General features: G+C 66.1%; 56 protein-coding genes and 1 pseudogene (1 of these 57 cut by a window edge). 27 read left to right on the forward strand and 30 right to left on the reverse strand.

Annotated elements, in window-relative coordinates; genetic code table 11:
* Positions 1-118: 118 nt before the first annotated feature.
* The gene (locus GV792_RS00005) at positions 119-439 is read right to left on the reverse strand and encodes a DUF1801 domain-containing protein (RefSeq protein WP_256673718.1); all 321 of its coding nucleotides are present in this window, start codon (positions 437-439) and stop codon (positions 119-121) included.
* 337 nt (positions 440-776) lie between these two features.
* Between GV792_RS00005 and GV792_RS00010 the strand changes: the two genes are divergently transcribed.
* From GV792_RS00010 to GV792_RS00025, 4 genes are all read left to right on the forward strand, one after another.
* Positions 777-2,237, forward strand: coding sequence for an alpha-L-fucosidase (locus GV792_RS00010; RefSeq protein WP_163821482.1), 1,461 nt, complete (start codon positions 777-779; stop codon positions 2,235-2,237).
* A gap of 23 nt (positions 2,238-2,260) precedes the next feature.
* A complete protein-coding gene (locus tag GV792_RS00015; RefSeq protein WP_163821484.1) occupies positions 2,261-2,857 on the forward strand; it encodes a TetR/AcrR family transcriptional regulator in 597 nt (198 codons plus the stop codon).
* Positions 2,858-3,023: 166 nt separating this feature from the next.
* Positions 3,024-3,170: an alkyl sulfatase C-terminal domain-containing protein gene (locus GV792_RS00020; RefSeq protein WP_309139069.1), complete on the forward strand. Its 147-nt coding sequence runs from the start codon at positions 3,024-3,026 to the stop codon at positions 3,168-3,170.
* A gap of 26 nt (positions 3,171-3,196) precedes the next feature.
* On the forward strand, positions 3,197-4,165 hold the full coding sequence (locus tag GV792_RS00025; protein ID WP_163821487.1) for a DUF389 domain-containing protein: 969 nt from the start codon (positions 3,197-3,199) through the stop codon (positions 4,163-4,165).
* Positions 4,166-4,257: 92 nt separating this feature from the next.
* Here the strand turns inward: GV792_RS00025 and GV792_RS00030 are convergent, their stop codons facing one another.
* Together GV792_RS00030 and GV792_RS00035 are read right to left on the reverse strand one after the other, a co-directional pair.
* Complete coding sequence (locus GV792_RS00030) at positions 4,258-4,914, reverse strand: response regulator (protein WP_163821489.1); 657 nt, start codon at positions 4,912-4,914, stop codon at positions 4,258-4,260.
* Positions 4,911-5,924, reverse strand: coding sequence for a sensor histidine kinase (locus GV792_RS00035; RefSeq protein WP_163821491.1), 1,014 nt, complete (start codon positions 5,922-5,924; stop codon positions 4,911-4,913). The genes GV792_RS00030 and GV792_RS00035 overlap by 4 nt, the downstream gene beginning before the upstream one ends.
* A gap of 174 nt (positions 5,925-6,098) precedes the next feature.
* On the opposite strand from GV792_RS00035, the gene GV792_RS00040 reads away from it, so the two are divergent.
* The 4 genes from GV792_RS00040 (at position 6,099) to GV792_RS00055 (ending at position 8,758) form a co-directional block, all read left to right on the forward strand.
* Positions 6,099-6,374 (forward strand): hypothetical protein, encoded by a 276-nt coding sequence (locus GV792_RS00040; protein WP_163821494.1) that lies wholly within the window; start codon positions 6,099-6,101, stop codon positions 6,372-6,374.
* Entirely contained in the window at positions 6,371-6,868 is a 498-nt protein-coding gene (locus tag GV792_RS00045) for a CBS domain-containing protein (protein ID WP_256673720.1), read from the forward strand. Before GV792_RS00040 ends, GV792_RS00045 begins: the two co-directional genes overlap by 4 nt.
* A 28-nt stretch (positions 6,869-6,896) precedes the next feature.
* Positions 6,897-8,180, forward strand: coding sequence for an ArsB/NhaD family transporter (locus GV792_RS00050; protein ID WP_163821496.1), 1,284 nt, complete (start codon positions 6,897-6,899; stop codon positions 8,178-8,180).
* Positions 8,181-8,326: 146 nt separating this feature from the next.
* Entirely contained in the window at positions 8,327-8,758 is a 432-nt protein-coding gene (locus tag GV792_RS00055; RefSeq protein WP_163821498.1) for a hypothetical protein, read from the forward strand.
* Positions 8,759-8,919: 161 nt separating this feature from the next.
* On the opposite strand, the gene GV792_RS00060 is transcribed toward GV792_RS00055, so the two are convergent.
* From GV792_RS00060 to GV792_RS00070, 3 genes are all read right to left on the reverse strand, one after another.
* Positions 8,920-9,762, reverse strand: a complete 843-nt coding sequence (locus GV792_RS00060) for an alpha/beta fold hydrolase (RefSeq protein ID WP_163821500.1) — start codon at positions 9,760-9,762, stop codon at positions 8,920-8,922.
* 258 nt (positions 9,763-10,020) lie between these two features.
* Positions 10,021-10,584, reverse strand: a complete 564-nt coding sequence (locus GV792_RS00065) for a dihydrofolate reductase family protein (protein ID WP_163821502.1) — start codon at positions 10,582-10,584, stop codon at positions 10,021-10,023.
* A 159-nt stretch (positions 10,585-10,743) separates the two neighbouring features.
* Positions 10,744-10,971, reverse strand: coding sequence for a hypothetical protein (locus tag GV792_RS00070; protein ID WP_163821503.1), 228 nt, complete (start codon positions 10,969-10,971; stop codon positions 10,744-10,746).
* Between the two features lie 363 nt (positions 10,972-11,334).
* On the opposite strand from GV792_RS00070, the gene GV792_RS00075 reads away from it, so the two are divergent.
* Positions 11,335-11,694, forward strand: a complete 360-nt coding sequence (locus tag GV792_RS00075) for a VOC family protein (protein WP_163821504.1) — start codon at positions 11,335-11,337, stop codon at positions 11,692-11,694.
* A 534-nt stretch (positions 11,695-12,228) separates the two neighbouring features.
* Here GV792_RS00075 and GV792_RS00080 read toward each other — a convergent pair.
* The 4 genes and pseudogenes from GV792_RS00080 to GV792_RS00095 all read right to left on the reverse strand — a co-directional run.
* Positions 12,229-12,630, reverse strand: a pseudogene (locus GV792_RS00080) (arsenate reductase ArsC); the annotation flags it as partial.
* A 142-nt stretch (positions 12,631-12,772) separates the two neighbouring features.
* Entirely contained in the window at positions 12,773-13,879 is a 1,107-nt protein-coding gene (gene arsB / locus GV792_RS00085) for an ACR3 family arsenite efflux transporter (RefSeq protein ID WP_163821506.1), read from the reverse strand.
* Positions 13,876-14,250: an ArsR/SmtB family transcription factor gene (locus GV792_RS00090; protein ID WP_163821508.1), complete on the reverse strand. Its 375-nt coding sequence runs from the start codon at positions 14,248-14,250 to the stop codon at positions 13,876-13,878. The genes arsB and GV792_RS00090 overlap by 4 nt, the downstream gene beginning before the upstream one ends.
* A gap of 73 nt (positions 14,251-14,323) precedes the next feature.
* Positions 14,324-14,722 carry a helix-turn-helix domain-containing protein gene (locus tag GV792_RS00095; protein ID WP_163821510.1) on the reverse strand — a complete coding sequence of 133 codons (399 nt, stop codon included), beginning with the start codon at positions 14,720-14,722 and terminating at the stop codon, positions 14,324-14,326.
* Positions 14,723-14,834: 112 nt separating this feature from the next.
* Here GV792_RS00095 and GV792_RS00100 point away from each other — a divergent pair, with 112 nt between their 5' ends.
* The 3 genes from GV792_RS00100 (at position 14,835) to GV792_RS00110 (ending at position 18,228) form a co-directional block, all read left to right on the forward strand.
* Positions 14,835-15,557: a VTT domain-containing protein gene (locus tag GV792_RS00100; protein ID WP_163821512.1), complete on the forward strand. Its 723-nt coding sequence runs from the start codon at positions 14,835-14,837 to the stop codon at positions 15,555-15,557.
* Between the two features lie 285 nt (positions 15,558-15,842).
* The gene (locus GV792_RS00105; RefSeq protein ID WP_163821514.1) at positions 15,843-17,207 is read left to right on the forward strand and encodes a hemolysin family protein; all 1,365 of its coding nucleotides are present in this window, start codon (positions 15,843-15,845) and stop codon (positions 17,205-17,207) included.
* Positions 17,200-18,228, forward strand: a complete 1,029-nt coding sequence (locus tag GV792_RS00110; protein ID WP_163821516.1) for a hemolysin family protein — start codon at positions 17,200-17,202, stop codon at positions 18,226-18,228. Before GV792_RS00105 ends, GV792_RS00110 begins: the two co-directional genes overlap by 8 nt.
* Positions 18,229-18,237: 9 nt before the next feature.
* Here GV792_RS00110 and GV792_RS00115 read toward each other — a convergent pair whose 3' ends face one another.
* Complete coding sequence (locus tag GV792_RS00115; RefSeq protein ID WP_163821518.1) at positions 18,238-19,293, reverse strand: glucose 1-dehydrogenase; 1,056 nt, start codon at positions 19,291-19,293, stop codon at positions 18,238-18,240.
* Positions 19,294-19,435: 142 nt separating this feature from the next.
* Positions 19,436-20,029, reverse strand: coding sequence for a DUF6328 family protein (locus GV792_RS29335; protein ID WP_256668272.1), 594 nt, complete (start codon positions 20,027-20,029; stop codon positions 19,436-19,438).
* Between the two features lie 231 nt (positions 20,030-20,260).
* Here GV792_RS29335 and GV792_RS00125 point away from each other — a divergent pair, with 231 nt between their 5' ends.
* Entirely contained in the window at positions 20,261-20,452 is a 192-nt protein-coding gene (locus GV792_RS00125) for a hypothetical protein (protein WP_163821519.1), read from the forward strand.
* A gap of 309 nt (positions 20,453-20,761) precedes the next feature.
* Here the strand turns inward: GV792_RS00125 and GV792_RS00130 are convergent, their stop codons facing one another.
* The 5 genes from GV792_RS00130 to GV792_RS00150 are packed head-to-tail and all read right to left on the reverse strand — an operon-like array spanning position 20,762 to position 25,265.
* A complete protein-coding gene (locus GV792_RS00130) occupies positions 20,762-20,932 on the reverse strand; it encodes a CDGSH iron-sulfur domain-containing protein (RefSeq protein WP_163822156.1) in 171 nt (56 codons plus the stop codon).
* Between the two features lie 10 nt (positions 20,933-20,942).
* Positions 20,943-21,599 (reverse strand): HemK2/MTQ2 family protein methyltransferase, encoded by a 657-nt coding sequence (locus tag GV792_RS00135; protein WP_163821520.1) that lies wholly within the window; start codon positions 21,597-21,599, stop codon positions 20,943-20,945.
* A 28-nt stretch (positions 21,600-21,627) separates the two neighbouring features.
* The gene (locus GV792_RS00140) at positions 21,628-22,650 is read right to left on the reverse strand and encodes an iron-containing redox enzyme family protein (protein ID WP_163821522.1); all 1,023 of its coding nucleotides are present in this window, start codon (positions 22,648-22,650) and stop codon (positions 21,628-21,630) included.
* Between the two features lie 39 nt (positions 22,651-22,689).
* Positions 22,690-24,141 (reverse strand): NAD-dependent succinate-semialdehyde dehydrogenase, encoded by a 1,452-nt coding sequence (locus tag GV792_RS00145; RefSeq protein ID WP_163821524.1) that lies wholly within the window; start codon positions 24,139-24,141, stop codon positions 22,690-22,692.
* Entirely contained in the window at positions 24,138-25,265 is a 1,128-nt protein-coding gene (locus tag GV792_RS00150; protein ID WP_163821526.1) for an alcohol dehydrogenase catalytic domain-containing protein, read from the reverse strand. The genes GV792_RS00145 and GV792_RS00150 overlap by 4 nt, the downstream gene beginning before the upstream one ends.
* A 163-nt stretch (positions 25,266-25,428) precedes the next feature.
* Here GV792_RS00150 and GV792_RS00155 point away from each other — a divergent pair, with 163 nt between their 5' ends.
* Genes GV792_RS00155 through GV792_RS00165 form a run of 3 tightly spaced genes read left to right on the forward strand, consistent with a single transcriptional unit; the run spans position 25,429 to position 28,715 of the window.
* The gene (locus GV792_RS00155) at positions 25,429-27,300 is read left to right on the forward strand and encodes a helix-turn-helix domain-containing protein (RefSeq protein WP_256673741.1); all 1,872 of its coding nucleotides are present in this window, start codon (positions 25,429-25,431) and stop codon (positions 27,298-27,300) included.
* Positions 27,301-27,343: 43 nt separating this feature from the next.
* On the forward strand, positions 27,344-27,964 hold the full coding sequence (locus GV792_RS00160) for a TetR/AcrR family transcriptional regulator (RefSeq protein ID WP_163821531.1): 621 nt from the start codon (positions 27,344-27,346) through the stop codon (positions 27,962-27,964).
* A complete protein-coding gene (locus GV792_RS00165) occupies positions 27,951-28,715 on the forward strand; it encodes an SDR family oxidoreductase (protein ID WP_163821533.1) in 765 nt (254 codons plus the stop codon). Before GV792_RS00160 ends, GV792_RS00165 begins: the two co-directional genes overlap by 14 nt.
* Before the next feature lie 125 nt (positions 28,716-28,840).
* On the opposite strand, the gene GV792_RS00170 is transcribed toward GV792_RS00165, so the two are convergent.
* From GV792_RS00170 to GV792_RS00185, 4 genes are all read right to left on the reverse strand, one after another.
* Positions 28,841-29,527 (reverse strand): TetR/AcrR family transcriptional regulator, encoded by a 687-nt coding sequence (locus GV792_RS00170; protein ID WP_306043598.1) that lies wholly within the window; start codon positions 29,525-29,527, stop codon positions 28,841-28,843.
* Between the two features lie 23 nt (positions 29,528-29,550).
* Complete coding sequence (locus tag GV792_RS00175; RefSeq protein ID WP_163821536.1) at positions 29,551-30,516, reverse strand: alpha/beta hydrolase; 966 nt, start codon at positions 30,514-30,516, stop codon at positions 29,551-29,553.
* Between the two features lie 63 nt (positions 30,517-30,579).
* On the reverse strand, positions 30,580-31,521 hold the full coding sequence (locus GV792_RS00180) for an NAD-dependent epimerase/dehydratase family protein (RefSeq protein ID WP_163821538.1): 942 nt from the start codon (positions 31,519-31,521) through the stop codon (positions 30,580-30,582).
* 1 nt (position 31,522) lies between these two features.
* On the reverse strand, positions 31,523-31,933 hold the full coding sequence (locus GV792_RS00185; RefSeq protein ID WP_256668271.1) for a hypothetical protein: 411 nt from the start codon (positions 31,931-31,933) through the stop codon (positions 31,523-31,525).
* 261 nt (positions 31,934-32,194) lie between these two features.
* Between GV792_RS00185 and GV792_RS00190 the strand changes: the two genes are divergently transcribed.
* The gene (locus GV792_RS00190) at positions 32,195-32,614 is read left to right on the forward strand and encodes a DUF6463 family protein (protein WP_163821540.1); all 420 of its coding nucleotides are present in this window, start codon (positions 32,195-32,197) and stop codon (positions 32,612-32,614) included.
* Positions 32,615-32,821: 207 nt separating this feature from the next.
* Here GV792_RS00190 and GV792_RS00195 read toward each other — a convergent pair whose 3' ends face one another.
* The 4 genes from GV792_RS00195 to GV792_RS00210 all read right to left on the reverse strand — a co-directional run bounded on the left by GV792_RS00195 (position 32,822) and on the right by GV792_RS00210 (position 37,205).
* Entirely contained in the window at positions 32,822-33,691 is an 870-nt protein-coding gene (locus GV792_RS00195; RefSeq protein WP_163821542.1) for an SDR family oxidoreductase, read from the reverse strand.
* Entirely contained in the window at positions 33,691-35,154 is a 1,464-nt protein-coding gene (locus tag GV792_RS00200; RefSeq protein ID WP_163822158.1) for a flavin-containing monooxygenase, read from the reverse strand. The genes GV792_RS00195 and GV792_RS00200 overlap by 1 nt, the downstream gene beginning before the upstream one ends.
* A gap of 84 nt (positions 35,155-35,238) precedes the next feature.
* Positions 35,239-36,276, reverse strand: a complete 1,038-nt coding sequence (locus GV792_RS00205) for a PDR/VanB family oxidoreductase (protein WP_163821544.1) — start codon at positions 36,274-36,276, stop codon at positions 35,239-35,241.
* A 5-nt stretch (positions 36,277-36,281) separates the two neighbouring features.
* The gene (locus GV792_RS00210) at positions 36,282-37,205 is read right to left on the reverse strand and encodes a metal-dependent hydrolase (protein ID WP_163821546.1); all 924 of its coding nucleotides are present in this window, start codon (positions 37,203-37,205) and stop codon (positions 36,282-36,284) included.
* 98 nt (positions 37,206-37,303) lie between these two features.
* Between GV792_RS00210 and GV792_RS00215 the strand changes: the two genes are divergently transcribed.
* Entirely contained in the window at positions 37,304-37,906 is a 603-nt protein-coding gene (locus GV792_RS00215; RefSeq protein WP_163821547.1) for a TetR/AcrR family transcriptional regulator, read from the forward strand.
* On the opposite strand, the gene GV792_RS00220 is transcribed toward GV792_RS00215, so the two are convergent.
* Entirely contained in the window at positions 37,896-38,501 is a 606-nt protein-coding gene (locus GV792_RS00220; protein WP_163821548.1) for a TetR/AcrR family transcriptional regulator, read from the reverse strand. The two genes, GV792_RS00215 and GV792_RS00220, sit on opposite strands and share 11 nt — an antisense overlap.
* Positions 38,502-38,604: 103 nt before the next feature.
* On the opposite strand from GV792_RS00220, the gene GV792_RS00225 reads away from it, so the two are divergent.
* The 8 genes from GV792_RS00225 (at position 38,605) to GV792_RS00260 (ending at position 48,654) form a co-directional block, all read left to right on the forward strand.
* On the forward strand, positions 38,605-40,137 hold the full coding sequence (locus tag GV792_RS00225; RefSeq protein ID WP_163821549.1) for an MFS transporter: 1,533 nt from the start codon (positions 38,605-38,607) through the stop codon (positions 40,135-40,137).
* A gap of 171 nt (positions 40,138-40,308) precedes the next feature.
* Positions 40,309-41,949 carry an ABC-F family ATP-binding cassette domain-containing protein gene (locus GV792_RS00230; protein WP_163821550.1) on the forward strand — a complete coding sequence of 547 codons (1,641 nt, stop codon included), beginning with the start codon at positions 40,309-40,311 and terminating at the stop codon, positions 41,947-41,949.
* Between the two features lie 188 nt (positions 41,950-42,137).
* Positions 42,138-42,506, forward strand: coding sequence for a hypothetical protein (locus tag GV792_RS00235; protein WP_163821551.1), 369 nt, complete (start codon positions 42,138-42,140; stop codon positions 42,504-42,506).
* Between the two features lie 174 nt (positions 42,507-42,680).
* The gene (locus GV792_RS00240) at positions 42,681-44,522 is read left to right on the forward strand and encodes a glycoside hydrolase family 15 protein (RefSeq protein ID WP_163821552.1); all 1,842 of its coding nucleotides are present in this window, start codon (positions 42,681-42,683) and stop codon (positions 44,520-44,522) included.
* Positions 44,523-44,943: 421 nt separating this feature from the next.
* Positions 44,944-46,713, forward strand: a complete 1,770-nt coding sequence (locus GV792_RS00245) for a hypothetical protein (protein WP_256668278.1) — start codon at positions 44,944-44,946, stop codon at positions 46,711-46,713.
* Positions 46,710-46,910: a hypothetical protein gene (locus GV792_RS00250; protein ID WP_163821554.1), complete on the forward strand. Its 201-nt coding sequence runs from the start codon at positions 46,710-46,712 to the stop codon at positions 46,908-46,910. The genes GV792_RS00245 and GV792_RS00250 overlap by 4 nt, the downstream gene beginning before the upstream one ends.
* A 44-nt stretch (positions 46,911-46,954) precedes the next feature.
* Complete coding sequence (locus GV792_RS00255) at positions 46,955-47,320, forward strand: hypothetical protein (RefSeq protein WP_256668270.1); 366 nt, start codon at positions 46,955-46,957, stop codon at positions 47,318-47,320.
* Positions 47,317-48,654 carry a hypothetical protein gene (locus GV792_RS00260; RefSeq protein ID WP_163821556.1) on the forward strand — a complete coding sequence of 446 codons (1,338 nt, stop codon included), beginning with the start codon at positions 47,317-47,319 and terminating at the stop codon, positions 48,652-48,654. Before GV792_RS00255 ends, GV792_RS00260 begins: the two co-directional genes overlap by 4 nt.
* Before the next feature lie 12 nt (positions 48,655-48,666).
* On the opposite strand, the gene GV792_RS00265 is transcribed toward GV792_RS00260, so the two are convergent.
* Complete coding sequence (locus GV792_RS00265) at positions 48,667-51,627, reverse strand: crotonase/enoyl-CoA hydratase family protein (RefSeq protein ID WP_309138613.1); 2,961 nt, start codon at positions 51,625-51,627, stop codon at positions 48,667-48,669.
* 103 nt (positions 51,628-51,730) lie between these two features.
* On the opposite strand from GV792_RS00265, the gene GV792_RS00270 reads away from it, so the two are divergent.
* Positions 51,731-52,381, forward strand: coding sequence for a TetR/AcrR family transcriptional regulator (locus tag GV792_RS00270; RefSeq protein WP_163821558.1), 651 nt, complete (start codon positions 51,731-51,733; stop codon positions 52,379-52,381).
* A 63-nt stretch (positions 52,382-52,444) separates the two neighbouring features.
* On the opposite strand, the gene GV792_RS00275 is transcribed toward GV792_RS00270, so the two are convergent.
* From GV792_RS00275 to GV792_RS00285, 3 genes are all read right to left on the reverse strand, one after another.
* On the reverse strand, positions 52,445-53,890 hold the full coding sequence (locus GV792_RS00275) for a flavin-containing monooxygenase (RefSeq protein ID WP_163821559.1): 1,446 nt from the start codon (positions 53,888-53,890) through the stop codon (positions 52,445-52,447).
* Positions 53,891-53,957: 67 nt separating this feature from the next.
* The gene (locus tag GV792_RS00280) at positions 53,958-54,926 is read right to left on the reverse strand and encodes an HAD family hydrolase (protein WP_163821560.1); all 969 of its coding nucleotides are present in this window, start codon (positions 54,924-54,926) and stop codon (positions 53,958-53,960) included.
* Positions 54,923-56,245: the 3' portion of a SulP family inorganic anion transporter gene (locus tag GV792_RS00285; RefSeq protein ID WP_163821561.1), read on the reverse strand. Its footprint extends 378 nt past the window's final position; 1,323 of the gene's 1,701 nt are visible here — the last part of the coding sequence; the start codon falls outside the window, past its right edge; the stop codon is at positions 54,923-54,925. Before GV792_RS00285 ends, GV792_RS00280 begins: the two co-directional genes overlap by 4 nt.

The following is a 56,245-nucleotide window of genomic DNA, read 5'->3' on the forward strand; positions in this document are numbered from 1 at the left end:
GGAAGCTAAGGCCACCTGCGCCGATGGTACTGCACTCGACAGGGTGTGGGAGAGTAGGACACCGCCGGAACATCCTTTCACGAAAGCCCCCGACTTCGGTCGGGGGCTTTCGTCGTTTCTACATCTTTTCGCCGGGCAGGTTGCTCGCCTGGCCGATCCAGGAGACGAGTTGCCCCTCGTCGAGATCGTCGTTCTCGTAGATGTCCAGGTAGCGCACCTCGTCGTGCTTGGAGGCCTTGGGCGGGACAGGGTCGAGCGAGGTACCTCGGAAGAACTGGATCTGAACGTAGTTCGTGTAGCAGCGGAAGGAGAGGAACCAGCCCTCGCCCTCGTGGCCATAGAACGGCTGATTCCATTTCACGGCCTTGTGTGCGTCGGGGACGGTGTCCACGATCAACGCGTCCAGCCGCTCGCCGAGCGGGCGCTTCCACTCGGGCATTGCTGCGATGTAAGACTGGACCGGCCCGTCGCCGTCGCCCTTCGGGATCTGCGGATTGCCGCCGGAGAGAAGCCTCGGTGCGGAGTCGGGGTTCTTCCGAGCGTTTTTCGTGCTTTTCGACATCGATCCTCCGTAGTTTCTCGTCAATGGCCGAGGGGTTGTTCGAAGGCGTCGTGCTGACCGGGCCGACTCGGGGAGTCATTTGCTCACGCTATGTTCACCGCTGCGCGATGGCAACGCGTGTCCGGCGCCACCCGTCGTCCACCAGTATTCTTGCTTGCTCGTGCTATTTTTGCTTGGGCAAGCAAGAATTATGCGCTCAGGTGGAGGAATCATCGTGGCTTACGCTCCGGACAGGGAATCGCTGGGGGCGCGGCCGCTTCCAGAGTGGTATGACAAGGCCAAGCTGGGCATCTTCGTGCATTGGGGCCTGTACTCGGTGCCCGCATTCGCGGAGCCCACCGATGCGGACTACGCGGTCTTCATGCGGGAGTTGACGGCGGGCAAGACGACCGCGGACCGGATCCCCTATGCCGAGTGGTATCTCAACTCGATGCGGGTGCCGGGTTCACCGACGGCGGCGCATCATGCGGCGACCTATGGTGAACAGGCCCCGTATGACGACTTCCGCTCGTCGTTCGACGCGGCGGCCGAGGCCGTCGATTTCGGAGACTGGGCCCAACTTTTCGCCGAGGTAGGGGCCAGGTACGTCGTCATGGTCACTCGCCACCTGGACGGATATCCGTTGTGGCCCACCGGTGTCGAGCATCCGCACAGACCAGACTCCTATCGTTCCCGTCGTGATCTGGTGGGTGAGCTGACGCAGGCGGTGCGGGCGAAGGGCATGCGAATGGGGCTGTACTACTCCGGCGGGATGGACTGGACGTTCCGAAAGCAGCCGATGCGGACCATCACCGACCTGATCCGGCATCAGGCGCTGGGGCCGGAGTACGCGCGGTACGCGGCGGCACAGTGGCGAGAGCTGATCGACACGTATCGGCCGTCGATCCTGTGGAACGATATGGGCTGGCCGGCGGAGATCGACCCGCACGAGATCATGGCCCACTACTACGACACGGTTGACGACGGCGTGGTCAACGATCGCTGGATCCAGCCGAATCTGCCGGCCAACCGGCTCGCGCGCGCCGCGTATCTGGGATTCATCGGTCTTGCTGTGAAGGCAATGGCGAGGCGGGGCAATGGGATCCCCGAACCCGACAAGAATTTCCACTACGACCTGGAAACCCATGAATACGCGACCCCCGCTACTGTGCCGGTCGGGGCGTGGGAGCTTACTCGAGGGCTGGGAAGGTCGTTCGGATACAACGCTGAGGAAACGAGCGCGGATACCCTCACCGGTGCCCAGCTGATCCATCTGTTCGCGGATGTGGTCGCCAAGGGTGGCAATCTGCTGCTCAATGTCGGTCCCGATGGTGCAGGCCAGATCCCGGAACTGCAGCTTGTGCCCTTACGTGCGCTCGGCACCTGGCTGTCGCGCAACGCCGACGCGATCTACGACACGACCCCCTGGGAACAGTTCGAGACCACCACGACAGCGGGCGATCAGGTCCGGTTCACCTGCAGCGGCGATACTGTCTTCGCGATCGTGCTGGCCGACCAACCTACCGGCGAAATCACGCTGCGTGGCGTTCGGATCCCAGAGTCCTCCGCGGTCGGACTTCTCGGTGGGGCCGCAGACTTGCGCTGGCGCCAGCCCGGCAACGACCTCGCCATCCAACTTCCGCCCGGCGTAACACCCCAACAGCACGCCTATGTCCTGTCGATCACCCGGCGTTGATCGGCCCGTGCTAATTTTCGCTTGTGCAAGCAAAAAGGCCGGGTGAGCTGACGGCGATCGAGAGAGCTCGCCGGGCGCAGATCGTGCAGGCCGCGATCGACACCATCGCGGAGATGGGGTACGCGCGCGCATCGTTCAGTGCAATCGCGCGCGCCGCCGGGCTGAGCAGTACCGGAATCATCTCCTACCATTTCGCCGGCAAACAGAACTTGATGGCCGAGGTGATGGACACGATCCTGGCCGAATTCACCGCCTTCGTTGCCGCACGTACCGGCCACGGCACCCCGGCCGCGCGCCTCAACGCCTTCGTGACAGCCAACTGCGAGTTCATCCAAGGCCACCGCAACCACCTGGTGACGATGCTGCACCTGCAAACCGCTGCGCCGGACACCGAAACCCGTGATCGGCAGGCGAACTCGGACCGATCGAAACTTGCCGAACTGTTCGCGGATGGTCAGCGAGTGGGCGAATTCCGGGAGTTCGATCCAGACCTGATGGCCGGATTCATCCTCTCCCTCCGCAACGGCGTCATTGTGCGCGCCGCCTCCCAACCCGACTTCGACCTGGACGCATGCTCTGCGGAACTGCTCACCACGATCCAGTTCGCCACCAGCCGGTAGCCGGCTGGTCGACCAGTTCGCCTAGCGGAAGCAGGCGGTGTCGGGGTTCATCCGCTGTGGGTGAGGTCGCGGATCGCTTCTGATGTGAGTCTGTGGGAACGGTCGGTTCGGCTCGGCCGCCGATCGCTCGCGACGACCGGCAGCGGGGCGCAGCCGGTCGTCGCGTATCACTCGTCTCCGCGTCGAAAGGGATCCGATGACCAGTCAGATCGGCGCGGGCCGGGTAAAGGTCGACGGCGATGTCGGCAAGCTGGTCGAGCTGGTCGGCTACCTCGATGCCCCCGATCCGGATTTCGCGATCCTGACGCCCTGATCGCACTCACAGGGAAGGAGTCTCTGATGCTGGGATTTCTGGTTCCCGCGGATCAGCGCCGAACTCTGGACGAGCTCACCGACAAGCTGGATCTATCCGTTGGCGCCGTCACCGCGAAGCGGTCGGCCTTCTGGATCATGCTGGTGCTCTCCGCGGTCATCGCGATTTCTGGCGTCATCGGGGACTCGACTGCCACTGTGATCGGCGCGATGATCGTCGCGCCGCTGTCGGTGCCGATCCTCGGGATCGGGTTGGGCGTGGTCACCGGCCGAGCCGCACTAGTCGTGCGCAGCCTGGTCCTGGTGCTGGCGGGGATCGTGGTGGTGGTGGCTCTGGGGTTCGTGTTCGCGCAGGTGCTGCCGAATCCGGTCAATGTGCTGTCGAACGCGCAGGTGGTTGGGCGCACCTCACCGAAGCTGATGGACCTCACCGCCGCGCTGGCCACCGGGCTCGTCGCGGCCGTGGCGATCACCCGACGCGATGTCGGCGATGTACTGCCCGGCGTGGCAATCGCGATCTCGCTGGTGCCGCCGCTCGGCGTGGTGGGGGTATGCCTGGGTTCGCAGGCGCCCGCGCTCGCGCTGGGCGCGTTGGTGTTGTTCGCGTCCAATGTCGTCGCGATGATCATCACCGTGACAGCGGTGCTGTTGATCGCGGGCTACGCGGGGGAGGCGGAGGCGTCGACCGCGCGGCGTGGTCGCGCATACCTGGTGCTCGGTGCCGTGCTGGTGCTGGTCGCGATCCCGATGGTGGTCAATTCGTTGTCGACCTTGTGGGCCGGACAGATCGCCGACGCGACGCGTAACTGGCTTGGTGACGCACCGGGGGCGCAGGTCATCGATGTCACGGTGCAGGGTGACACCGCGACGGTCTCGGTACTCGGTCCGCAACAGCTACCACCCGTCGCTGAGCTGCAGGAAGCGGTGAACGATCTCGTGCCGTGGGACCCGATGGTTGTCGTCGTCCACACGGTCGGCGCTCGAATCGAGGAGTGACCGAGCGAAACATGCGACGTCGAACATCTTGGTGCTGTGGAAACGCAATGGCCGGTTGGGGTCCGGGCCGTGGCCGACACGGCTTCTCGTCCCTACGGCTCTATCAGCCCCGCGCGGATGGCATAGCGAGTGAGGGCGAGGCGGTCGCGGAGGCCGAGTTTCTGCAGGATGTTGGCGCGGTGGCGGTCGACGGTTTTGATGCTGATCACGAGGTCGTTGGCGATTTCGCGGGAGGAGTTGCCCTCGGCGACGAGTTTGACGATCTCCTCCTCACGTGGGGTGAGGATGGTCTGTGGGAGTGGGTCGCCCTGGTTGGCGCGTTCGAGCCAGTCGCGGATGAGGGAGTTGACGGCGCCGGGGTAGAGGTAGGGCTCGCCGCGCAGGGTGGCTCGGCAGGCCTCGAGCAGGTCGCGGTCGGCTACTGATTTGAGGACGTATCCGGAGGCGCCGACGCGCAGCGATTCGAAGAAGTACTGCTCGTTGTCGTACATCGACAGCATCAGGATTCGCACGCCCGGGTTGGCGCGGTTGATTTCGCGGGCCGCCTGGATGCCGGTCATTCGTGGCATGGCGATATCGAGGATCGCGAGGTCGACGGGCACCCGTCCGAGCTGCTGGACCGCTTCATAGCCGTTGGCGGCTTCGGCGACGACGGTGAGATCGGGTTCGGCGTCGAGGATCATCCGCAGGCCGGAGCGGACGAGGGCGTGATCGTCGGCGAGCAGGATCCGTGCCGGGCCGGTGCTCATGGTCTGCTCCCTCCGTTCGCATGGGGGATCGTCAGGCATATTTCGGTGCCTCGCCCCAGTGGGGATTCGATGGTCAGGTCGGCATCGACGAGCAGGGCGCGTTCGCGCATACCGCGGATGCCCGCGCCCTCGTCGTCGACACCGCCGCGGCCGTCGTCGCGTACCCGCAGCACGAGGGAGCTGCCGTGGATGCGCAGGCTCAGTTCGACGCGACCCGCCTCGGCGTGCCTGGCGATATTGGTCAAGCTCTCCTGGGCGATGCGATAGCAGACGAGCTCGACATCCGGAGCCAAGCGGGGCAGGTTCCGGTCGACGTCGCGTGTCACGGTGATTCCCGCGGTGGAAGCGAACTCGCTGCACAGCGCGGCGAGCGCACTGGACAGACCGAGATCGTCGAGGACGTCGGGCCGCAGCCTGCGCGCGATCCCACGCACCTCGTCCAGGCAGGACCGCACGGTTTCCTGCGCGCCGTGCAGCACATCGACGACGTCGTCGGGTGCGCGGTCGGCGGCGCGCTTCATCGATAACAGTGCGACGGTGAGGCTTTGGCCGATTTCGTCGTGCAGTTCACGGGCGATGCGCTGTCGTTCACCTTCTTGCGCGGCGAGCGCCGACGCGCTGGCGGACGCGCGTTCGGACTCGAGCCGTTGCACCATCGCGTTGAACGAGTCGATCACCCGGGACATATCCCCGTTGCCGTGTTGGTCGAGCCGGCCGCTGCGTCGCAAAGGATCCACCCGCTGCATGGAGGCGATCAGCTTGTCCAACGGCGACAGACTCGACCGCAGCAGGAACGCGTTCGCCGCCAGGATCACCGCGAGCCCGACCACCAGTACCGGTATCTCGGTCAGCCGCACCCGCGAGGAGACCGTGGCGGGGGAGAGCGCGAGCACCAGGGTGCCGAAGGTGAACACCAGTCCGTTGATAAGGAAGATCCGCCGGAACAGGGCATCCGCCGGTGTCCGGGTGTGTCGCCGGAACAGGCCGATTCCACTTCCCGGACGGTCCATGACCTCAGTGTGGCCGCTGGTGCACATGGTGTCCATGGGGTACGACACCCAATCCGTGGCCGCCCACTACATACCGTCGGCCGGTACAGATGGGTGCGAGCACCGATAGTCGCGAACCCGCCCGTCACCAAGACTGAGTTCGACACGCAGACGGTGGCGGGAGGAGTGCTCGACATGGACGTCGATCGCACCACCGTGCCGGGCCAGGGCACGATGCACCATCTGCAGACTCGAAGTGGGGCACGGTTCGCCCTGGTCGCAGGCAGCGACGGCAGCAAGCACGTGCTCGTCTACGACCGTGTCCGCGACGAACCCGTCCAGTCCATCGCCCTGGAACCCGACGAGGCCGATCAGTTCGCCGAACTGCTGCACAGCGCGCCGATCCCGGATCGGGTCGCTCGCCTGGAACGGCTGATGGACCAGCTCACCGGCGAGCGGAGCCGCTCATGACCACTGTCTCCCCGCACGCGCGACGGGACCAACCCATGCAAGCACACGAGATCGCGATCCAGCTGCCGACCGTCCACCCCGGTGATCCGGTGGCCAAGGCCATGCGGTTGATGGTCGTCAACCGGCTGCCGGGCATGATCGTCGTCGACGATGACGATCACCCCATCGCCGTCCTACCGGGCACCCAGGTGCTGCGGCTGGCGATCCCCAGCTCCTATCAGGATGATCCGGCGCTGGCACGCACCATCGACGAAGTGCATGCCGAGCTGTTCTGGCGTGAACCCGGCCATCTCACGGTGGGTGATTGCCTGCCGGAACGATCGGCCAAGCCCGCCATCGTCCGCCCCGACGCGACGCTGCTCGAGGTCGCGGCACTGATGGCCCAGCGGCACAGCCCATTGGTCGCGGTGGTGAATCATTCGCGCACGCTGCTCGGAGCGGTGACCCTCGAACGTCTGCTGATCAGCCTGGCCGTTGCCGGTCCCGACGACTGACCGCCACCCGGCCGAGGCGAGGTGAGCGATGAACCAGCTGCTGGCCGTTGCCATTTTCGTCGGCGCGTTCTGGTGTATAGCGACCGAACGGGCCGACAAGGTCAAGATCGTGCTCATCGCCGCGGGGCTTATGACCGTGTTCGGTCTGGTGCCCGGCGAGGAGGTCTTCTTCAACGCGCACGCGGGAATCGACTGGAATGTCATTTTCCTGCTGCTCGGCATGATGATCATTGTCGGGGTTGTCAAGCAGACCGGGCTGTTCGACTTCCTGGCCATCTGGGCCGCGAAGCGTTCGCACGGAAATCCGTTCCGGCTCATGGTGATGCTGATGATCATCACCGCGGTCGCTTCGCCGATCCTGGACAATGTCACGATCATCATGCTCATCGCGCCGGTCACGATTGTCGTCTGTGATCGCCTGGTCCTGGCGGCCCAGCCGTTCATCATCGCCGAGGTGCTCGCGGCGAATATCGGCGGTGCCGCCACGCTGGTCGGCGATCCGCCCAACATCATCATCGGAAGCCGAGCGGGCCTGAGCTTCAACGACTTTCTCATCCACATGGCGCCCGCGGTGGCGGTGATCTTCGTGCTGTTCGTGGTGTTCACACGCTGGTTGTTCCGCGCCCACCTGCGCCACGAGTCCGAACACATCACCACCGTGATGGCGTTGCAGGAACGCAGGGCCATCACCGATACCCGGCTACTCACGCGGGCTTTGCTCGTGCTCGGCGGTGTGATCATCGGGTTCGGACTGCATTCGGTTCTTCATGTCGCACCTTCGATCATCGCGTTGCTCGGCGCCGGGGCGATGGTGCTGATCTCCCGGCTCGATATCGGCGACATCCTGCGCGAAGTGGAATGGGGCACGTTGGTGTTCTTCATGGGGCTGTTCGTGATGGTGGCGGGGCTCGTGCATACCGGCGTCATCGACCGCATCGGTGACGCCGCGGTCGCCGCGTTCGGCGACAATCCGCTGCTCGCTTCGGCGACATTGGTATTCGGCTCGGCGGTCGTCGCGTCGTTCATCGACAACATCCCGTATACGACGACGATGGCGCCCGTGGTCGAAGGGCTCGTCGCACACACCCCGGATCCGGTTCAGGGCCAAGCCCTCTGGTGGTCTTTCGCTTTCGGCGCTGACTTCAGCGGGAACGGGACGGCGGTCGCGGCCAGCGCCAACGTCGTCGCCTTGGATATCGCCCGTCGGGCCGGTCATCCGATCACTTTCTGGCAGTTCACTCGGTACGGGATCGTGGTGACGGTGTTGAGCAGCGTCCTTGCATGGATTTATATCGCGATGCGCTATTTCTGAGTCGGATCTTCGAGGGCCGTGACCAGCTGTCGACACGATCCGACTGAATGCATCGGCACTGCGCTGACCCTCTCGGTCCATGGGCGTGCCCGCTCCGTCCATGGCACACTCGCAACGAACCGACCGCACGACGAGGAGGATCAACGATGCGCATCCACATTCGGCGATTCGGGCTGGCCGCCATCCTCGGCGTTCTCGGACTGGTGACGACCTTCGCGGCGCCGGGAGCCACCGCCGCCGTGACCGGCGTGAGCGTCGCCGCCGGACCGGAAGGCCTGCGGGCCGGCTGCGCCTACACGGTGACCGCCACCGTCGACGCCCCGCCCGCCGAGGCCGGTGAGATCACCATCATCAACAGTGGCGGTTCGGTCCCGGGCAACGGTGACCGCCTCGGCCAGGCGGAATACCACGCCGGCAGTGGGACAGCCACTTTCAGTTGGACACCTGAGCACACGGGCCGACAGAACATCACCGCCCAGCAGTTCACGCCCGGTCAGTACACCTCTTCGAAGTACATCGAGGTGGATGTGCAGGGACGCGGTCTCGATGCCGGAAGTTCCTGCCTGCCACTGCCGTGAGGTCGGTACCCGCTCGGTCGTTGAGGCCGATGCGGGTGCAGGTTGCGCGAACCCGGCCGATCACGCCGAGCAGCGGGTCGGCCACGGGCTGGTAGTGCTGCACCAGTTCCATGGTTGTCTCACCGTGCCGCCGCCCAACTCGACTCCTACCGGTTAGAGCGTCAGCTTCGCCCCAGGTGCTTGTGCAGCTCCGGCAGGACCACGTCCCACACCGCGGGCGGCGGGATCTCGTGGCCCATCCCTTCCAGCTGGACAAGCCGGGCTTCCGGGATCATTTGCGCGAGTGCTTCTCCGTGTGGGAGCGGAAACATCGGGTCGTCGGCGCTGTGGAGGACAAGGGTCGGGACGCGAATCTCGGCCGGGTCCACCGGAGTCCCGGGCTCGGCCATGAAGTGGTTCGCCATCGACGACGCCATATTGCGGCTGCGGCGCACCTCGACCGTTGCGAGGGCGCGCACGCGCACCTCGTCGAGCCCGAGCGGGCCGGTGTAAGGCCGTTCGGCGTCGACGCGATAGTCGATGACCGCGGTTTCGTCAGTCCAGTCGATCGCCGGTTCGGGCTCCTCCCAGGTGGCGGCGACCGCGGGGCTCGGCGGCGGCAGCTCGCCATGATCGCCACCGGCGGGGCTGGTGTCGACAAGCGTCAGGGTGCGCACCCGCTCGGGTGCATTCACCGCGATATTCTGCGCGATACCCCCGCCCATCGACATGCCGATCAGGTGCGCCTTCTCGATACCGAGGGTGTCGAGAATGCGTAGTGGGTCGGCGGCGAGGTCGTTGCCGGTGTACTCGGGCTGCCCGGGCGGGGATGTGGTCGATTGCCCGGTATCGCGGTGGTCGTACCGAATCACTTGCAGCTCACCGGCGCCGAGCAGATCGCAGAACTCGGCTGTCCACCAGTCCATCGACTGGGCACCGCCTGCGATGAGCAGCACCGCGGGTGCGCCCTCTGGACCACGGCGCTCGATCGCCAGCTCGATGCCGTCGAGTTCGAGGATCTCCATGAATTCTCCAGTGCTTGTGGAATGCAACCACTCGTACCCTAGATGGGCTGATTGTGAAATGCAACCAGTGCTGTGAGCGTCGATACCGCTGTTGGTGGAACGACGCTATTACTGCCCAGGTCGGCGGCGAGTTGTGTGCTTCGAATGTGCACGGGCGGGGGGAGGGCGCGGTGGCGTGAGTTTCACCTCCCCGGCGGCCTCGAACTCACCGGCAAGCGGCCGGTGCCGGTGGGGATCGCCTGGTGCCTGGCGTCGAACTCAGCGGATGCGCTGGTGGCGAAGGAAGACGACTCGGGATGAGCCCAAGATTCGGGACTCGACCAGCCGCAGGTCGAGGGGTTTGGTGAGCGGCGGGAAGTAAGGGGTGCCACCTCCGAGGATGATCGGGTTGACGAACTGGTGGTATTCGTCGATCAGGTCCTCGGCGATTGCGGCCGCGGCGAGGTCCGCTCCACCGATGCCCACCGCGCCCTCGCCCGGCTCGTCACGCAGGCGAGCGATCTCGGTGGCGATATCGTCGGTGGCCAGGCGTGCGTTGCCCTCCACGGAGTCCAGCGTCCGGGAGAACACCACCTTCGGGATCGGCCGCCAGATCCGGGCGAACTCCAACTCCGCCTCGTCGGACATGGTCTGTTCGGCGGTCTCCCACACCAGCATCGTCTCGTACAGGCGGCGTCCGCACAGGTGCGCGGAGAGATCGCGGGTCTGCTCGATGTGGAAACGAAACAGCTCCGCGTCCGGCGCGGACCAGCTGATGTCGTCACCCGGTCCTGCGATGAAACCGTCCAACGACACGCCCATCGAGTAGACGACAGGATGCATCAGGTCCTCCTCGACTGGATGGTGCATTGGAGCAGGTGGGGGCGCGAACGTCGCAGTGACGCTCGCGATCACCCCAAACCCTAGCCCCGGTGCCGCTCTGCCGCGGTCGAATTCGGCCTGACGGATGCGGGTGGTGAAGGCGTCCCGAGCGGTTCGGTATCAGCGGACGCGCGTCCAGCCGCAGAAAACCGGCTGCAGCTCGATCACCGTCCGCAGCAACGGACTGGACTGGCTGCCGGTTACCGCCACCAGCAGCGAGGCGGGGTAGGTGTACATCGTGCACAGTGATGGTGGCGGCGTCGGATGTGCCTGTGCCGCTCCGGCCGTGGCAGCAGCACCGCCGAATATCGCGCCGACTGTGGCAACAGTAGCCAGCAGTTTTTGCATCCCGCTCACCTCTTTTTGTCAGCATGCACGGATCTCTGTCGGTCGTGATCTGATGTACGAGCTGGTGGATCTTCGGCAGCGTCAGTCGCCGGTGGTATCGAACGGCACGGGACAATCCGGCGTTTCGCTGCATTCGAGCAGATCGTCGCAACCTGCCTCCGGTGCCGCGAGCAGGGTGGCACCGTCGCGGTCAGCTCGGCAAGTCTAGCGTCGATCGCGGTCGGCTTCGCGTTGATTCGGGTCGGTCTAGATCTGCGGTGTGAATGTTCGGCTCTTGACCTCAGCTCGAACCGGCTCGACCGTTAGGGAAAGCCCTTGCGATCCATCGACCGATGTCATCGAATCCGGCGAGGAGAAGCCCACATGAATGTTCAGAAGATCTACCCCGCATTGCTCACCGCGGACCTCGCCGCGGCCGAAGACTGGTATACCAAGCTGCTCGGCCGTGCACCGGATCACCGGCCGATGCCCACGCTGGTGCAGTGGGAGCTGTCCGGGCACAGTGGGCTGATGCTGTCATCCAGCGACGAGATCGCAGGTAGAGGAGTGATGTTCCTGTACGTCGATGATGTGGCGGCGGAGCGCCGCAGACTGCACGATCTGGGGATTGTGCTCGGGGAGAACATCGAGGGCGACTACTCGACGCTGGCGCAGGTGCGTGATCCCGATGGAAACATGGTCACGCTGGCGACACCGCCCGCGAGGCCCTTTCCACCGGCATGATCCGGCGGCCGACAACGGCGTCTTCAATGTGATGTCGGTCAGCCGAGCCGGCGACGCGCGCGGCGAATTCGTCGAGGAAGCGGATCTCGGCGGCTTTGGCCGCGTCGTCTTCGATGTCCTCGACACCAAGCGGACATGCTGTGTCGCGATAGCGACATTCGGCTCGACAGGCCAGCGGCTACCGGCTCACTCCGATATCGCCTGCTGTGCCCCGGCGGCCAATCCATCGAGTACGGGCGCGCGTTCGGTCGGCACCTCGATGTCCACGCGGAGCTGTCCGGGTCCGTCTGCGGTGAACTCGAACGAGAAGAACGAGCAGCAGGCCGTTTCGCGTCCGGCCAGCTCACGGGCCGCTTTCTCGGCCGCGGCGTCGATCGTCAACCGGAGATGTGTGGGGGAGAGACGTTCGACCGACTCGAGCGAAGTGGCGAACAGATCCGCGAACTCCGCTTCCCGCAGCGGTTGTTCCGGTGTGGGCAATGTGCAGGCATCGGTTGGTGCCCACACCGGTGCGGCCGTTTCGGCAGACTGTGCCGCGGGTAGCATTTCGGCGATCAGCAGTTCGACCCGCTTCCTGATCTCGTCCCGAATCGGCCGCACCGACTCCACGCCTTTGCCCGCGGGGTCCTCCAGCACCCAGTCGCGGTAGCTCTTACCGGGAAACACCGGGCAGGTGTCGCCGCAGCCCATGGTGATCACGACATCGGATGCCTCGACGGCGTGGTCGGTCAAGATCTTCGGTGACTGGGGCGAGATGTCGATACCGAGCTCGGCCATGGCCTCGACTGCGGACAGGTTGATCGAATCGGCGGGTGCGCTGCCGGCCGAGCGGACTTCGATCGCGTTGCCGGCGAGGTGGGTGAGGAAACCCGCCGCCATCTGGGAGCGGCCCGCGTTGTGTACGCAGACGAACAGGACGCTGGGTTTGTCTGCCATCAGAGGGGGGCCCTTCGGTGGATGCTCGGTCGGAGGGGCCGAGCCGTAGCGCGGATCGTGAAGTCGTCGAAATCCGTCGCCGGTGCGCGGTGTGCGCGCTTGCCGGCGGATTGTTGATCGGTCGGTGCCGGTTTACCCTGCATCACAACAAACTCCGCGCGTTGATCGCCGCCGGCACATCCGCGGTGGATCCGGTGAAACGTTTCCGCAGTGCCAGCGACACGTACACGAGCCCGACGAGCACCGGGACCTCGATGAGCGGTCCGACCACACCTGCGAGCGCCTGCCCGGACGCCGCTCCGTACGTAGCGATGGCGACCGCGATGGCGAGTTCGAAGTTGTTGCCTGCGGCGGTGAAGGCGAGGGTGGTGGTGCGTTCGTAGCCAAGGCCCATAGCGGCGCCGAGGAAATACCCTCCGCCCCACATGATCGCGAAGTAGGCCAGTAGTGGGACGGCGATGCGGACGACGTCCAGCGGTCGGGAGGCGATCTGCTCACCTTGCAAGGCGAACAGGATGACGATGGTGAACAGCAGTCCGTACAGCGCCCACGGGCCGATCCGGGGGATCAGGGTGGATTCGTACCATGAACGGCCCCTGGCCTTTTCGCCGAAATGCCGAGTCATGAAACCAGCGAACAGGGGGATGCCGAGGAAGATCAGGACGGATTTCGCGATCTGCCAGGGTGAGGTGTCGATGGTGGTTTGTTCGAGTCCGAGCCATCCGGGCAGCACCGACAGGTAGAACCAGCCGAGGACAGCGAACATGATCACCTGGAAGATCGAGTTCAGTGCGACCAGTACTGCGGCGGCCTCACGGTCCCCGCAGGCGAGGTCGTTCCAGATGATGACCATCGCGATGCAGCGGGCGAGCCCGACGATGATGAGCCCGGTCCGGTATTCGGGTAGATCCGGAAGCAGTAGCCAGGCCAGCGCGAACATCAGCGCGGGGCCAAGGACCCAGTTCAGGGCCAGCGAGCCGATCAAGAGTTTGCGGTCGCCGGTGACGGTGTCGAGGCGGTCGTAGCGCACCTTCGCCAGCGCCGGGTACATCATGATCAGCAGCCCGAGCGCGATCGGCAGCGAGATCCCGTCGATCTCCACCGCGCCGAGCGCATCACCGAGAACGGGAAACATTTGGCTGAGCGCTAGTCCCGCGACCATCGCCGCGCCGATCCACACTGGCAGGAACCGGTCGAGGGTGGACAGCTTGCCGACGACCGGGGTGGCGGTTTCGGTGCCGACGCTCACGCGCGAACCTCCGCCGCGCCGATCTCCGCGAGGAGCACATCCGACAGTCGCCGCAAGGCATCGGGCACGACGCGGTAGTACACCCACGACGCCCGGCGTTCACTGTCGAGCAGCCCGGCTTCCCGCAGCACTTTGAGGTGGTGGGAGATCGTCGGCTGACTCAAGTCGATGCCTTCGGACAGGTCGCAGACGCATGCTTCCTGGTCTGCCCGGCTGGCGATGCTGCTCAGCAACCGCAGCCGCACCGGATCCGACAACGCCTTGAACACCGCAGCAAGCTCGGCCGCAGATTCGGCGGCCAACGGTTCCCGCGTCAGCGGAGCTGCGGCGCACGCCTGTTCCGGAATCAACTCCAGCCTCGACTTCGACATATATCGATATTGACGTATATCGAATCAGAGCGCAAACGCTGGTCGTGGAATTCCACCCTGGCTTGGCGGGATATCAGAGGATCGGCAGGTCGGGTGGGATCTGGAGGGCGACCGAGACCAGGGAATGTACTCGGGCGGCGATGATATTGAGCAGGCCCTGGATTTCGGCAGGGGCGGTTTCGGCGGCAGTCTGGAGGTTCTTCAGGTCGCCGTCGATCTGAGCGAGAGCTTTACCGGTGTCGCCGGGGCGGGCGTTGAGGGCGGAAGCGATCTCCTCGAGGGGGATGCCCTGAGCTTCGAGGCGCTGGATGAGATGGATGCGATCGACGTCGCCCGGGTGGTAGAGGCGGTAGCCACCTGCGGTGCGCTCGGCGGGGGTGAGTAGGCCAAGGCTGGTGTAGTAGTCGATGGTTCGGTTGCTGACACCCGCACGGGTGGCCAATTCGCCGATCCTGACCAGAGTGTCGGTCATGGGCCTCCTTTCGCGCGGCGGTGAAACGATACAGCGCTGACCGGGACCGGTGTGCGAGGAGCGTCACCAGGTACCCAAACCATACAGTTGCGCGTGTTACTGTTGGACCGCGATGACCACTTATCTGTCGGCCGAGTCGATCACCCACCTGGCGTTACTGCCCGGATTCCTGGACCCGGTGAACCTGCTGAATTCCTTCGGTACCTGGATGCTCGTCGGCCTGCTCGCCGTCGTGTTCATCGAATCCGGGTTGCTGTTCCCGCTGCTGCCGGGCGATTCGCTGCTGTTCACCGCCGGACTCATCGCGGCATCGAAATCCACCGAGATCGAGCCCTTCGCGCCGATCTGGTTGCTGCTGATCCTGATTCCCCTGGCAGCCATTGCCGGTGATCAGGTGGGCTATCTGATCGGGTCGCGCGGCGGCACGGCATTGTTCAAGAACAACGATGCACGTTTCTTCAAGAAGAAGTACATCGACGAGTCGCACGAATTCTTCGACAAGCACGGGCCGATCACCATCGTGCTGGCCCGATTCGTCCCCATCGTGCGGACTTTCGCGCCGGTCGTCGCGGGCGCGTCCGGGATGCGCTATTCGATCTTCGTCGTCTACAACGTCATCGGCGGCGTGCTGTGGGGGTCCGGCGTCACCTACCTGGGGTATCTGCTCGGCCAGATCGCGGTGGTGCGGGAGAACATCGACCTCATCTTCCTGCTGATCGTCGCGGTATCGGTGCTGCCGATCGTCATCGAGGTCGGAAAGCGGATGTTGGCGAGCAAGACGGACAAAGGAGCCGACGCCGAATCCGTGGACGTCGAGGAAACCGTGCGGTACTGAACATCATTGGTGGCGATCGAACGAATCGCCGGCATCGCGAATCCCGCATCCGAGCGAACGACGCTGGATCAGCGACCGAACCGCGTCGCGTCGATCGCGCGTATCCGGCCATCACGCCGATATCGTTGGTCACCCGTTCGGCGGTCGCGTTGTCGGACCGATCGGGCGCATTCGCTGTAGTTCTGTCGTTCCATCCACGGAGAGACATATGAAACGCGCATCGCGCATCTGCCGACAACCCGGCCCGCTCCCAGCCGACCCACTGCCGGATAGCGGTGAGACCTCGTGCTGACCGCGGCGAGCATTGCGCTCGGCGTACTTGTCGTCCTGCTCATCACCGCGCTGACCGGCTACTTCGTCGCCCAAGAGTTCGCCTTCATGGCGGTCGACCGGTCCCGGTTGAAGGCCGGCGCCGAGGCAGGTGACAAGTCGGCGCAACGAGCGCTCGGCGTCACCCGGCGCACCTCGTTCATGCTCTCCGGCGCACAGCTCGGCATCACCGTCACCGGACTGCTGGTGGGTTACGTCGCCGAACCGCTGATCGGTCGCGGTCTCGGTGAACTGCTCGGCGGCGTCGGCGTGCCCACCGGCGTCGGCATCGCGGTCGGGGCCGTGCTGGCGATCGCGTTCTCCACCTTCGTGCAAATGCTCTTCGGGGAGCTCTTCCCGAAGAACCTCGCCATCGCCAGGCCCGAACCAGCGGCCCGCTGGCTGGCCATGTCGACCACGGTCTATTTGAAGCTCTTCGGCTGGCTGATCTGGCTGTTCGATCAGTCGTCGAATCTGCTGCTTCGTGCCTTGCGGATCGAACCGGTGCACGATGTGGAACATTCGGCCACACCGCGCGACCTCGAACACATCGTCGCCAGCTCGCGCGACGCGGGGGAACTGCCGCGAGAACTGTCGACACTGCTGGACCGGATCTTGGACTTCCCGACCGCCGATGCCGAGCACGCCATGATCGCGCGTTCCCGCGTCGACACCGTGCACGTCGACGATCCCGTCGAGGAGGTGCTCACCCGCATGGGCACCGGGCATACCCGTTACCCGGTCATCGGATCGTCGAGCGACGACCTGCGCGGCGTCATCCACTTGCACGACCTGCTCGACGGGCCGGTCGAAGGCACCGCAGCCGACCACGTGCGGGAGGCCGTCATCGTTCCCGGATCCTTGGCTCTGCCCGAGGTCGTCGCGCAATTGGATGCGGCCGGTGATGAGATGGCGCTCGTCGTCGACGAATACGGCGGGTTCGCGGGCATCGTCACGATCGAGGACATCGCCGAAGAGCTGGTCGGTGAGATCGCCGACGAACACGACACCGGACCCGACACCGACATCGTCGGCGTCGGTAATGGCTGGCTCGTCGCTGGTGATGTGCACTTGGACGAGATCGAACGTGTCCTCGATTTCGAGCTGCCTGCCGGGGACTACGAAACCATTGCCGGACTTGTCATCTCCGTGTTCGGTGGGCTGCCCGACGCCGGTGCGCGGGTCGCGATCGAGCTCGACCCCAGTGGCGCCGACTACATCGCCGAACGCCCGCTGTCCGCGCGCATCCTGGATGCCGAGGTCAGGGCCGTGGCCAACCATGTGCCGGCCTCGGTGTTCCTGAGCCTGCGCACCGAACACGGGAATGCCGACGATGAGTGACCCGTGGGTCGTCGCGGTGGTCACGATCGGGTTGATCGGGGCCAGCGCCTTCTTCGTCGCCGTCGAATTCGCACTGATCGCCGCGCGGCGGCACCGCCTCGAGGATGCCGCCGCCACCAGCCCGGCCGCTCGTGCCGCATTGCGTAGCTCCTCGGAACTGTCGGTACTGCTGGCGGGTTCGCAGCTCGGCATCACCGTGTGCACGCTCGCGCTCGGTGCGATCACCAAACCCGCTGTGCACCATTGGCTCACCCCGCTGTTCGAGCGGATCGGGGCGCCTGTGTGGGTAGCCGATGTCGCCGGGTTCGTGCTGGCGCTGGTGATCGTGACCTTCCTGCACTTGGTCGTCGGGGAGATGGCGCCCAAATCGTGGGCGATCGCGCACCCGGAACGTTCGGCCACCATGCTCGCGATCCCGATGCGTGCGTTCATGGCGGTGACCCGGCCACTGTTGAAACTGCTGAACCAGATGGCCAACTGGTGCCTGCGCCGAGTCGGCGTGACGCCGGTCGACGAGGTCGAGTCCGGTCAGGACCCGGCGGCGTTGCGTCACCTCGTCGAGCATTCGGCGACCGCGGGCACGCTCGATGAGCGCTACCACGGCAACCTGATCAGTGCGCTGGAGCTGGAACAACTCACCGTCGGCGACCTCATGCGCCCGGACGCATCTCCGGACGCCGTCACCCCTGGTGCGGATCGCGACGCGATCCAGGCGGTGTCGCGCGCCACGGGCCATCTCCGGATGCTCGTGCGTGATGCCGACGGAACCCGGGGCGTGGTTCACGTGCGTGACAGCCTCACGGCCGCACCGGACGCCACCGCCGCAGACATGATGCGCCCGGTGCTCACGCTGACCGCGACCACTCCCATCTACGAGGCGTTGCGCACCATGCGCGAGACCCGCAGCCACCTCGCCGTCGTCACCGACGCCGAGGCCCCGGTCGGGCTGATCACCATCACCGATGTGCTCCGGCGTTTGCTGCCGACCGCGGCGGGGAAGGCTGATCAGCGGGTGGTGTAGCCGCCGTCGTCAATGCTCGTCGAGCGTGATGACGACCTTGACGTCATCGGGGGTGCGGGTGAAAGCGTCGGCGAAGGTCGACAACGGCAGCCGTCGGGTAACGAGCCTGTCCAACCAGGCGCTGTCTGCGGCGGCAAGGGCATCGGCGGCGAGGCGGTAGTGGCGCAGGTTGGCGTTGACCGATCCGACGACGACGTCGTTCTCCAGCACGATTTCCCGGTTCACCGCGCCCGCGTCCACGTCGATCAACCGTCCCGTCGGGGAGACACCGGTCAGGCAGACCACGCCGAACGGCGCGGTTTTCCCCATGGCGGCGAAGACCACCTCATCGGCACCGGTCGCCTCAACCACGACATCAGGTCGCAGCCGATCGGCGACCGCACCGGCCTCACCGTGGTGGTATGTGGCGCCGAGGTCGCGGACAAGGCGAGGTTTGGCGCCGTCCTCGACCCGGTCGAGGACGTGGACGTCGAGTCCGCGTTGGCGGCCGAGCAGGGCGGCGAGCAGCCCGATCGGTCCGGCACCGGTCACCAGCACGCGGGCAGGCTCGAACCAGCCGCGTTCGCCGACCCGTTCGATCTGCTCCCAGGCTTTTGTGACCACACTCGTCGGCTCGAGTAGCACGCCGACCCGCGCCAGCCGCGGATCCAGCGCGACCGCGTATTCGGTTTTCACACACCACTGTTCGGCGGCGTACCCGTCGAGTTCTTTGATGCCGCGTTCGGTATATCGGCCATTGCGGCAGTTGTCGAATTCGCCGCGCGCACACGCCCCGCACGGTACGGGGTCGGGGCGGCGCACAACCCCGACGACGAGATCGCCGGGGGCGAAATCGCTGCCCTCGGGTGCGGTACGGACCCGGCCCAATGATTCGTGCCCGAGGACGAGCCGCTCCCGGCCGGGTGGTGGCCGGCCGTAGGCGGCGGCGACGATCTCCCGGTCGGTGCCGCACACACCGACGGCGAGGCCATCGACGAGCAGTTCACCCGGACCTGGTTCGGGGTCGGGCAGGTCGCTGATGCCAAGCGACCCCGCCGTTGTGGGATCAACCGTGAGCGCACGCATAGTGCCGGTCTACCCGCATCGCGCCAGGTCATGCGCTCGCGCCGAGTCGCACGCCAGGGCAATCGGCGTACCGGTCGATGATTCGCCGCCTCCGAACCCGGCTCTCGGCCGGAGGACGGCGTGGGCGCAGGTCCGGCGTCGTCTACCGGCGAAGCCGTCGAGGCGCGGCGACACGAGCTGAGCCGCGGCGGCGGCGCATCGGCTCCACCAGCCAGACCGCGACGAACACGGCCGCCGTCGCGGTTCCGGTGACCACGGCCGCCACCGGTCCGACCACCACATCGACAATCAGCATGGTGACCCCGCACATAGCGACGCCCAGCAGAGCGAGACCCGCCAGCGTGCATCGATGCGCCGCGGTCACGATGGTCTGTAGCCGGTGACGGCGGAACAGCAGCCGATGCCAGGACACCGGTGCCACCAGGAAGATCGTGCCACCGACCGCGGCGCCCGCCGTCACCAGATACACCCCGCGCATGCCGGTATCGAGCGAATCGAACGAGGGCTGAAACGGCAGAATCATCAGGAATGCGGTGAGCAGCTGCACGCCGGTTTGCAGTACGCGCAGCTCCTGCAGCAGATGTGCCCAGTTCCGGTCCAGCCGTTGGGTCGGGGTCTCGGCTCGGGCGCGCCAGTTCCAGGTGTCGTGGTCGGCGCCGGCAGTCGTGGTGCCGCGGCGGTTGCTCTGACGCCGCGGCCGAGTGTTCCCCGTTGAATGTGTGCGACGTACCGGCATGGCTTCCTCTTACTCACCTGCGACGGCCCGGTGGGACCTGGTTGCGGCGTACCCGGCGCGGACCAGGTCATTCAGTTGTCGCGGCGGGGCCGCGGCTATCGAGGCACAACGTCCGGGTCGGTGGCTGTTGACCGATGGGCCGCCGATATCGAAGCTGTCCGGTCATTGTCGCGCGGTCGGTACCGAAAGCCCAGAAAGAAGGTCTGCACCGAGAAGACGCACCTGCTGAACGTGGCGGAGTGGTTCGAGATCACCGGCCTGCACGCCGATGACCAGACGGAACTCGTCGACGCCGGCGAGGCCACGACCGGCGAGCGCCGACGCCCGACTTCGCTGAACCAGCTGCCCCACAGTGGTTTCGGAGGAATGATCGGGGGCATTGCATTGTTGTACAGTTCGTTCGGCAACCGGACATTTCGGTAGTCGGACGACAAAAGGATCCGATGGAATCCACTGCGATGCCGGTGGGATCGCGCCGTTCGACAATGGGGTCGAGGGCCGAGCCGATCGGCGGAGTCTCGAGTCCGACAGCCGTGCGGACCTCTTGACCGGCAGTGCTACTCGGTCCGGCGCGCCGACGATGTCGCGTGGATCCGAGAAACACCGCCGCGACAGCGGAAGTCCGGGCGCACGCCCCCCACGGAAGGGCGGCCGCGCTCGCCGCCTCCACTCTGGATGCCGAGATTCGCGGCGTCCTCGACCGGGTGTGCCGCACTTGCACGATGCGCGCGATCATTCCCGACGGTGCCTGCGGTGGCTGGTGTCGCACAGCGGGTAGCACCTGGAGCGACGGCACAGGCAGATCGCGACCTGAAATCTGTCCGAGCGCACGGTGCGTCCATCGGTGGTCACGAGTTCGATGGGCCCCTCGACGAGAAGGGGCCCGTCCTCGGTGAACCGCATGCGTGTCGGTTCAGGGGCGGGTTCGGTCGGCACGGATCACCACCAACTCCTCATCTCGTTGCCCGGGTTCGATGAGACCTTCGGCAGCCAGCCATTGCGCCCGTGACCGCATGATCGGCCCGAATGGAATCCGCGTCCGGGCCACGACCGCGGCCTTCAGCCCACTCGCGCGCAACCTCGATACCGTGGTGTGCGGCCCGCTGACCGCCGACTGCACCAGCAACGCGACGCCGTTGTGGTCGAGCAGGCTCGGCAACCGGGCACACAGCGGGTCGAGCATGGCCCGGCCGCGCTGTCCCGCATCCCATGCGCGGGCGCCGCCGCGGGTGTGGAGGCCGTCCGAAACCGGTACATACGGCGGATTCGCCAGCACCACGTCGAACCGGCGGTTGTGTATGACGGTACGAAAATCGCCGTGCACCAGCTCGACCGCGAGGCGGCGCAGCCGCGCGTTCATCCAGGCCGACACCAGCGCGGCCACCGAGATATCCACGGCAGTCACCGTCGCGGCACCGGCCTGGGCCGCCTTGATCGCGACGGCCCCGGTGCCGGTGCACAGATCGAGCACCCGGCCCCCCGGTGCCAGCCCAGCCTCGGCCATCGCGCGGGCGAGCAGCCACGAGTCGGCCTGCGGGCGATAGACGCCGGGGGCGCATATGAGTCTCATACGAAGGGCATATCCCGTTTGCGGCGAGTCATTCGTGCTGGTCGTCGGGTCGCGCGGGCAGAACGGACGGATCGAGCAGGGAACTGCGCCCGGTTCGCCAGCAATCGACAACATGGTCGCCGAAGCGGTCCTCCAACAGATTCGTCGCCTGTATACCGAACACGATCGACGGGACCAGCGCGGGTTCGCGGTCCGCCAGATCGCCGATGACGCCGTGACGCATGACCTGTTCGTGGACCGCGTCGGCCTCGACGTGTTCGCGATAGAACATCACACAGGCCGGATCCGCGCCCATCTGTTCCAAGATCTCGACCAGACGCGCCGAGGCGGGCGGAGAGGTGATCTCCACGGTGGCGAAATGGCCGATCAGGGCCCCACGCCATTTCCGGTGCAGCCCGAACAGTGACATGGTGTTGACCAGCGCGATCATCGGGGTCGGTACCGCGTCCAGATAGCGCAGGTACCCCGGGTCCAACCCGGCACCGGTGAGCAGATCAGCAAAGAGCTGGGCGTGGACTCGCGCGCCGTGCCCGCCGCCGAACTCGTCGAACTCCACCGCCACCACCGACGCCTTGGCCTGTCCACGCAGGCGCGGAATCACCCAGGCGTACGGGTCGGCTTCCTTGTGGTGGTAGATGGAGCGGTGCACGAAATATTCGCGCAGCTGGGTCCAGTCATGATGCTCCGCCAGTTGCCGGGCGACGCCGGGCACGTCGCGCGGCGCGTTGAGCAAATAGCTCAGCTCGCCGCCGAGATCATCACCGCCGGTGACGTCATCGTGTAGCGCTTCCGACCAGGCCTGCTCGAGTTCGGCGCGCAGCCGCAGCAGGCCGGGATCCCATTCCCAATCCGGGTCAACCACCTCGAAACCGTGATAATGCAGCTCATAGCAGGTGTGCAGGGCCAGATGCAGATCGTCACTGTAGGGATCGACATGACCGGCAGGCGGCACGGGATTACCCGGCTGCCCGGTCAGCGTCTCCATCACCGCGGCGGACAGCGGGCCACGGGGCCGGGGCAGCACGGAGTGTCCGTCGATCACAGGGGACATGTTCTCCGCGTACCCGGTGCGACCGCAGGCAATCGGTGCCTAGAGCGCCAACCCGATGTACTTGGTCTCCAAGTACTCGTCGAGACCTTCGGCACCACCTTCCCGGCCGAGGCCGGAGGACTTGACGCCTCCGAATGGCGCAGCAGGGTTGGAGACGACACCGGAATTGAGACCGATCATGCCGGTTTCCAGCCGCTCGGAGACGGCGAGCGCTTCACTGATGCTCTCGGCGAACACGTAGCCGATGAGGCCGGCGTCGGTGTCGTTGGCCATGGCCACAGCTTCGTCGGCGGTCCTGAACGTGCGAAGCGGGGCGATCGGGCCGAAGATCTCCTCGCGCAGGATCGCCGACTCCGAGTCGAGGTCTGTCAGCACCGTCGGCTGCACGAAATGGCCGGGGCCGGAAACCGCTTTTCCGCCGGTCAGCACCCGAGCGCCTCGGTCGGTCGCGTCGTCGACGAGCCCGGTCACCTTGGCCACCGCGACGGCATCGATGAGCGGCCCGACGTCGGTGCCCGCGTCCATCCCATTGCCGACGGTCAATTGCGCCAGCGCATCGGCGAAACGATGCCCGAATTCCTCCGCAAGGGATTCGTGGATGAGGAAACGGTTGGCCGCCGTGCAGGCTTCGCCGGTATTGCGCATTTTCGCGGCAACAGCTCCCGTGACCGCACGATCCAGATTCGCCGATTCGAGCACCACGAACGGTGCATTGCCGCCGAGCTCCATCGACACCCGCAGCATGCGTTCGGCCGCCTGTGCGGTGAGCGCGCGCCCGACCGCGGTGGATCCGGTGAAGGTCAGCTTCCGTAGCCGCGGGTCGGTGATGATGGGGAGGGACAGCTCCGGCGCGTTCGATGTCGTCACACAGTTGACGACTCCCGCGGGCAGTCCGGCTTCGTCGAGGACCTCCATCAGAGCCAGTGTCGTCAACGGTGTCTGTGGGGCCGGTTTGAGCACAACGGTGCATCCCGCGGCCAATGCCGGAGCGATCTTGCGGGTGCCCATCGCCAGCGGGAAATTCCACGGCGTGATCGCGAACACCGGGCCAACAGGCTGCTTCAACGTCATGATCCGGTGGCCGCCGGACGGCGCGCGCACGTAGCTGCCCGAGGCGCGCACACCCTCCTCGGCGAACCATCGGAAGAATTCCGCGCCGTAGGTGACCTCGCCGCGCGCCTCGGTGAGCGGTTTGCCCATTTCCAGGGTGATCAGGGTGGCGAATTGTTCGGCGCGTTCGTGGATCAGGCCGAATGCGGCCATCAGGATGTCGCTGCGGGCGCGCGGATCGGTGGCCGCCCAGGCGGATTGGGCGCGCGACGCGGCGTCGAGCGCGGCCATGCCCGTGGCCGGGTCGGCGTCGGCGACATGGGTCAACGTTGTTCCGGTTGCCGGGTTTTCGACCGGGAGGGTGGTGGCGTCATCGGTCCAGCGGCCGTCGATGTAATGCCCCGTCGGCACATCGGCAAGAATCTGTTCGACCGTGTTCACGCCGTTGCCTCCTCGGTCTCGTCGAACATGATGACCTGGCGGATCGCCAGACCGTCGGCCAGCAGATCCATCGCCTCGTTGATCTCGGTCAAACCGATACGGGAGGAAATGAGCCTGTCCACCGGAAGTTTGCCCTCCCGCCACATCTGCGCGTAGCGGGGGATGTCTCGTGCGGGGACCGCGGATCCGAGGTAGCTGCCGACGACCGTGCGTGCCTCCGCGGTGATCGTCAACGGCGAGATCGAGGCCAGCGCGGCCGGCGCGGGCAGCCCGACGGTGATGGTGGTGCCGCCGGATCGTGTTGCGGCGAAGGCGGTTTCGAAGGCGCGCGGGTGGCCGGCGCATTCGATGACGTAGCGGGCCTTGATCCCGGCCTCGGCGACCTGCTCGGGTGTGTAGACCTCGGTCGCGCCGAGCGCCTCGGCCTGCTCCAGCTTCTCCGTGACAGTGTCGACGGCGATGATCTGTTGTACGTCCTGTGCCTTCGCGGTGATCACCGCCGCCATACCGACACCGCCGAGCCCGACGACCATCACCGAATCCGACGGCTGCGGATCGGCCACGTTCAGGACCGCGCCACCGCCGGTGAGGACCGCGCAACCGAGAACCGCCGCGATATCGGGCGGGACGTCGGCGTCGACCGGAACGGCCGAGGCGCGGTCGATCACCGCGTGCGTGGCGAATCCGGATACACCGAGGTGGTGGTGCACGGTCTCGCCGTCTCGGGTCAGGTGCCGGGAGTGATGCAGCAGTTCGCCGGCGTTGTTGGTGAGGGTGCCTGCCGAACACGGCAGCCGGCCATCTTCGGCGCAGGCCTCGCATTTCTCGCAGCGTGGCAGGAACGACATCACTACCCGCTGACCAGGGCTCAGGTCGGTGACGGACTCGCCGGCCGACACCACGATCCCGGCGGCCTCGTGCCCGAGCAGCATCGGCGTAGGTCGCAGACGGTTTCCGTCGACCACGCTCAGATCGGAGTGGCAGACGCCCGCCGCCTCGATCCTGACCAGCAGCTCGGTCGGTCCCGGCTCGCTCAGCTCGACCTCACCCACGGTGATGGGCCGCGACTGGGCGAACGGCCGGGCCCGGCCGGATTCCTCGAGAACTGCTCCGGTGATCTTCATCGGCTACCTGACTTCGGAGTGGGCCCGACAGGAAGCCGGACGCGACGGTGGGCACGCGGTTCCAAGATATGACCCCAGTCACCGCGTGTACATGACCTCGAAGTACATTGATTCGAGTGGGAAGTGTGCGGTAAGCACATACGAAGGATGCTTGCTAGTGGATATGTCGACATCGCTGCTGGAGCAGATTCACGCGGGCCTGTCCGAAACCGAACTCGACACTCGGCTCACCGAGGCGCTCGAACGGCACGAGATCACCCATGCCACGGCCGCTGCCGCCCGCGGAATCCACCGCAGGCTCGCCGAACGGCGCGACCGCGAGGAACTGCTGCGAGTACTGCACGGCACCGCAACCGACCTGACAGGCATCCGTGACGTGGAGGCGGTGCTCAAGGCCATCGTGCAACGCACCAGGTCGCTGACCGGCAGCGATATGGCCTACATCAGCTTGAACGACTACCGGGCTCGCGAGACCTACATCCGCAAATCCGACGGCGTGATCACCCCCGATTACCGCACGATCCGGATGCCGATCGGCACCGGGGTGCTGGGCAAGGCTGCCGCGGGTCTTTCGCCCTATCAGTCGGCTGATTATCTGACCGACCCCGACATCGTGCACCTGCCGCAGATCGACGCCATCGTCCGCGCAGAGGGTGTGCGCGCCATCCTGGGTGTTCCGCTGAACCTGCACGGCAGTGTGATCGGTGCGCTGCTCATCGCGGACCGATCGCCGCGCCGCTACCCGAACACGCTGATCGACCTCATCGACACCGTGGGCAAACATGCCGCGGTCGCGCTGGACAACGCCGAGCGCTTCACCGAAATCACCACTGCGCTCGACGACCTCGCCAAGGAACAGGACACCCACATCAGCCGGGTGCGCCATCTGCAGGATGTCATCTCACTGGACGAACGGCTGATCGAAACGGTGGTCGGCGGCCGCGGTCTGGACGGCTACGTCGAACTCGCCCATCAGGTCCTCGCGGCTCCCGCGGCGGTTCTCGACCCCGCCGGTGGAGTGCTGGCCGCCCACCCGGCCCATGATGGCCGACCGTCAGGCGCGTGGTTCGACGCAGTCACCGCGATGGTCGACGGCGCGGAGTTCGCCGGCGCCGTCGCGACCGGGAAACCACGATCGGTGCACGGTGCCACCCTGGTCCCCGCCAAGGCTGGTGGTACGCATTTGGCGACGCTGGTCCTCGCAGGCGAGATTCCGGCGGCGCAGGGTGGATTGCTCGAACGCCTCGCGATCTTCCTGACCGTGCTGCGGCTGTTCGATCAGGCCGCCCATGATTCCGCGCAACGGATGCAATTCGAGGTACTCGACGACATCCTGTCCGGGCGCGCGGTGGCGCCGGAGCAGGTGCAGCGGCGGGCCGCCCGTTTCGGTCTGCGTTCCGATGATCGGCTGACCTGCCTCGTCATCGACACCCACGGCGCGGACTACCGGCGAATCGAAGGGCACGTCAGGGGTGCGCTCGGGCGGATCCGTGCGTTGGTGGCCGACCATGCCGGGCATATCTGCGTGCTGGCGGCCGATGGCGCACCCGCCGTGGCCTCACTGGAACAGGAGTTCGCGGCGAACGGTGTCGTCGCGACCATCGGGTTCGCTGGTCCGGCAGTGGGATTCGACGCTGTGGCGGCCATCCACACGCAGGCCGAACGGGCACTGTCGACATTGATCGTGCTGGGCCGGGCCGGTGAGGTTCTCGACGGCGCCCGCCTCGGCGCGGTCGGGCTGTTGCTGGACGCGGCGGGCACGCTCGGCCGGGACTACGACCCGCTCGGCGAGATCCGGCCACTGCTCGCCTACGACCGCGACCACGGCACCGCACTCACCGAGACGGCCTGGACGTTCCTCGAAAACAACGCCGGGCTCGTCGACACGGCCGCCCGGTTGTTCATCCACCGCAATACCGTGCGGCAGCGGCTGGCTCGGATTGCCGAGTTGCTCGGTGACGACTGGCTCGCCGGTACTCGTCGCCTCGACCTCCACCTCGCCTTGCGCATCTGGAAGCTGCAAACCACTCGGTGACCCAATAATGGCAGTTTCTGCCACAAAGGCGTAGGGTGCGGGTATGGCACGGAAGCCATTGGAACCAGAAGCGCTGGTAGCGATATCCCGCACCTGCGCGGACCTGTTCGTCCGCGCGGGCGGCTCATCGCCCACCGTGGCCGCGCTGGCCACCGAGGCCGGGCTCGCCGAACGCAGTTTCTACCGCTACTTCCCGACCAAGGAAGACAGCCTCCGTCCGCTGTTCGACGACGGCAATCACGCCTTCGCGCAGGCCATCGAGGCCCAGTCCGCCGAGGACGGTTTCGGCGAGGCGCTCGTGCACGCCTTCGAACGCACCTTCGCCACCTCGGACGACGAGCAGTCACGCGCGATCATGGCGACCGTGTTCGCCGATCCGGCGCTGCGTCGGGTGTGGCTGGAGGCCAGTTATGAGACGGCCGCGATCATCCGTCCTGGGGTCGCACGCCATATCCGGGCCGAGGAGTCGGCCGTCGAAACCACCGTCGCCTGCGGTCAGGCGGTGCTGTTCGTCATTGCCGGACTGACCCACATGGTGCGCGACGGCCTGTCCTCCAGCGAGGCAGCCGCTGCCGTCGCCCGCGCCATGTTCGGGCGCCCCGACATCCCGAGCGGTGCGGCCTCCGCACCGCGAAACGAAAGGAACATCAATGGATCTCGCTGACAAAGTCGTTCTGGTCACCGGCGGCGCCCGTGGCCTGGGTGAAGCCTTCGCGCGCGGCATCGTCGCGGCGGGCGGGCAGGTGATGATCGGCGACCTGCTCGACGACGAAGGCGCCGCCGTCGCCGACTCCCTCGGCGACAAGGCCCGCTATGTGCACCTCGACGTCACCGATTCGGCCGGCTGGCAGGCCGCCGTAGACGCCACCGTCGCCGCGTTCGGCAAGCTGAACGGCCTGGTCAACAATGCGGGTATCTCGGCGTCGGGACAGACGGTGGCCGACGAACCGCTCGACACCTTCCAGCGCATCATCCAGATCAACCTGGTGGCCGTACACACCGGCATCCATACCGCGGTGCCCGCCATGCGCGCGGCGGGTGGCGGCTCGATCATCAACATCTCCTCGGCCGCCGGTCTCATCGGTATGGCATTGACCAGCGGATATGGTGCCGCGAAATGGGGCGTGCGCGGCCTGACCAAGGTTGCCGCGGTGGAACTCGGACGCGAGAACATCCGGGTCAACTCGGTGCACCCCGGCATGGTCTTCACCCCGATGACCGCTCCCACCGGCATCAGTGCCGAACCGGGCGCCTTCCCCAACAATCCCTTCCAGCGCGTCGGCCGCGCCGAAGAACTCGTCGGTGCCGTCACCTACCTGCTCAGCGACGCCGCCTCCTACACCACCGGCGCCGAACTCGCCGTCGACGGCGGCTGGACCGCGGGTCCGTCACTGGAGTACATCCTCGGCCAGTGAGCCGGACCGATCCCACCCGCCGGTGATCAGGGCCGGCGGGTGAACTGGTCGAAGGGGTCGGAGCTGTCGACGCCCTACGCCTGGCGGCGGATGGAATGGCCGACCTCGAGCACCCGCTCGATCCGCTACGGGGCTGCCGCGCTCTTTCGATGCTCCGCCAAGGCCGCGCGAACGGATTCGGCTATCAGTTGTTCCGAGTATCGCGGGATGGTGGTGCCGGAGCGCAGATGTCGGCGAACCACCGAGTACGGCAGGTCGAGGACGATCATGATGATCAGCTCACGTCCGCGGGCGGTGTCCAGACCCAGGCGGCGGGTTAGTTCGCGGACAGTACCCATCACACGGCGATTCATGCGTTCCAGTCGCTGTTGTTGCTCCGTTGGCCAGTGGGGTTCGTCGAAGTCCGCTGTCTTGTACAAAAGAACTGCTGCATCGTGCGGGTTGTCCCGGCACCAGGCGACAATGTGCCCGGCACCCGATTCGGCCGCTATTGCGGCGTCGTCGCCGGTGATGGCGGCGATGAACCCTTCGTGGAAACGTTCCAGCGCACGTAGCCAGAGCGCGGCGAGCAGGGCCGGGCGATTCGGGAATCGGTGATAGACCGACCCGCTGGGAGCTCCGGCTTCGCGTGCAACCGCGGTCATCGTGACTCCCGTTGGACCTGCTGTGGCGGCAAGGAGGGCGGCGGCGTCGAGTAACCCGTCGGCATCATGCACTGCGGGTCTGCCCATGCGAATCCATCCAACGTTGCGGGTCGTGGAGTGGTGATACGCACCGCCCTCCGATAACAGTCGTCGAAAGCAACCTAGCATCGACGGAGGTCAGGGCTGGAATCTCAGTCGATCCATCGTTGTCGGCCAGCCGGTGGTTGCGCAGTCGGGAACTCTTCCGGTGCGCCGAGTGAACGGTTGAGAAAATCCAAGACGAGCTCGGTGTAGCGCTTCCGGGCGAGCTTCAATCCTTCGAGATGCCCGGCGTCGGGCAGTATCTCGACCTGGAATCGGGGGTAGCGGGCGGCCATGCCGCGTACGGATTCAGGAGTGGTTATCGAGTCGTTCTCACCACAGATGAGCAGTGCGGGAACCTGCTCGGCCGCGGGTGTCACCGTGGGGGGCCAATCGACACCCAACATCGCCAGCCCAGTCGTCGCCATCGCCGATCGCGTGGCGAAACCAGCGTAACCCTCGGCGAATATGCCCGGGAGTGGTAGTGCGCCGGCGACGAGAAAACGTTCGAACAGGGCCCGTCCGTCGTCCACGGGGCCACTGTCGCAGATGATCGCGTCGACGGCGAAATCTGGGCGAGTCAGGGCGTGCACCGACGGAAACGTGGAGAACGAGAAACCGAACAGTGCGATCTTCGCGTCACGAAACTCGGGTGTTGCACGCAGCATCGCGACTACCTCGACGATGTCGCTGGTGAATTTCTCGCCGAGTCTGCGGAAACCGTAGTGGAAGCTGCTGGCGCCGTGGTTGCGGTGATCGAACAGGCACACGGTGTAGCCCGCCTTGCGGAGGAACTTCGCATGCGTCAGGGACGCGGATTTGCTCAGTCCGATGCCGTGGCCGAGTACGACGACACGGTCGCGAGCGCCCTCGCACAACCACAGGTGAATGCGCCCTCCGGAAGGAAGCTCGACAATTCGCTCTGTCGCGTGCAGTTCGAAATCCTCTGGTCTGCGGTGGTGAGCTCGGCGTGGTGGGTGATACATCCGAAAGCCGAGTGCGGCACCGTAGGCGGCTCCGACCGGTGTGGCAAGGATGGAGAGCACCTTGTTCGTACTAGAACGAGGGTTACTCACAGAAGAGTTCCTTCCTGGGATGACCGAGGCGGGTGGTGGTGTCGTCTGTATCGAGCACGTCGTTCATCGGAGTTGGTGATCATCTCCGTCGAGATCGACCAACCCCTCATGACAGCTGGGGTATCGGGGCGTCCAGCCGAGCTCCCTTTTCGCTTTGTCATTCGACAAACGGATGCTGGTACCGACCATGAGCCCATGGAGGTAGGGGACGGGGCGTAGTAGCCAGCTGGGAATACGCCGCGGTTCTCGAGCATTCGACGCCCGTGCGATCGCGCGAATGTAGTCGTCGAATCCGAGTGGGCAGTCGTCGGCGATGTTGTATGCCTCACCGCCGCAGCCGTACTCGAGCGCCGCGACGGTCGCGGCGGCCGCATCGGTGATGTGGACCGGCGACGTAACGCCGGCACGTGCTGGGACCGGCAGTCGCCGGGCATGGGTCAATGCGGCGAAACGGCGGGTGGTGGGCTCCGGACCGTAGAACAGGCCGTAGCGCAGGGCAATACCGTCGATCCCTTGGGCCGCGAATACCTGATCCTCGTTCGATCGCATCGATCGCAGGTGGCGATCGAAGGGCGTCCCGTCCGGCCGGCCGAACAAATGTTCCTCGGTGACAGGCTCGCTACCGTGGTCACGGTAGCCATAGCCCAGGAAGAACGACTGGGTGAGGAACCGTCTTGCCCCCACGGCCTCGGCCGCATGCAACAGGTGCGTTGTACCGGTGTCACGCAACGCGTTGGTGGCGTCGAGTCGCGTGTGCGTGGTGGGGATTCGGCTGAGTGCGGTGGCCTGGTGGATCACTGCGTCGGCGGTACGACCCCCGAGCGCTGCCAGCAGCCTCTGCTCGTCCAGCACATCGGTCACGACGGCTTCCGCGCCGATGGCCGTCAGCCGGTGTGCGCCCTCCTGCTGGCGACACAGGCCGATGACCGTGTGTCCTGCGGCGATCAACTGAGTCGTCAGGGTCATACCCAAAGCGCCGGTCGCACCGGCGACGATTACTTTCATGTCACTTTTCCTTACGCTGGTTGAGGATTCGCACGCGTACGCCGAGCGCCGCAATCGCGATCACGGAGGCAGATCCCAGCGTCCAGAAATCCGAGCCGTTGCCGCCGAGGTCGGCATCCAGTGCGTGGTTGAGGGCATGGAAGGTATTGGCGAAGGCGAAGCCGATGAGCACGACCGCCAGTGCGTCTCGCCACCACAGCGCGCACAGCATCATCAGCCCGATGCCCAGCTGGAAAACACCTGCGTCATGAAGAAAGTGCACGTGGTTGGGCCAGTTCGCCCACCGGGCGAACCCCGCCGGGTCCACCCGCATCCAAGCGCCGAACACCAGCATCGTCGCCGAGCAGATCACCGTCGCGATCGTCACGAAGCGTCCGGAAGGCCGGACTCTCCGCATGCCGTCCGCCGTCATCGCATCACCTCACTTTCTGGAGACCAACCTCTAAAACGGTAATAGTTGATGGTCTCTAAAAGTAGTGTGACCTGCAACACGATGGCGAGCCATTGGGTGTGACTCCATTCATGCCATCTCATGTATACGGGTCCGTATGTATGAAGCTACGCTCGAGCATACGGCAGCGTATGTATGGATGGCATGTGCGGCGACGTAACGCTCGCCGCGTGAGTGCCCCGACGGAGCCGACTGGTTCCGCGAAAACGACGAGGAGGTCACATGATCAAGTGGGCGGGGTGGCTCATTGTGCTGTTTCCCGGAATCGGGCACACAACGGGCGCACTTATCGAGACGGCGCCGAACCACGCAGAGGCATGGTTCGACGGAACAGGATGGGTGGCGGATGCCAACGCGTTGGATCACGCCGAAGCCGCGTTGTGGTACACGGTGTACAGCTTCGGCGTGCCGTTTCTCGTGATCGGCCTGATGGTGCTGTGGCTCGACCGCCGCGGAGTCACACCGCCGGCATTCCTTGCTTGGCTGGTGGCCGGTTGGACACTGGTGACCGTGGCGGTCGGCGGCCCCTCGCCGTTGCTGGTCCTTCTGATCGTCGCCGGTCTGCTACTCGCCGGTTCCCGACGCGAGGCACGCCACGATAGGCCCGGAAGACCTGCCACGCTGTCCATTCCAACGAGCTGAACCCGGCGCGGCGACACCGGGCGACGTGCAGGGCAGATCGACAACGGCTTCCCAGCTCTCGGCAGGTGTGCTGCACGCGAATCCGATGGCGGCGTGGCCTCTTAGGCCGCACACGCATCATCGTGACGTGACTCCGTCGGCCCCCGACCAGCGTCTGGACCGGGGGCGCTAGGTACGTCGAAAGCTCGGTGGGAGGCAATCACGAACTCATCGACGCTGTTCCAACCTCCGGATCAGTTCGTGCACCTTCTGATCGGCGGCCAGCCGACTGTCCAGCACGACGTTCACCGCTCCACGCAGCAGCGCGTAGGGCTCCCAGCCGATGGGCGCGATCGTGCGGGCTGCGCGGCGGGAGATCCCGTCGGCGATAGTGCGGGCGGCCTGTTCGGCGGTGATCCGGACGTTCAGCGGCCACGGCAGCATGGCGTCCAGTTCGGTGCCGAGTTCGTCTTTGTCGAGCATGTCGTGAGTCATCGCGGTCTCGACCACACCGAAGTAGGCGATGCCCGCGCTGGCTCCGACGGCGGCGAGTTCGACGCGCAGAGCCCGGCCGAACTGCTCGACGGCTGCCTTGCTCATCATGTACGGTGACCCACCCATGCCCGGCGCGAACGCCGCACACGACGACACCACGACCACATGGCCTTTCGCCGCGATGACCTCATCGAGCGCGGGATGGACAGTGTTGAACACGCCGGTCAGATTGATGCCCATGACGCGATCGAATTCGCGCGGATCCATGGTGCGCACGGTTGCGGGGGCCGGCGTCACACCGGCGTTGGCGACGACGATGTCGAGACTGCCGAAGTGGTCGACGGCACGGGTCACCGCCTTCGCCATCTGCGCCCGGTCGGCCACATCGGCGCCGATAGCGAACGCCCGCGGACCGAGCGCACGAGCCGCCGATTCTGCTGCCGCCTCATCGATGTCCACCAGCACCAGCGAAGCGCCGCGACGGTACAGGATCTCGGCCAGTTCGAGCCCGATCCCTTGGCCTGCTCCGGTGATCAGCGCGGTTCTTCCGGCGATAGCGAGACTGCCGGTTCTGCGGAACGGGTTGAGCGTCGTGAGATCCATCAGACCGTCACCTCGTAGGACGTGGCGTCGAACCTGCTGGTTCGACGGCGATATTCGAAACTCCAGTTGGGGTACAAGCCCGAGTTCCGGCCGTCAGGGGTGGTGTAGTAGCTGGTGCAACCACCGGTCAGCCACACGGTCGAGGCGCTACGCTCGGCCATCTCGCGCAGGAACGCGTCCTGGACGTGTTTGCGCACCTCGATGCGCCGGGCGCCGTTGTCCCGCATCGTCTTCAGTGCGTCGACGATGTAGGTGATCTGCGATTCGATCATGTAGATCGCCGACTGATTGCCTGCCGCTCCGAAGGGGGCGAGGGTCGCGAAGAAGTTCGGGAACTCCGCGATCGTCGTACCGAGGTACGACTGTGGGCGCTGCTGATGCAGATCGGCGATGGATCGGCCCTTCCGGCCGACGAATCGGTCGAAAACCGAAGGTAGGGGATCGAATCCGGTGCCGTAGATGATGGTGTCGACCGGAATCTCCTCGCCGGCCCATGTGACGATCGAATGCGGCCTGACCTCGGCGATCGGATCGGTGACCACATCGACATTCGGCTGATCGAGAGCCGGGAGATAGGCGTCGGAGAAAATGGCGCGTTTGCAGCCGATCATGTAGTCCGGCGTCACCTTCTGCCGCAACGTCCGGTCGCGGATCTGGCGGCGCAGCTGGATACGGCCGAGCAGCTCGTACGGATGGCGGAACCGGTTGTCCACGAAGCCCACCAAGCCGAAGCTCTCGATCAGGGTGTACCAGGTGCCGCGGACGGCCTTCTGCGTCAGTGGGACGCGGTCGAGCAACACGCGTTCGAGCGTCATGGTGCGCCGATCCATCCGCGGCACGATCCACGGAGCCGAACGCTGGAAAACGGTGAGCCTGCCCACCTTCGGCTGGATCTCGGGCACGAACTGCACTGCCGACGCACCGGTGCCGATCACGGCGACGCGCTCACCGGTCAGATCGTGGCCATGATCCCAGTGCAAGGAATGGAAGCTGGTGCCTGCGAACGTTTCCAGCCCGGGCAGCGACGGATACTTCGCTTCCGAGAACACCCCCGCCGCCGAGATCAGGAAGTCGGCGGTGAGCATTCCGCGTGAGGTGTCGATCCGCCAGCGCGACAGCCGCTCGTCCCACTGTGCGCCGAGCAGCTCGGTGTCGAACCGGATATGGCGCACCACATCATATGTCGTCGCCACCGTCCGCAGGTACTCGAGGATTTCCGGTTGCTTGCCGTAGGTGCGTGACCAATCCGGGTTCGGTGCGAATGAATAGCTGTACAGATGGGAGGGCACATCGCAGGCACAACCGGGGTAGGTGTTGGCCTGCCAGGTGCCGCCGAGATCGCCCGCGCGTTCCAGGACGACGAGGTCGTCGAAACCGGCCTCGCGCAATTTGATCGCGAATCCGATACCGCCGAATCCGGCGCCGACGATCGCGATGTGGGTGTGCTCGGTGCGTGCGGGCATGGTGGTCGACTCCTCGTCGGGTCGCGGGGGCTCGTCGGGGCCGACGAGCGTGCGCGGTGTGGTCATGGCGGGCCGTGTTGCGGGTCAGAGATCGATCAGCAGGGTGTCGCCGGCCGCACGGGACACACAGGTGAGCATCTGGTCGCCGCGTTCGGCGGGGGTCAGTGCCCGGTCACGGTGGTCGACCTGCCCGTCGAGCACACCGACCCGGCAAGTACCGCAGAAACCCTGCTGGCAGGAATAGACGACATCGGGCACGGCTCGGCGGATGGCGGCCAGCGCGGTTTCCTCGGCGCCCACCCGCACGGTGGTGCCGGTGCGGGCCAGGGTGAGTTCGAATGCCTTGCCATCGGCGACCGGCAGTGCGGAAAAGCGTTCGGTGTGTAGCGAACCGGTCGGGTTCAGGCCGAAGAAGTCACGGTGGGCCGAGGCCAGAACCGGTGGCGGTCCGCAGACGTAGACGGCGGCGCCCGGGGCGGCCTGTGCGAGCAGTTCTGCGATACGCGGTGTGCCGGCTTCGTCGTCAGGGCGGATGTCGGCATGGCCGGGGACTTCGTCGAGGAACGGCATCGACGCGCGCGACCGGCCCAAATAGATCAGCCTCCCGCGCGTTCCGGCGGCCTTCGCCATCGGCAGGATCGGGGTGATCCCGATTCCGGCGGCGATGAACAGATAGGACGGAGCATCGACGAAGGTGAACGCGTTGCGTGGGCCGCGTACGTGGATCGGGTCGCCGGCGTGCAGCACGTCGTGGACTTCGACCGAACCGCCGTTGCCGTCGGCGAGGCGGCGCACCGCGATCCGGTAGTTGAACGGATCTGCCGGGTCGCCACAGAGCGAGTACTGACGTTGCCTGCCCGACGGCAGGAAGACGTCCAGGTGCGAACCCGGTGTCCAGGACGGCAGCCTGCCACCGTCGGCAGCGCGCAGAGTGAGCCCCCGGACGTCCTCGGCCTCGGTGGTCATGGCGTCCACGACGAGCGTCATGTCGAAGCCGTATCGCCGCAACGGCTTCGGCCGCGACAACAGCGGTGCTGCGGGACCGGCGACGAAGACATGTTTGTACAGATCGACCGCAGCGGCCAAGGCGCGCAGGCTCGCCGGCGGAGCGGGGCGGTGCATCACCATCACCAAGCCCCGAGATGATCGGCACCCGATGCGGACGCACTCGCCGCTCGCGCCGCGGGCGAATGGGCCAGATACCGCAAGGCGTTGTCCATCGAACCCAGTTGCGAGGGGTGGAAACTCGGCCGCAGGTACCGCGGCATCTCGGTGAAGAACACCGTCCAACTCGGAATGACGCCCCGCGCGGTCGCGCTGACGAACTGCAGTGGCCAGAACCGGCCCTTGTTCTTGGACGGATCCTTCCGGTACAGGTACGCGGTCGACACGATGAACAGCGGCAGCAGCGTCGCGGTGGCCAGTAGCGCTGTCCGCGCCCGCCGGGCGTAGCTGCCGTCCAGATGCATGTAGGCGTCGAATACGACGCTGCGGTGCTCGACCTCCTCGGCGCCGTGCCAGCGGACCAGATCGAGCATCGTCGGGTGCATCCCCTTCTGCTCGAGCACCTCCGCCTCCAGCAGCCACTCACCGATCACCGCGGTGAAATGCTCCATTCCGGCGAAGAGTCCGAGACGCTCCTGCAGCCAGGTTCGTTTCGCGCGCCCGGTGAGCCCGTGATCGCCGAGTATTCGATCGACCAGCCACGCCACCGCTTCGACGTATCCCTGCGCGTCCAGTCCGAGCGATTGCAAGTGTGTGCGAGCGCCTTCGTGGCTGCCCGCGTGCATCGTCTCCTGTCCGACGAAACCCTGCACTTCTTCGCGTAGCCGCTGGTCGTCGATGTGTGGCAGCGCCTCGGCCAACGCCATGGCCATCGCACGCTCGCCCTCGGGTAGTACCAGATGCATGACATTGACGATGTGAGTGGCGAGCACTTCGCCGGGGATGTAGTGCATGGGCACCGAATCGAAGTCGAAGTGCACGTCGCGGGCGTGAATCGCGTGCGCTTCTTCCTGGTACGGACGCTTCGTTGCGTCGATCTCCGCCATGCGCTCGACGGTACAGCGCAACAAAAAGCTTTGCAATGTTGCGGCAACAAAATCTCTGCAAATGTTGCACAACGCGCCGGGGTTGCTACCGTTGGGCTGTGACCACCGCGGCAGCCAGCACAGACGCCACCGATTCGATCGAATCGCGGATCCTCGATGCCGCGCTGGTGCAGTTCGCTCAGCTCGGCTTCAAGAAGACGACGATCGAGGACATCGCCCGCAAAGCGGGCGTCGATCGCGTCACGGTGTACCGGCGGATCGGATCGCGCGATGACGTCGTGCGCGCGGTGACCCTGCGGGAAGTCAACGCCGTCCTCACCGAACTCGACGAGGTCGCCGACCGCAACGACACCCTCGACGATCTCGTCGCCGACATCTTCGTCACGATCGTCACCCGCTGGCGCGAACATCCGCTGGTGCAACGAATGCTGACGCTCGAGCCCGATCGCGTACTGCCGCAGCTCACCACCGAAGGCGGTCCGGCGTTCATCGTGTCGACCGCCGCGGGTACGGCGGCGATACGCAAGGTGATCGAGCGCGGCATGCTGCCGGAGCCAACCGATCTGGACACTCGGGTGGAGGTCGCGTGCCGGTTCGTGCACTCGCTTCTGCTGCAACCCGCGGGAACCATTCCGCTCGACACCGACGAGCAGCTGGCCGAATTCGCGCGAAGATACCTGGTGCCCATCGTCACCGGCTGAGCGCGCCGCGAGCGATGAGGAAATCGTCGACGATGCGCATGCGCTGATCCGGTGATGATGGGCCGAGTCCGACCATTCGCGCGAAGATCAGCGGGCCGATCAGTTGGGTGATGGCCAGGGTGAGGTCGAAATCGCCGAGTTCGGCGCGGGCATCGGCGGTATCGAGGACACGATCGAACGGGACCCGGTACTGCTCGATCAGCCGGTGGCGCAGCGTTGACAACTCGCCGGTGTCGGCATTCTCGGCACCCGTGGCCAGCCAAGCGAGAGTGGACAATTGCAGCGGAGCCTCGCGGATCACACCGGCTTGGCGTTCGAGCAGGACGATCAGCCGTTCACGTAGGGGCCCGGCCGCGGGCGTGTCGATCACCGGTGGCAGCAGGCGTTCGAGCGTGGCGGCGCGCAGTTGGGCCGCACCGTCGAAATGCCGGTACAGCGTGGTTTTGGCGACCTTCGACATGCGCGAAACGGCTTCGACGGTGACCGCCTCGAGGCCGTCGGTCTTCAGCAGTGCGGCGGCGGCATCGAGCAGCCGTGCGCGCGAGCGGGCGCGGCGCGGATCGGTGGAGTCGATGTCGTCGGCGGGACCGGTCATGGTTCGTAGCATTCCCTTTCGCTGTGGTCTATCGCCACACAGGCCATCTGTGCTACGGATAGTAGTGCAGCGCTACGGCGCGTACTGTTTCTCGGGAGGCCAGATGGTATCCGTTGCCCGCTCGACTCCGCGGTTGTCCCTTGGACAGCGATGGCTGCTGGTCCTGTCCTGCCTGTCGATCGCGTTGGTCGTGGCGTCCATGGCGGCGCTGTACACCGCGCTGCCCGAGATCGCGGCGGTGACCGGCGCCAGTCAGCAGCAGCTGACCTGGATCGTCGACGGCTACACCCTCGCGCTGGCGATTCTGGTTCTGCCGGCAGGAGCTATCGGAGACCGATATGGGCGGCGGGCGATCCTCATCATCGGGCTCGTGGTCTTCGCACTGGGTTCGGCGCTTCCGGTAGTGCTCGACACCCCGCACTGGCTGATCGCGGCCCGCGCCATCAGCGGTGTAGGTGCGGCGCTGGTGATGCCCTCGACGTTGTCGCTGATGACCGCAGGCTTCCCCGAGGGTCGCCGGGGGAGCGCGGTGGGCTTGTGGGCGGGTGTGGCCGGCGCGGGCGCGGTACTCGGCATCCTGGGATCGGGTCTGCTGGTGGAATGGTGGCCGTGGTGGTCGATCTTCATCGGAATGACCGTGGCCGGACTGGTGCTGGCGGTGCTCGCGGGCACGGTGCCGGAATCGGTCGAGGGCTCGCGGCCGCGGGTCGATGGGTGGGGCGCAGTGTTCTCGGCGGTGGCGGTGGGCGCCGTCGTGGTCGCGGCGATCGAGGCACCCGCACGCGGCTGGCTGGATCCCTTCGTGCTCGCCGCCTTCGCGATCGGGTTGGTCGCCGCCGTGTCGTTCGTTCTGATCGACCTCAGGATCGAGCATCCGCTGCTGGATATGCGGCTGTTCGCGGACCGGGGATTCAGCGCCGGCACAGCGACCGTTGCGGTGCAATTCCTGGTGACCTTCGGCATTTTCATGCTCGTGGTGCAGTTCCTGCAACTGGTGCTCGGCTACCGGCCCATCATGTCGGCGCTGGCGTTGTCGCCGATCATGATTCCGATGGTCGCGGTTTCGGTGGTGGCACCGCGGCTGGCCGAACGGGTCGGGCTGCGCTGGCCGATCATGATCGGGCTGCTGCTGATCAGTGCGTCGTTGTTCGCACTGGCTCGGCTCGATACCGGTAGTGACTATCTCGACCTGTTGTGGCCATTGCTGCTGATGAGTATCGGCATGGGCCTGAGTACGGCGCCGGCGACGGCGGCGATCATCGCGGGCACACCGGTGGAAAAGCACGGTGTCGCGGCCGCGGTCAATGACGCCGCCCGCGAGGTAGGTGCCGCCCTTGGTATTGCCATCGCGGGGAGCGTGCTGGCCGCGGGCTATCGGGACCACATCGCGCCCGCACTGCCGCGGATTCCGGAGCAAGCCCGCGGCCCGGTCGAGGACTCGCTGGCCGGCGCGCTACATGTCAGCGATATGGCGGGACCAGTGGGGCAACCGCTCGCCGACCTGGCGCGATCAGCGTTCATGTCCGGCGCGCAGCAGTCGGCCATTGCCCTCGCGTGGGCGACGTTGGTGGCGACCGTATCGGTGGCGATCTGGGCGCCCGGAAAATCGATGGGCGGATCGACGACGGACTGTTAGCCTCGACGTCATGCACTTGTACTTCCTCTGATACTTCCGAGCCCCCGTCCGCCGATGCGGATCGGTTGTGGCTCTCTCCGGTGACCCGTCGCGCCGTCGGCGCGCATTCATCGATCACGGCACCGCACCGCTGTCCCCGAACGCGGGTGACGTGTGCCCGGAGGAAGACAAATGACCTTGTGGATTCAGCCTGCCCGGGAGCGGGCGCAATTGACCTGTACGAACATTCACGTCCAGCGTGGTGAGCGCACGGTGCTCGCCGGCGTCGAGATGACGGTGTCGCCGGGTTCCCGGTGGGGGATCGTCGGTGAGAACGGACGCGGGAAGTCCACGCTGTTGCATGTGCTCGCCGGAGTGCTGGCCCCCGATGAGGGCAGTGTCCAGCGCATCGGCACGCTCGCGCTGGCCACGCAGGAAATGCCCGATCAGGATCGGCGCACCGTCGGTGATGTCATCGACGAACAACTTGCCGCCGCACGCGCGGCGATCGTCCGCCTCGATGCGGCTGCCGACTCGCTTACCGAGGGGAGTGTGGGCGCGGAGCGGGAATACAGCGAAGCCTTGGATCTCGCGCAGCTGCTCGACGCGTGGGATGCCGACCGCCGCGTCGACGTCGCCCTGGACGGGCTCGGCGCGGTCACCGACCGGGCGCGACCGCTGCACACCCTCTCGGTGGGGCAGCGCTATCGGGTTCGCCTGGCCGTCCTGCTCGCCGCGGGCGATGACTTCCTGCTGCTGGACGAACCGACCAACCACCTCGACCGGTCCGCCCTCGAATTCCTTACCGCGCGTCTGCGCGGCTACCCCGGCGGCGTGGTGGTGGTCAGCCATGATCGGGCACTGCTGACCGACGTGGCCGCCACCGTCCTCGACTTGGACCCGACGCGAGACGGCCTGCCCCGCGTGTACGCGGGCGGATACGCCGGCTACCGCGCGGGACGCCAGGCCGAATACGAATGCTGGGAACAGGAATTCAAGCAGCAGCAGCACGAGCATGCTCGGCTGGCCGACGATCTGTCGGCGGCGCAGAACCGGCTCGTCAGTGGCTGGCGTCCGGACAAGGGCACCGGCAAGCATCAGCGCGCCACGCGCGCCGGGTCGGTGGCCCGCGCGGTGCATCGTCGTCAGGAGGAACTGGAGCGGCACCGGATCACCGCGCCGACGCCGCCGCAGCGGTTCACCATGCCTGCGCTGCCGTCGGTGCACGGTGTCACGCTGATGCGTGCCGAACAGGTGACGGTCTCGGACCGCTTGCCTCACCCGATCGACCTGTCGTTGGATTCCGGTGAGCGACTGGTGATCACCGGAGCCAACGGCGCGGGTAAATCCACGCTGCTCGAGGTACTGGCGGGTGCGCTGACGCCGACGACCGGGCAGGTACATCGGGCGCGGAAGGCGCGCGTCCAGCTGGTGCGGCAGGAATCGCAGCGCGCCCCGCACCGTCGAGTGCGCGAGATATATGACGCGCACGTCGCGGAGCTGGTCAGTGCCGGCGTGCTCGCCGAAGCCGACGTCGTCGGCTTGTCGAGTCTCGGTGTGCTGAGCACACGCGAGGTGAACAAGCGTGTCGGCGAGCTGTCGATGGGACAGCAGCGACGCCTCGATCTCGCCTGCGCGCTGGCCGTCCGGCCGCATGCGCTGTTGCTAGACGAGCCGACCAACCATCTGTCCATTGGGCTGGTCGACGATCTCACCGATGCCTTGCGAGCCTGCGACGCCGCGCTCGTCGTGGCTACGCATGACCGTCAGCTCCAGCGCGATATCGGTGACTGGCCGCGTGTCGAGCTGGGCGCCGACGTCGTGACCGGCTGAACTGGCCGCCGCTCGCCGATCAATGCTTCCAGGGGGTAACGCCCGCTCCATGGAAGCCTCGGTCGGGTGCTGGTGTGTCGCCGAATGCCCCTGCTGCACAACGTCTACGGCGAGTGTAGTAGACAAGGTTCATGGGCTTCACTTCCACTGTTCGCCGTAGAACCGTCGTGTCGGCTCTCGTTGTCTCGGTGGTGGTATTCGCTGGCGTCGGCGGTTGGCAGCTGGCGCATGCGGAATCGACGGTCGGTGTCGACAACAATGTCGGGTACACACTGTTGGGACCGCTGTTCGCGGTGTTCGTGCTCATCGCCGTGGTCCGGGCGCGGCGGTTGGCGCAGGCCTCGACACGGCCGGAGGTGCTGATGGTTCGGGAAGCGGGGGCGCAGCGCAGGCAGTGCTCGGAGATGCCGCCGCTGCCCTCGCCCTCGATGCCGATCGAGGACGTGGAATTGGCGCGCTACAACAGGTATTTGGCCGAATTGAATGCTCGTGAGATCCGGGACGAGCTGCGTGCGGCAGGACTCGATGTGTTCGGCACGTCCCCGGGGCATCGCTGACCGCACCGGGACTGAACGGCTGTCCATCACAGCATGTGTGATTCAAGCCACAATAGCATCTCCCTATTTCGGCTTCCGAGGTGCAGACTGAAGAGAAGCTTCGGGCGGGTGTGTGCGGCGTTCGAACGGGGCGACACCGGACGCGGCTGTCGCCCCGCAACCGAAGGAGTGGTTGTGAACGCATACCCACCGATCGCGGAGCATGGCATCGTCGGCGATCTGCAGACCGCAGCACTGGTCTCCTCCGCGGGCACGATCGACTGGTGGTGCACGCCGCGATTCGATTCACCCAGTGTTTTCGCTTCGCTGCTCGACAGTGAGCGGGGTGGTTATTGTCGACTGGCCGCTGATGTGACCGCCGATGTCGGGGTTCGACAGCTGTACATGCCCGACACTGCCATCCTGATGACACGTTTCCTTGCGCCCCAGGGTGTGGGCGAGGTCGGCGACTTCATGGAGCCCCTCCCCGAGCGTGTCGCCACCGACCGGCACCGGCTGGTTCGAGTGGTCCGGGTGGTGCGGGGAACCATGCCGTTCACTCTGACCTGCCGCCCCCGATTCGACTACGCCCGTGCGCCGCACACGCTGACCATGCAGGGCCCTCGGGCCGCGATCTTCCACGGTCCGGGCACCGACTTGCACTTACAGGTCTCCGACCCGATCGAGCTGGAAGACGATAACGGCGACATCGCCGCGCGGTTCACCCTGTCCGAGGGCGAGACGGCCGTGGTCGTGCTGACCAGCGCCGCGGGTGGCGGCCCCGCGCCCGCGCCACCACAGCGTGATGAGATCGGCGGAGAACTCGAGCGCTGCCGGGAGTACTGGCAGTCCTGGCTGCGATCGTCGACGTACCGCGGCCGCTGGCGTGACATGGTCAATCGGTCCGCCATCACCCTGAAACTGCTCACCTATGCGCCGACCGGTGCGCCGATCGCCGCCGCCACCATGGGATTGCCCGAGCAAGTCGGTGGGGAACGCAACTGGGACTACCGCTACACCTGGGTCCGGGATGCCTCGCTGTCGGTGCGGGCGCTGATCGATCTCGGTTTCGTGGAGGAGGCGCACGCTTTCCGGCTGTGGCTGCGTGATCGTCTCGAGGCCGGGCACACCGCGTCGGGCGAGCCATTGCAGATCATGTACCGGATCGATGGAGATCCGCGCCTGGATGAGGAGGTGCTCGACCATCTGGAGGGCTATCGCGGGTCGGCGCCGGTACGAGTCGGCAATGCGGCCGCTGACCAGATCCAGCTCGATATATACGGCGAAGCGGCCGACGCGCTGGCGCAGACCGTCGGTACGGGCAGCGTCTGGGGGTGGCGTACCTTCGCGGCGCTGACCGACTGGCTGACCGAGCACTGGGATCGCCCCGACGAAGGAATCTGGGAAACGCGCGGCGGCAAGCAGGATTTCACCTACAGCCGACTGATGACCTGGGTCGCGTTCGACCGAGCCATCGGGCTGGCGACCACCTACGCGCGGCCCGCGGATGTCGCGCGGTGGACACGGGCCCGAGATACGGTCTTCGACCAGATTCTCGATCGCGGCTGGAGTGACAAGCGTCAAGCGTTCGTCCAGCATTACGCCACCGACGTGCTGGATGCGTCGCTGCTGCTCATGCCGCGTCTGGGATTCCTGTCGCCACGGGATCCGGCCTGGCTCAGCACGCTCGACGCGATGGATGACGAGTTGGTCAGCGACAGCCTGGTCTACCGCTACGACCCAGCGGCATCGCCGGACGGCCTGCGCGGTGCCGAGGGCACCTTCAATCTGTGCAGCTTCCTGTACGTGGAGGCGCTGGCGCGGGCGGGACGGTTGTCTCAGGCGCGCTATGCCTTCGGCAAGATGCTCACCTACGCCAATCACGTCGGGCTGTTCGCCGAGGAGATCGGGCCATCGGGCGAGCAGCTCGGCAATTTTCCGCAGGCCTTCACCCATCTGGCGCTGGTGGCGGCGGCCATGGCGCTCGACGAGCAACTCGACCTTGCTGAGGCCCGGCCCGGTCCGCCATCCGGATAGACCGCATCTCCGTCGCGAGTCGCGACGTTATCTGCCGGATGTCCGCCTCCGCGCCCGAGATGCCGGCGCGGGTGGTGGCGGGGAGGTACGGTGCGTGTCCAGGTGTGGTTGGTGAGAGCGGCGTCACAACAAGTCGGTGAACGATCGTGCTCTGAGGTGTGCCGATTATGTGGTGATCGATGGTGATGATTCGTAGCGGACATGCCGGTATTCATCCGGCAAAACTGCGGACCAACTGCATGGTGGTGGAGTGGCACCGGCTATGGCATTTATGTAGTACTGTCCGTAACATTCAGATGAGACGAGTGTAAACTCATTGCAGTTGGAGGTCTTCGTGTCCGGCGCGATTCACGAAGTGGCAGGGGGACTGGCCGCACCAGGCATCGAAGGTGGTGGCGCGGCGCTCGATCAGGTCGCGGTCATGACCGGTTCCGCGGGTGTCATCGCACTGGTGCTGCTGTGGGTGGGCTATCTGCACCGCACCAGACGGATCACCTGGCTCGGCGCGCTGGCCGATCGACTCGGCGCCGTCGTCAATCGACCAGGCTGGGTGGCACTGCCCATCGTGATGTTCCTGGCCACCATCCTCACCGCGTTACTCGGCTTCATCTGGGACGTCAGCCTGCACGTCGGCAACGGACGTGACGAAGGGCCGCTGGCCAACCCCGCGCACTACTTCATCCTCGCGGGCCTGTTCTTCCTGTTCACCGCGGGCATGCTGGCCATGGTGCTGCCACTGGACGGCAAGCCCGGTGCGGCTGCGGTCCGGATCACCCGCACCTGGTACGCCCCGGTCGGCGGCATCCTCATCGCGGGCGCAGGCCTGTATGCGCTCATCGGGTTTCCCCTCGACGACATCTGGCACCGTCTGTTCGGGCAGGACGTCACCCTGTGGGGGCCCACGCACCTGATGCTGATCGGCGGTGCGGGGCTGTCGCTGGTCGGTGTGCTGCTGTTGGAGTTCGAGGGCGGACGCAACCGGCCCGATCCCGACCGCCCCGACGGTTGGCTGATCTGGCTGATGCGCACGTTCGCCTTCGGCGGCTTGATCATCGGCCTGTCGGTCTTTCAGGTCGAATTCGATTTCGGCGTCGAACAATTCCGGCTGGTTCTGCAACCGATGTTGATCGTCGCGGCCGCGACCATCACCCTCATCGCGGCCAGGGCGGCACTCGGCGCGTTCAGCACCTTGGTGGTGGTGGCCTTCGCGGCCGTCGTGCGCGGGGTGGTCGCCTTCCTCGTCGGCGGCCCGATCATCGACGCGCCGCGCAACGTGTTTCCGCTCTATCTCGGTGCCGCGGTCGTGGTCGAACTGATGGCCTTGTTGCCGCTCGTCAAGCGGCCGATCTGGTGGGGAGCGCTGGCAGGTGTCGCGGTGGCCACCATCGGCATCTGGCTGGAATCGCGCTGGGTCTCTGCGATGTTCGTCGATCCGTGGCCCACAGCGATGTGGCCGGAACTACTCGCGATGACCATCCCGACGGGCGTGGCCGGTGGTGTAGTCGGCGCACTGTTCGGGCTCGTACTGCGTGGTGAGCCGCTGCCGCGCCCGCCGGTGCGTCACGCGCTGATCGTCGCCGCGGTGGTGATCATTGCCGCGACGACCGCCAACGGCCTGATCATCCGGGTGCCCGATGAGGCGACCGCGACCGTAACCTTGGCCGAGGCCGAGTCGGTCGGCGGTGGGCGCATGGTCACCGCGGACGTGCGGTTCACCCCGACCGACCTGGTCGGCGAAGACCCGGAGTGGGTGCAGATCCTGTCCTGGCAGGGTGGCGTGGGTTCCGAGAGTCCGGGGCGCGGCCTCGTCGTCGACCAGCTGCGGCGCGTCGGCGAAGGACGCTATGTATCCACCGAACCCGTTCCGGCGCACGGCAGTTGGAAGACGGTGCTGCGGGTTCAGGACGGACGGACGCAGGCCGCGCTGCCGATCTTCATGCCGGCCGATCCCGGCATCGGGGCCGCCGAGGTGGCGGCGCCGCCGGAGTTCACTCGCGAATTCGTCGCCGAGATCACCGTATTGCAGCGCGAGCGGTCGTTCGACCATCCGGCCTGGCTGTTCGGTGCCGCGTCGTTGCTCGTGCTGGTCTGCAGCCTGATACTCATCGGCGCACTGTCCTGGGGCGCGGCTCGGATCAACGACCGGTACCTGGCGGCCACTCCGCAGACGAGTTCGGTGAGCGGAGGATGATCGCCGCCGTCGACCGGGTGGATGTGCTCGCCGATCACTCCGTCCTGCTGGCGGTGCCCGCCTTTCTGCCGGCCTTCATCGTGGTCGGGATCATCGTGTTCATCGCGGTGCGGGACCGCCGCGCCGAGAAGCGCGAGGGTGACCCGGAAGCCGCTCGGACACAGCAACATTCGAAGAACGATGAGGAGCCTCGATGACCCGCGGGTGGCGGTACTGTGCGTTGGTACTAGGGATCGGCGCCATGACACTCGGTTGCTCCACCTCCGAGGAGGCCGCACCGGCCACGCCGGCACAGACGACGGCCGCGCAGGCCTCGGCAACCGGTTCGGCAGCGGCGGACGCCGTGGTCATCGAGGTGCGTATCGCGGGCAGCTCGGTGACCCCGGTGAATGCCAGGCTCGATGCGACGGTGGGACAACCGATCGAATTGGTCGTCGACAGTGACGTCGAGGAGGAACTCCACGTGCACGCCACCCCGGAGTACACCTTCCCGGTTCGTCCGGAAGCCGGACAGCGGTTCCGCTTCACCGTCGAGGTCCCCGGACGCGTCGAGATCGAATTGCACGGATCCCATCGCACGGTGGCGATGGTGGACGTTCGCCCGTGACCGAGGTGCTCGCGCACGGGATCTCCGGTGCGACCGATCTGCCGATCCCGTTGTCCTATGCGCTGATCGGAGCGGCGTGGGCGCTGACGTTCTCGTTCGCGGTACTGGCATTCGCGTGGCGGGAACCACGGCTGAATCCCGACTCGCCCGGCGTCGCGCTGCCCGGTCCGGCGCGAATCGTGATCGACTCACGGCTGACGCGCGCACTGCTCGGCGCCGTCGGGCTGATCGGTGCGATCGGCGTTATCGTGGTGGGCTTCGCGGGTTCTCAGGATCCGGCGGACAATCCGGTGCCCGGCCTCGTCTATATCTTCGTCTGGGTCGGAGTCCCTGTGGCATCACTGGTCGTGGGTCCGGTGTGGAAGGTCGTGTCACCACCGCGGACGGTGCATCGCCTCCTGCGCCGGATCACCGGTCGCACGCCGGAAGAGGGGTTGTTTCGCTATCCGGGATCGTGGGGGAATCGGCCTGCGGCGGTGGGTTTGTTCAGCTTCGTCTGGTTGGAACTGGCCTTCCCCGAACCGGGTTCGGTCCTCGCGGTGACGGTCTGGTTCACCGGCTACCTGCTGGTCAACACGGCGGGACTGGTCGCGTTCGGCACCGCATGGGCCGAACGCGGCGACCCGCTCGAGGTGTACAGCAGCCTGCTGGCCCGGTTGAGCCCGCTGGCTCGCGGGCGAGACCGGACGATAGTGCTGCGGTGGCCGCTGAACAATCTCGCGGGCACCCCGGCGCTGCTGGGGTCGGTGGCGGTGGCGGCGACCCTGCTGGGATCGACTGCGTTCGACAGCTTTTCGATGTTCACCAGCTGGCGAAACCTTCTCATCGAAGTGGGCGGCGACTCCACCCTTATCACCACTCTGCTGCGAACCGCGGGCTTGCTGGGATTCATCGCCGTGGTCGGCGGCATTTTCATACTGGCAACTCGTGCGACCGGTGGCCTCACCCGGGAGCAGCGGGCGTCGCTACCGATTCGGCTCGCGCACAGCCTCACTCCGATCGTGGCCGGCTACATTGTCGCTCACTACCTGACGTTCTTGGTGGAGAAGGGCCAGGCCACGTTGATCCTGTGCGCCGACCCGTTCCAGCGTGGCTGGAACATTGCGGGCCTGGCGGATCTCGACGTGCAGTACATCCTGTCGAACCATCCGTCCGTGCTGGCCACCATCAAGGTCATCGCCGTCCTGGCCGGCCACATCCTCGGTGTCGCCGCCGCCCACGATCGCTGCCTGCGGCTGCTGCCGCCACGGCACCGGCTGACGGGGCAGCTGGCGCTCATGGTGACCATGGTCGGCTTCACCTTTACCGGGCTCTACTTACTGTTCGAGGCCTGAACGCAGCCGACGTCATCGGCCCTTCCACATCGGATCGCGCTTCTCGGTGAAGGCTCGCACGCCCTCGGCGGCATCGTCGGAGAACAGCGCGGTGGACGCGATGTCGTATTGCTTGTCGAACGCGTCGCCGGTGCTCCAGTCGGCCGCTTCCTCGACGATTCGTTTGCTGCCGACCAGGCTCAGCGGGGCATTCACGGCGATCCGCTCGGCCAGGTCGAGTGCAGCCTCTAGCGCGTGACCGGGATCGGCGAGCTTGTTGATGAGCCCGAGTTCGGCCAGCCGGGAGGCCTGCATGGGATCGCCGGTGAGCGCGAGTTCCATGGCGATATTGCGGGGCAACCGCTCCCGCAGCCGCATCACGCCGCCTGCGGCCGCGATCAGGCCGCGCTTGGGCTCGGGAATGCCGAACTGTGAATCGCTCGCTGCCACGATCAGGTCCGCCGCCAACGCGAGCTCGCAACCGCCCGCCAGGGCCGGACCCTCGACGGCGGCGATGAGCGGTTTACGTGGCGGCTTTCCGGTAAGCCCGAGCGCGCCACGGACTTCGGTCAATGGTGCTTCTCCAGTCGCCATGGCTGTGAGATCCATGCCCGAGCTGAAGTAGCCGTGTGCGCCGGTCAGGATCGCGACTCGGAGGCGAGGATCGGCTTCGAAGGCGTCGCACGCGCGCTCGAGCCCGACGGCCATGGCGTGGTTGACCGCATTGCGAACCTCGGGCCGGTTCATCGTGATGATCATGACGGGGCCGCGGCGCTCCACCAGCACCGGCGGCGGGGGAGGTGCGGGCACCGCCACCGGTCGTTTGCCTTCGACGGTGACCTCATGGCCGTGCACGGTGACCGGTAGCCCGAGTGCATCGGCGTCCTCGAGCATGCTGAGCATCTCCGGCGCCTTGGTGCGCACCAGCACTCTTGCTCCGTCGGGCGCGATCAGACTCAGTATGGCGGCCTCGGGCCTGCCGTCCCGGTCGTAGGGCAGCGTGTACGCCTCGACTACAGCAGGCCCGGTGTAGCTCTGCCGGACCGGACGTGCGGGCGGATTGTCGACGATCGGGCGCAGATGCGTATACGCACGGTGCGGTGGTGTGGCCGAGTAGATGCCGATCGCGTGCTTGGTGACATACCAGCCGAGCGATGTGCTCAACCCGAACGTGTCAGGATTCGCGCGCAACCGCGCGACCATCGTGGCGACGGCGTGTGTGCCGTAGTTGTTGCCGGGCCCGCCGCCGAAGGTCAGTCCACCGGTGACCGACAGGGGCCGGTTCGGATCATCGACCGGCAGACCCAGTTCCCGAGCCGCGATCTGCACCGCCACCGGGAAACAGGAGTACAGATCGACCGGGCCGACCTGATCGATGCCGATGCCTGCATGCTCGAGCGCTGCCGCGCCGATGGTTCGGATTGCAGGAGAGGCGGCCAGCTCGGCGCGTTCGGAGACGAACCATTCGTCGTGCGCGGACGCTCCCGCATGCACGAAGACCCACTTGTCCTGTGGGATTCCCGCGGCTTCGGCCGCGGCGGCGCTGCACAGGATCAGGCCGGCGGCCATATCGACTTGCAGGTTGGCGCACAGCAGTTTGGTGTAGGGAGCCGAGACCATGCGGTTGCCGGGGGTCGGGGTGGTCAGCTCGATCGGGGTGAATTCCTGAGGCAGCCAGGCATTCTCATTGTGGGTGCCGATGGTCGACATCCGCGACCACAGCTCGCCGACCGCACGCAGATGCTCCTTCGGCTCACGCCCGAGACGGTGCCGGTTGGCCGATTCCATGAGCGAGTACATGTAGATCGGCGCACCCAGTCCGACAGCGGTCTCGGCGGCATTATTGGCTTCGCGGTCGATGCCTGCCGTACGCGTCGGCTCGACCTCGGGTCCCTGCTCGGGCCAGGCGACATCGGCGCCCGAGCGTTGCGCGGCCGCGAGGGTTGCACCCGCTTCCGCGCCCGTGACCAGCACCATCTCGTAGATTCCGTCGGATATGGCCTGTGCCGCTTCATTGATCAGCAGTTGGCCGCCGTCGCCGCCGTACATCGATGACTGGACGGTATCCACGGTCTCGGCGCCGACTGTTGTCGCGATCAGCGCGCCCAGGTCGCGGTACTGCCATGATGCGCTGGCCACCGCGAAGACGGCATTGGTGGAGGCGAGCAGTTTTTCGTCTGCCCCTGCATCCGCAGCTGCTCGCCGAAGTGCGCGCGCCGCAAGCGCGGCCGGGTCGGCGACCGTATCGGGAGTGTGGGAGACGAACTGTCCTGCACCGACGAGCACCGGAGTGTTCGGAGCAAGAGTCCGACCGGAAGCCTTGTGCAGTACCGGTTTCCGTGCGACGGTCCGCACGGTCAGGGGGCCGGCAGCGGCCAACTGCGCCGACACGCGAGCCAGTGAACCCCGGAGGGATTCGGTCAACGTGCGCACGAGCGATGCGCCCAGCGGGCCTTCGACAGGTTGCCCGGACAGTCCTGCATCGAAGCATGCGAGTGAACCCTCGCCCTCGGGATACACCGTCAGCCAGAACCCGAGCGTCAGCCCCATCGGCCCGCGACCGCGCAGCTCGATCGCGGTGTCCTCCGCCGAGACGATCGTCCACGCGATATCGGCAGGGATACCCATGAACTTGACCTGTTGGACGAACTCCATCCCCGCGTATGCGCCGTTCGGTGCCTCGCCGCGGAAGGCGGCGTGCATGCTCAGCCAGTCGGCGAATCGGCCGGGGTCGGTCAGGAAGGCCGCAGCGGTGTCCGCAGGAAATGCGAGGTGCTGTGCGGCGTGGGCGCGTTTGTCGAATTCCGCCAGACCAGCGGGCGCCGTGTGCGCGGTGGAGCCGGCCACATCCGCTGTCGGAGCGTCCGACCGGCCGAGGACCCCGGCGGCGATATCCCACAGGATGCGCGGATTTCCGGCGACGGCATCGGCCAGCTGCCGCACTGCCCGCGCCTGTGTGCGCGCTTGCTTCAGCGCGCGGGGACCTCGACTCACGCCGGACACCACCTTGTCTCGCCGATTCATGGAACTACCTAACGGTCAATAGTTCAGTGGAACTATTAGACGGTTAGTAGTTCCGCATGTCAATATTGGTGCTGTGACCAGACCGGGTGCGCCACTGCCAAGCCTGCTCAGCCGCGCGATGACCCGGGTGGTCGGCGCGGTGCCCGGAGGTGACGACACCGACGCCAAGGTTCTGGACGCCGCATTGCGTGTGCTGGCCCGTCGCGGCACCCGCGAAGCCACCATGGATGACATCGCCGCCGAATCCGGCGTCGGCCGCACCACCCTGTTCCGCCGCTACACCAGCAAAGACCAGCTTTTCGAGCGTGCGCTCGCCCGCGATATGGGCCGCATCCTCGACGATCTCGCCCAACGCTTCACCGTCGTCACCGACCCCACCGAACAGGTGGTCCTCGGCTTCATCACAGGTTTGCGCCTCGGCGACCACATCCTGTTCCGTGATTCCGATCCGGTGCGCCGCGCCGAACTCCTCCAGGCGCTCAGCCACGGCGATCCGTCCCCGATCGTGCTGGGCTTCAAGGCAGTTCGCGCGAATATCGCCAGGGCGCAAGCCGACGGGAAGATCCCTGTTCGCGATCCGGACGCACAGGCGGACGCCCTCATCCACCTGATGATCGGCTACCTTGCCGCCCCGAGCCTGGCCGTCGACATCGCCGACCCGGTAGCGGTGGAACGCCTCGCCCGCGCTGCGGTTGCTCCGATACTCACCGGAACCATCGACTGAATCGACTGCACCCAACTCGCACCGGCCGGTCATCGTGTCAGGTCGCGTGGGTCATCGGACGGATCACGACACGACCTCGTAGTCCGCCGGGTCGAACTTCGCCTGTGCCTTGTACTCGATCCCCAGCGAGGGCCAGTTGGTGGTGATGCGGCCGTCGGCCTGGCGGTACCAGGAGGAACACCGGCTCCACACACTGCCGTTGAGTTTGGCCTGGATGCGCTCGTCGAAGGCCTGCTCGACATCGGGGCGCACATTCAGCGGGGCGCCGACGCCGACCATGTGCGCGACGTAGCGGCCGAGGTACTTCGCCTGCGCCTCGAGGAAGTAGATGATCGATCCGCCACCGGTATTGGTGTTGGGCCCGTACATGATGAACAGGTTGGGGAAACCGGGAACGGTCATGCCGTAGTAGGCGCGCGCGCCGCCCTTCCACTCCTCGTGCAGGTCACGGCCTTCTTCGCCGGTGATCGTCATGGGAGCCAGGAATTCGGTGGCGGCGAAGCCCGTGCCCCAGATGATGACGTCGGCCTCGTGCTCGGTCCCGGCGGCGGTCCGCACGCCCGATTCGGTGATTTCGCTGATCCGTTCGGTGCACAGCTCGACGTTCGGTTCGACCAGGGCGGGCAGGTAGTCGTCGGAGAACAGGATCCGCTTGCACCCCACCGGATAGTCGGGCCACACCTTCTCGAACAGCCCCGGCTTCGCCTTGGTCTGCCTGCGCATATGCCATTTGGAGACCGCCCTGATCGCAGCGGCCAGCGGTTTGGAGTAGACCCAGGCGAAACTGAGTCCTTCGACCACGCCGTACCAGGTGACCCGCTCGCCGAGTTCGGTGACCGGCGCCTTCTCGAACACCGTGTGATGTATCGGTGAGAACTCACGGTCGGGCCGCGGAACGATATAGGGCGCGCTCCGCTGGAAGACGGTCAGCCGGCCGACCCGCTGCTGAATCTCCGGCACGAACTGGATCGCGCTGGCACCGGTGCCGATCACCGCAACCCGCTTGCCCGTCAGATCGATATCATGGCGCCACTTGGCCGAATGAAAGCTGACACCCGCGAACCGCTCCCGCCCCGCGATTTCCGGCAACACCGGCCGTGCCAACTGACCGACGGCCGACACCAGCACATCGACGACGACGGAGTCGCCGGTGCTCAGCCGCACCGTCCACCGACCGGTCCTCTCGTCGAACGCGGCGCCGATCACCTCGACGCCGAACCGGATATGACGGCGCACGTCGTACTTGTCGGCGACCTGCCGCATGTAGTCGAGGATGGCCGGTTGTCGGGAGAACCGATGCGGCCAGCGCGGGTTCGGCTCGAAGGAGAACGAGTAGAACGGCGACGGAATGTCACAGGCAGCACCCGGATAGGTGTTCTCCCGCCACACCCCACCCACATCGGAACCCTTCTCGAACACGACGATGTCGTCGAAGCCCTGCTTCTTCAATTCGATGACGGCGGCCAGGCCGCCGAAGCCGCTGCCGATGACGGCGATGGAGGGCTTCATACCGGCTCCTCTCGGTGGGGTGTGTGATTACCTCCAGTGTTCAGGATCGGCCCGTTTCCGCCTTCTGTCACCCCGGCGGGTGCCCGTCGGGGTCGGCCTCGCCGGATCGTGGTTCGTCGGGAAAGACACGCGACCAGTCATCGTGCACGCTGACCACCTGCCATCGATGCTCGGCGGCCATCGCCAGCGCGTGTTCGGCGCCCGCGTCATAGGCGAATTCGCGGTCGCTGTCGTCGTGGTGGATCAGCAGTCGCAAGCCGTCGTGGCGGGTGAGTTCGAGCATCGGAACGTCCCCGTTGGAGTTACCGACCGCGAGCAAAGGGCGCCGCCCGATGCGGCTCCAGATCCGCACCGGCTTCTCCGGCCCGTCATCGACGAAAGCCATCTTCGGGCTGTAATGCACGGAACCTCCGCCGTATTCGAGACCGAGGCTGGAACCGATCACCCGTTCGCGCGGCACACCGTAGAACATGTCACCGGCCGGTCGCATGAAGTCGCGGTCGCCGCCGGAGACGATGTAGACCGCGAAATCATGGGCCTCCAGATATCGCATCAGTTCCAGCATCGGCGTGTAGACGCATTCACCGAAGGGCCGCAACAGCACCGGGTGCACGCCGGCGGCGAGGAATTCTCTGGCATGCGCGGTGTAGTCCTCGACGTCCAGGCCCGCGGTGGCCGCGGCGACGGCACCGAGCAGCTGGGTGGTGGCCGAATCGTCTCCGGCGTAATGCCTGTCGACGGCCTCGGCGAGCCAGCGGTAGTCGTGCGTGGTCGCAGCGGCATAGGGTTGTCGTTCCCGCAGCCGCGGATTCGCCTCGGCCATCCGGGCCCACCGCGACAGCAAGAACACCAGCTGCACCGGCATCGGTTTCTCGGTCCACAGTGTGCCGTCATTGTCGAAGACAGCGATTCGATCGGCGACCGGAACTCTGCTGCGCTCGATACGGGCGACGAAGTCGACGACAGCGGTGCGGGCCGGGCTGTCGCGCCAGGACTCCAAGGTGACCTCCTCGGTCGCACTATGTCGCGGCGTCATCGGCGACGGTCCAAGTCGTCGAGCGCCGAGGACACCGTCGGGTACACCGGGACCCGACGATCGCCCGATACCGACTGCCCAAGGGCGTCGCGAAATTGCCCGATATCGCGGGCGACCGCGAAATCGATGCGTTGCCGGGCCAGGGTGTCACGCAGTTGCGCGAGCATCGACGCTGCGCTCACGTCGACGAACGGTGAGGTCTCGGCGTCGAGGATCACCACTCGGGTGCTGTCGGTGCACATGCTCTCGATGCGGTGTTCGACGTAGTCGGCATTGGCGAAGAACAGCCCGGCCTCCACCCGCACCACCAGCAGGTCCTGGCGTTGTTCGAGCTCGGGGTGGCGGTCGGTGTCGACCCACAGGGTGCCGTCCTTGGCCAGGCCGGCTACATGCGGTTGCGAGGCGCGGTACAGCAGGAGCAGCATCGAGACGCCGATGCCGATGATCAGACCGGGCAGGGTATCGAAGATGAGCACGCCCGCCATAGCCGCGACGGCGGCCGCGAAATCGGCGCGGGCGGCGTGCCCGTATATGCTGCCGAGCCGCGTCGTCCACACCCGGTACAACCGGCGCAGGGCATCGATGTCGACGAGTTCGATGACCGCGGCAATGACCACGCCGGCCAGCGTCGCTTCGGGCAGGTTCTCGAACAGGCCCGTCAGAAACAGCAGTGTCACGATGACGAGGGCTGCGACGACGAGGCCGCTCAACTGCGTCTTCGCGCCCGCGCCGCCGTTCACGGCCGTTTTGGACAAACTGCCGTTGACCACCATGCCCGATCCGAGCCCCGACCCGAGGTTGGCGGCACCGAGACCGAACAATTCCCGATTCGCGTCGACCTGGTAACCAGCCTTGGCCGCATATGTTTTCGCAGCGCCGAGCCCTTCGGCGAACCCGATCAACAGCACCCCGACCGCGGGACCGAGCAGGTCGATGAGTTCGCCGACACCGATTCCGTCGGGCATGCCCACCGAGGGCATGCCCGAGTCGATATGGCCGACGATGTCGACGCCTTGCTCGTCGAGCCCGAAAGCGGTGACCGCACCGATCCCGAGCAGCACCGCCAGCAGCGACCCCGGTACCAGCGGCAACCAGCGCTTGAATCCCAGGACGATCGCGAGCGACAATGCCCCGATCAGCGCTGTGCGCCAGTGGGTGTCGCCGAGATGACGAATGACGCCCAAGGCTTGTTCGAAGAAGTTGCCCGGCGTCTTCTCGATGCCGAACAGTTTCGGCACCTGGCCGATGATGATCGTCAACGCCAAACCGACGATGAAACCTTTCAACACCGGTTCGGAAATGAACGAAGCAATGAAGCC

Origin of the sequence: Nocardia cyriacigeorgica (genome assembly GCF_010868145.1) — a bacterium.
Classification (GTDB): Bacteria; Actinomycetota; Actinomycetes; order Mycobacteriales; family Mycobacteriaceae; genus Nocardia; species Nocardia cyriacigeorgica_D.

What these genes read in the sequence shown, in the direction of transcription:
- GV792_RS00005 (WP_256673718.1), bottom strand. Translation starts at nt 439, where the DNA reads ATGCCCGAGTGGAAGCGCCCGCTCGGCGAGCGGCTGGACGCGTTGATC.
- GV792_RS00025 (WP_163821487.1), top strand. Translation starts at nt 3,197, where the DNA reads ATGCTGGGATTTCTGGTTCCCGCGGATCAGCGCCGAACTCTGGACGAG.
- GV792_RS00030 (WP_163821489.1), bottom strand. Translation starts at nt 4,914, where the DNA reads ATGAGCACCGGCCCGGCACGGATCCTGCTCGCCGACGATCACGCCCTC.
- GV792_RS00035 (WP_163821491.1), bottom strand. Translation starts at nt 5,924, where the DNA reads ATGGACCGTCCGGGAAGTGGAATCGGCCTGTTCCGGCGACACACCCGG.
- GV792_RS00040 (WP_163821494.1), top strand. Translation starts at nt 6,099, where the DNA reads ATGGACGTCGATCGCACCACCGTGCCGGGCCAGGGCACGATGCACCAT.
- GV792_RS00045 (WP_256673720.1), top strand. Translation starts at nt 6,371, where the DNA reads ATGACCACTGTCTCCCCGCACGCGCGACGGGACCAACCCATGCAAGCA.
- GV792_RS00050 (WP_163821496.1), top strand. Translation starts at nt 6,897, where the DNA reads ATGAACCAGCTGCTGGCCGTTGCCATTTTCGTCGGCGCGTTCTGGTGT.
- GV792_RS00055 (WP_163821498.1), top strand. Translation starts at nt 8,327, where the DNA reads ATGCGCATCCACATTCGGCGATTCGGGCTGGCCGCCATCCTCGGCGTT.
- GV792_RS00060 (WP_163821500.1), bottom strand. Translation starts at nt 9,762, where the DNA reads ATGGAGATCCTCGAACTCGACGGCATCGAGCTGGCGATCGAGCGCCGT.
- GV792_RS00065 (WP_163821502.1), bottom strand. Translation starts at nt 10,584, where the DNA reads ATGCATCCTGTCGTCTACTCGATGGGCGTGTCGTTGGACGGTTTCATC.
- GV792_RS00070 (WP_163821503.1), bottom strand. Translation starts at nt 10,971, where the DNA reads ATGCAAAAACTGCTGGCTACTGTTGCCACAGTCGGCGCGATATTCGGC.
- GV792_RS00075 (WP_163821504.1), top strand. Translation starts at nt 11,335, where the DNA reads ATGAATGTTCAGAAGATCTACCCCGCATTGCTCACCGCGGACCTCGCC.
- GV792_RS00090 (WP_163821508.1), bottom strand. Translation starts at nt 14,250, where the DNA reads ATGTCGAAGTCGAGGCTGGAGTTGATTCCGGAACAGGCGTGCGCCGCA.
- GV792_RS00095 (WP_163821510.1), bottom strand. Translation starts at nt 14,722, where the DNA reads ATGACCGACACTCTGGTCAGGATCGGCGAATTGGCCACCCGTGCGGGT.
- GV792_RS00100 (WP_163821512.1), top strand. Translation starts at nt 14,835, where the DNA reads ATGACCACTTATCTGTCGGCCGAGTCGATCACCCACCTGGCGTTACTG.
- GV792_RS00110 (WP_163821516.1), top strand. Translation starts at nt 17,200, where the DNA reads ATGAGTGACCCGTGGGTCGTCGCGGTGGTCACGATCGGGTTGATCGGG.
- GV792_RS00115 (WP_163821518.1), bottom strand. Translation starts at nt 19,293, where the DNA reads ATGCGTGCGCTCACGGTTGATCCCACAACGGCGGGGTCGCTTGGCATC.
- GV792_RS29335 (WP_256668272.1), bottom strand. Translation starts at nt 20,029, where the DNA reads ATGCCGGTACGTCGCACACATTCAACGGGGAACACTCGGCCGCGGCGT.
- GV792_RS00130 (WP_163822156.1), bottom strand. Translation starts at nt 20,932, where the DNA reads ATGCGGTTCACCGAGGACGGGCCCCTTCTCGTCGAGGGGCCCATCGAA.
- GV792_RS00135 (WP_163821520.1), bottom strand. Translation starts at nt 21,599, where the DNA reads ATGAGACTCATATGCGCCCCCGGCGTCTATCGCCCGCAGGCCGACTCG.
- GV792_RS00140 (WP_163821522.1), bottom strand. Translation starts at nt 22,650, where the DNA reads ATGTCCCCTGTGATCGACGGACACTCCGTGCTGCCCCGGCCCCGTGGC.
- GV792_RS00150 (WP_163821526.1), bottom strand. Translation starts at nt 25,265, where the DNA reads ATGAAGATCACCGGAGCAGTTCTCGAGGAATCCGGCCGGGCCCGGCCG.
- GV792_RS00155 (WP_256673741.1), top strand. Translation starts at nt 25,429, where the DNA reads ATGTCGACATCGCTGCTGGAGCAGATTCACGCGGGCCTGTCCGAAACC.
- GV792_RS00160 (WP_163821531.1), top strand. Translation starts at nt 27,344, where the DNA reads ATGGCACGGAAGCCATTGGAACCAGAAGCGCTGGTAGCGATATCCCGC.
- GV792_RS00165 (WP_163821533.1), top strand. Translation starts at nt 27,951, where the DNA reads ATGGATCTCGCTGACAAAGTCGTTCTGGTCACCGGCGGCGCCCGTGGC.
- GV792_RS00170 (WP_306043598.1), bottom strand. Translation starts at nt 29,527, where the DNA reads ATGCTAGGTTGCTTTCGACGACTGTTATCGGAGGGCGGTGCGTATCAC.
- GV792_RS00180 (WP_163821538.1), bottom strand. Translation starts at nt 31,521, where the DNA reads ATGAAAGTAATCGTCGCCGGTGCGACCGGCGCTTTGGGTATGACCCTG.
- GV792_RS00185 (WP_256668271.1), bottom strand. Translation starts at nt 31,933, where the DNA reads ATGACGGCGGACGGCATGCGGAGAGTCCGGCCTTCCGGACGCTTCGTG.
- GV792_RS00190 (WP_163821540.1), top strand. Translation starts at nt 32,195, where the DNA reads ATGATCAAGTGGGCGGGGTGGCTCATTGTGCTGTTTCCCGGAATCGGG.
- GV792_RS00195 (WP_163821542.1), bottom strand. Translation starts at nt 33,691, where the DNA reads ATGGATCTCACGACGCTCAACCCGTTCCGCAGAACCGGCAGTCTCGCT.
- GV792_RS00200 (WP_163822158.1), bottom strand. Translation starts at nt 35,154, where the DNA reads ATGCCCGCACGCACCGAGCACACCCACATCGCGATCGTCGGCGCCGGA.
- GV792_RS00205 (WP_163821544.1), bottom strand. Translation starts at nt 36,276, where the DNA reads ATGCACCGCCCCGCTCCGCCGGCGAGCCTGCGCGCCTTGGCCGCTGCG.
- GV792_RS00210 (WP_163821546.1), bottom strand. Translation starts at nt 37,205, where the DNA reads ATGGCGGAGATCGACGCAACGAAGCGTCCGTACCAGGAAGAAGCGCAC.
- GV792_RS00220 (WP_163821548.1), bottom strand. Translation starts at nt 38,501, where the DNA reads ATGACCGGTCCCGCCGACGACATCGACTCCACCGATCCGCGCCGCGCC.
- GV792_RS00225 (WP_163821549.1), top strand. Translation starts at nt 38,605, where the DNA reads ATGGTATCCGTTGCCCGCTCGACTCCGCGGTTGTCCCTTGGACAGCGA.
- GV792_RS00230 (WP_163821550.1), top strand. Translation starts at nt 40,309, where the DNA reads ATGACCTTGTGGATTCAGCCTGCCCGGGAGCGGGCGCAATTGACCTGT.
- GV792_RS00245 (WP_256668278.1), top strand. Translation starts at nt 44,944, where the DNA reads ATGACCGGTTCCGCGGGTGTCATCGCACTGGTGCTGCTGTGGGTGGGC.
- GV792_RS00250 (WP_163821554.1), top strand. Translation starts at nt 46,710, where the DNA reads ATGATCGCCGCCGTCGACCGGGTGGATGTGCTCGCCGATCACTCCGTC.
- GV792_RS00255 (WP_256668270.1), top strand. Translation starts at nt 46,955, where the DNA reads ATGACACTCGGTTGCTCCACCTCCGAGGAGGCCGCACCGGCCACGCCG.
- GV792_RS00275 (WP_163821559.1), bottom strand. Translation starts at nt 53,890, where the DNA reads ATGAAGCCCTCCATCGCCGTCATCGGCAGCGGCTTCGGCGGCCTGGCC.
- GV792_RS00280 (WP_163821560.1), bottom strand. Translation starts at nt 54,926, where the DNA reads ATGACGCCGCGACATAGTGCGACCGAGGAGGTCACCTTGGAGTCCTGG.